General features: G+C 33.3%; 62 protein-coding genes (2 of these 62 cut by a window edge). 10 read left to right on the top strand and 52 right to left on the bottom strand.

Translation table 11 applies throughout. The features are described from left to right. The 9 genes from HNP35_RS17820 to HNP35_RS17780 all read right to left on the bottom strand — a co-directional run. Positions 1-945, bottom strand: the 5' portion of a protein-coding gene (locus HNP35_RS17820; protein WP_184165521.1) for a mannose-1-phosphate guanylyltransferase. The gene continues 63 nt to the left of window position 1, outside the view; only the first 945 of its 1,008 coding nucleotides appear in the window; its start codon is at positions 943-945; its stop codon lies off the left edge, out of view. Positions 946-983: 38 nt separating this feature from the next. Beyond that, a complete protein-coding gene (locus tag HNP35_RS17815) occupies positions 984-2,273 on the bottom strand; it encodes a nucleotide sugar dehydrogenase (RefSeq protein WP_184165536.1) in 1,290 nt (429 codons plus the stop codon). 282 nt (positions 2,274-2,555) lie between these two features. After that, a complete protein-coding gene (locus HNP35_RS17810; protein ID WP_184165539.1) occupies positions 2,556-3,020 on the bottom strand; it encodes a UpxY family transcription antiterminator in 465 nt (154 codons plus the stop codon). A gap of 88 nt (positions 3,021-3,108) precedes the next feature. Continuing rightward, positions 3,109-4,500, bottom strand: coding sequence for a UDP-glucose 6-dehydrogenase (locus tag HNP35_RS17805; protein ID WP_184165542.1), 1,392 nt, complete (start codon positions 4,498-4,500; stop codon positions 3,109-3,111). Between the two features lie 18 nt (positions 4,501-4,518). Then, a complete protein-coding gene (locus HNP35_RS17800) occupies positions 4,519-5,502 on the bottom strand; it encodes an SDR family oxidoreductase (protein WP_184165545.1) in 984 nt (327 codons plus the stop codon). A 10-nt stretch (positions 5,503-5,512) separates the two neighbouring features. Continuing rightward, positions 5,513-7,960 carry a polysaccharide biosynthesis tyrosine autokinase gene (locus tag HNP35_RS17795; RefSeq protein ID WP_184165548.1) on the bottom strand — a complete coding sequence of 816 codons (2,448 nt, stop codon included), beginning with the start codon at positions 7,958-7,960 and terminating at the stop codon, positions 5,513-5,515. A 15-nt stretch (positions 7,961-7,975) separates the two neighbouring features. Next, the gene (locus tag HNP35_RS17790) at positions 7,976-8,770 is read right to left on the bottom strand and encodes a polysaccharide biosynthesis/export family protein (RefSeq protein WP_184165551.1); all 795 of its coding nucleotides are present in this window, start codon (positions 8,768-8,770) and stop codon (positions 7,976-7,978) included. Between the two features lie 72 nt (positions 8,771-8,842). After that, a complete protein-coding gene (recR, locus tag HNP35_RS17785; protein WP_184165554.1) occupies positions 8,843-9,463 on the bottom strand; it encodes a recombination mediator RecR in 621 nt (206 codons plus the stop codon). Between the two features lie 139 nt (positions 9,464-9,602). Further along, positions 9,603-9,968, bottom strand: coding sequence for a CoA-binding protein (locus tag HNP35_RS17780; protein WP_184165557.1), 366 nt, complete (start codon positions 9,966-9,968; stop codon positions 9,603-9,605). A 152-nt stretch (positions 9,969-10,120) separates the two neighbouring features. Between HNP35_RS17780 and HNP35_RS17775 the strand changes: the two genes are divergently transcribed. Then, a complete protein-coding gene (locus tag HNP35_RS17775) occupies positions 10,121-10,747 on the top strand; it encodes a MarC family NAAT transporter (protein ID WP_184165560.1) in 627 nt (208 codons plus the stop codon). Between the two features lie 80 nt (positions 10,748-10,827). On the opposite strand, the gene ctlX is transcribed toward HNP35_RS17775, so the two are convergent. From ctlX to rpsL, 37 genes are all read right to left on the bottom strand, one after another. Beyond that, a complete protein-coding gene (gene ctlX, locus HNP35_RS17770) occupies positions 10,828-11,763 on the bottom strand; it encodes a citrulline utilization hydrolase CtlX (RefSeq protein ID WP_184165563.1) in 936 nt (311 codons plus the stop codon). Positions 11,764-11,825: 62 nt separating this feature from the next. Continuing rightward, the gene (locus tag HNP35_RS17765; RefSeq protein ID WP_184165567.1) at positions 11,826-12,740 is read right to left on the bottom strand and encodes a dimethylarginine dimethylaminohydrolase family protein; all 915 of its coding nucleotides are present in this window, start codon (positions 12,738-12,740) and stop codon (positions 11,826-11,828) included. Positions 12,741-12,802: 62 nt separating this feature from the next. Further along, complete coding sequence (locus HNP35_RS17760) at positions 12,803-14,080, bottom strand: citrate synthase (RefSeq protein ID WP_184165570.1); 1,278 nt, start codon at positions 14,078-14,080, stop codon at positions 12,803-12,805. Positions 14,081-14,234: 154 nt separating this feature from the next. Further along, on the bottom strand, positions 14,235-15,527 hold the full coding sequence (gene eno / locus HNP35_RS17755; protein WP_184165573.1) for a phosphopyruvate hydratase: 1,293 nt from the start codon (positions 15,525-15,527) through the stop codon (positions 14,235-14,237). Between the two features lie 111 nt (positions 15,528-15,638). After that, a complete protein-coding gene (gene carA, locus HNP35_RS17750) occupies positions 15,639-16,748 on the bottom strand; it encodes a glutamine-hydrolyzing carbamoyl-phosphate synthase small subunit (protein WP_184165576.1) in 1,110 nt (369 codons plus the stop codon). 249 nt (positions 16,749-16,997) lie between these two features. After that, on the bottom strand, positions 16,998-17,489 hold the full coding sequence (gene rplQ, locus HNP35_RS17745) for a 50S ribosomal protein L17 (RefSeq protein WP_184165579.1): 492 nt from the start codon (positions 17,487-17,489) through the stop codon (positions 16,998-17,000). Between the two features lie 62 nt (positions 17,490-17,551). Beyond that, positions 17,552-18,544 (bottom strand): DNA-directed RNA polymerase subunit alpha, encoded by a 993-nt coding sequence (locus tag HNP35_RS17740; protein WP_008464329.1) that lies wholly within the window; start codon positions 18,542-18,544, stop codon positions 17,552-17,554. A 21-nt stretch (positions 18,545-18,565) separates the two neighbouring features. Then, positions 18,566-19,171 carry a 30S ribosomal protein S4 gene (gene rpsD / locus HNP35_RS17735; protein ID WP_008464326.1) on the bottom strand — a complete coding sequence of 202 codons (606 nt, stop codon included), beginning with the start codon at positions 19,169-19,171 and terminating at the stop codon, positions 18,566-18,568. A gap of 92 nt (positions 19,172-19,263) precedes the next feature. After that, positions 19,264-19,647 (bottom strand): 30S ribosomal protein S11, encoded by a 384-nt coding sequence (rpsK, locus tag HNP35_RS17730; RefSeq protein WP_026727866.1) that lies wholly within the window; start codon positions 19,645-19,647, stop codon positions 19,264-19,266. 8 nt (positions 19,648-19,655) lie between these two features. After that, entirely contained in the window at positions 19,656-20,030 is a 375-nt protein-coding gene (gene rpsM / locus HNP35_RS17725; RefSeq protein ID WP_184165582.1) for a 30S ribosomal protein S13, read from the bottom strand. A gap of 2 nt (positions 20,031-20,032) precedes the next feature. Further along, positions 20,033-20,149 carry a type B 50S ribosomal protein L36 gene (gene ykgO, locus HNP35_RS17720; protein WP_002987490.1) on the bottom strand — a complete coding sequence of 39 codons (117 nt, stop codon included), beginning with the start codon at positions 20,147-20,149 and terminating at the stop codon, positions 20,033-20,035. A 12-nt stretch (positions 20,150-20,161) separates the two neighbouring features. After that, entirely contained in the window at positions 20,162-20,377 is a 216-nt protein-coding gene (gene infA / locus HNP35_RS17715) for a translation initiation factor IF-1 (RefSeq protein WP_007136545.1), read from the bottom strand. A gap of 7 nt (positions 20,378-20,384) precedes the next feature. Further along, positions 20,385-21,731: a preprotein translocase subunit SecY gene (secY, locus tag HNP35_RS17710; RefSeq protein ID WP_007803669.1), complete on the bottom strand. Its 1,347-nt coding sequence runs from the start codon at positions 21,729-21,731 to the stop codon at positions 20,385-20,387. Positions 21,732-21,744: 13 nt separating this feature from the next. Beyond that, positions 21,745-22,197 carry a 50S ribosomal protein L15 gene (rplO, locus tag HNP35_RS17705; RefSeq protein ID WP_091496646.1) on the bottom strand — a complete coding sequence of 151 codons (453 nt, stop codon included), beginning with the start codon at positions 22,195-22,197 and terminating at the stop codon, positions 21,745-21,747. A gap of 11 nt (positions 22,198-22,208) precedes the next feature. Beyond that, positions 22,209-22,391: a 50S ribosomal protein L30 gene (gene rpmD / locus HNP35_RS17700; protein WP_008464315.1), complete on the bottom strand. Its 183-nt coding sequence runs from the start codon at positions 22,389-22,391 to the stop codon at positions 22,209-22,211. An 11-nt stretch (positions 22,392-22,402) separates the two neighbouring features. Then, on the bottom strand, positions 22,403-22,927 hold the full coding sequence (gene rpsE / locus HNP35_RS17695) for a 30S ribosomal protein S5 (RefSeq protein WP_085949269.1): 525 nt from the start codon (positions 22,925-22,927) through the stop codon (positions 22,403-22,405). 3 nt (positions 22,928-22,930) lie between these two features. Then, positions 22,931-23,281 (bottom strand): 50S ribosomal protein L18, encoded by a 351-nt coding sequence (gene rplR / locus HNP35_RS17690; RefSeq protein WP_035650451.1) that lies wholly within the window; start codon positions 23,279-23,281, stop codon positions 22,931-22,933. A gap of 11 nt (positions 23,282-23,292) precedes the next feature. Then, complete coding sequence (gene rplF / locus HNP35_RS17685) at positions 23,293-23,835, bottom strand: 50S ribosomal protein L6 (RefSeq protein ID WP_184165585.1); 543 nt, start codon at positions 23,833-23,835, stop codon at positions 23,293-23,295. 18 nt (positions 23,836-23,853) lie between these two features. Further along, positions 23,854-24,252 carry a 30S ribosomal protein S8 gene (rpsH, locus tag HNP35_RS17680; RefSeq protein ID WP_008464306.1) on the bottom strand — a complete coding sequence of 133 codons (399 nt, stop codon included), beginning with the start codon at positions 24,250-24,252 and terminating at the stop codon, positions 23,854-23,856. A gap of 105 nt (positions 24,253-24,357) precedes the next feature. After that, positions 24,358-24,627 carry a 30S ribosomal protein S14 gene (gene rpsN, locus HNP35_RS17675; RefSeq protein WP_008464305.1) on the bottom strand — a complete coding sequence of 90 codons (270 nt, stop codon included), beginning with the start codon at positions 24,625-24,627 and terminating at the stop codon, positions 24,358-24,360. A 3-nt stretch (positions 24,628-24,630) separates the two neighbouring features. Next, positions 24,631-25,182 carry a 50S ribosomal protein L5 gene (rplE, locus tag HNP35_RS17670; protein ID WP_012022484.1) on the bottom strand — a complete coding sequence of 184 codons (552 nt, stop codon included), beginning with the start codon at positions 25,180-25,182 and terminating at the stop codon, positions 24,631-24,633. A gap of 2 nt (positions 25,183-25,184) precedes the next feature. Next, complete coding sequence (gene rplX, locus HNP35_RS17665) at positions 25,185-25,499, bottom strand: 50S ribosomal protein L24 (RefSeq protein WP_008464300.1); 315 nt, start codon at positions 25,497-25,499, stop codon at positions 25,185-25,187. 11 nt (positions 25,500-25,510) lie between these two features. After that, positions 25,511-25,879: a 50S ribosomal protein L14 gene (gene rplN, locus HNP35_RS17660; protein ID WP_007803649.1), complete on the bottom strand. Its 369-nt coding sequence runs from the start codon at positions 25,877-25,879 to the stop codon at positions 25,511-25,513. Positions 25,880-25,881: 2 nt separating this feature from the next. Then, on the bottom strand, positions 25,882-26,142 hold the full coding sequence (rpsQ, locus tag HNP35_RS17655) for a 30S ribosomal protein S17 (protein ID WP_012022485.1): 261 nt from the start codon (positions 26,140-26,142) through the stop codon (positions 25,882-25,884). A gap of 17 nt (positions 26,143-26,159) precedes the next feature. Beyond that, complete coding sequence (rpmC, locus tag HNP35_RS17650; protein WP_008464297.1) at positions 26,160-26,351, bottom strand: 50S ribosomal protein L29; 192 nt, start codon at positions 26,349-26,351, stop codon at positions 26,160-26,162. A gap of 12 nt (positions 26,352-26,363) precedes the next feature. Then, on the bottom strand, positions 26,364-26,789 hold the full coding sequence (gene rplP / locus HNP35_RS17645) for a 50S ribosomal protein L16 (RefSeq protein ID WP_017495016.1): 426 nt from the start codon (positions 26,787-26,789) through the stop codon (positions 26,364-26,366). Positions 26,790-26,808: 19 nt separating this feature from the next. Next, entirely contained in the window at positions 26,809-27,567 is a 759-nt protein-coding gene (gene rpsC, locus HNP35_RS17640) for a 30S ribosomal protein S3 (RefSeq protein WP_008464292.1), read from the bottom strand. A 5-nt stretch (positions 27,568-27,572) separates the two neighbouring features. Next, the gene (gene rplV, locus HNP35_RS17635; RefSeq protein ID WP_007803631.1) at positions 27,573-27,986 is read right to left on the bottom strand and encodes a 50S ribosomal protein L22; all 414 of its coding nucleotides are present in this window, start codon (positions 27,984-27,986) and stop codon (positions 27,573-27,575) included. A gap of 8 nt (positions 27,987-27,994) precedes the next feature. Next, the gene (rpsS, locus tag HNP35_RS17630) at positions 27,995-28,273 is read right to left on the bottom strand and encodes a 30S ribosomal protein S19 (RefSeq protein ID WP_008464288.1); all 279 of its coding nucleotides are present in this window, start codon (positions 28,271-28,273) and stop codon (positions 27,995-27,997) included. Positions 28,274-28,279: 6 nt separating this feature from the next. Continuing rightward, the gene (gene rplB / locus HNP35_RS17625; protein ID WP_008464287.1) at positions 28,280-29,104 is read right to left on the bottom strand and encodes a 50S ribosomal protein L2; all 825 of its coding nucleotides are present in this window, start codon (positions 29,102-29,104) and stop codon (positions 28,280-28,282) included. A 9-nt stretch (positions 29,105-29,113) separates the two neighbouring features. Further along, positions 29,114-29,404: a 50S ribosomal protein L23 gene (rplW, locus tag HNP35_RS17620; RefSeq protein WP_184165588.1), complete on the bottom strand. Its 291-nt coding sequence runs from the start codon at positions 29,402-29,404 to the stop codon at positions 29,114-29,116. Between the two features lie 7 nt (positions 29,405-29,411). Then, entirely contained in the window at positions 29,412-30,041 is a 630-nt protein-coding gene (rplD, locus tag HNP35_RS17615; RefSeq protein ID WP_132989111.1) for a 50S ribosomal protein L4, read from the bottom strand. After that, positions 30,041-30,658, bottom strand: a complete 618-nt coding sequence (gene rplC, locus HNP35_RS17610; protein WP_184165591.1) for a 50S ribosomal protein L3 — start codon at positions 30,656-30,658, stop codon at positions 30,041-30,043. Before rplC ends, rplD begins: the two co-directional genes overlap by 1 nt. 406 nt (positions 30,659-31,064) lie before the next feature. Further along, entirely contained in the window at positions 31,065-31,370 is a 306-nt protein-coding gene (gene rpsJ / locus HNP35_RS17605; protein WP_007803605.1) for a 30S ribosomal protein S10, read from the bottom strand. Positions 31,371-31,380: 10 nt separating this feature from the next. Beyond that, positions 31,381-33,537: an elongation factor G gene (fusA, locus tag HNP35_RS17600; RefSeq protein ID WP_184165594.1), complete on the bottom strand. Its 2,157-nt coding sequence runs from the start codon at positions 33,535-33,537 to the stop codon at positions 31,381-31,383. 11 nt (positions 33,538-33,548) lie between these two features. Then, complete coding sequence (rpsG, locus tag HNP35_RS17595; RefSeq protein ID WP_026727879.1) at positions 33,549-34,025, bottom strand: 30S ribosomal protein S7; 477 nt, start codon at positions 34,023-34,025, stop codon at positions 33,549-33,551. A gap of 24 nt (positions 34,026-34,049) precedes the next feature. Then, on the bottom strand, positions 34,050-34,433 hold the full coding sequence (rpsL, locus tag HNP35_RS17590; RefSeq protein WP_007136570.1) for a 30S ribosomal protein S12: 384 nt from the start codon (positions 34,431-34,433) through the stop codon (positions 34,050-34,052). A gap of 176 nt (positions 34,434-34,609) precedes the next feature. Here rpsL and HNP35_RS17585 point away from each other — a divergent pair, with 176 nt between their 5' ends. From HNP35_RS17585 to HNP35_RS17555, 7 genes are all read left to right on the top strand, one after another. After that, positions 34,610-36,310: a hypothetical protein gene (locus tag HNP35_RS17585; RefSeq protein WP_246453580.1), complete on the top strand. Its 1,701-nt coding sequence runs from the start codon at positions 34,610-34,612 to the stop codon at positions 36,308-36,310. Positions 36,311-36,395: 85 nt separating this feature from the next. Then, positions 36,396-39,623 (top strand): SusC/RagA family TonB-linked outer membrane protein, encoded by a 3,228-nt coding sequence (locus tag HNP35_RS17580; RefSeq protein WP_184165597.1) that lies wholly within the window; start codon positions 36,396-36,398, stop codon positions 39,621-39,623. Positions 39,624-39,628: 5 nt separating this feature from the next. Beyond that, positions 39,629-41,146, top strand: coding sequence for a SusD/RagB family nutrient-binding outer membrane lipoprotein (locus tag HNP35_RS17575; RefSeq protein ID WP_184165600.1), 1,518 nt, complete (start codon positions 39,629-39,631; stop codon positions 41,144-41,146). A 244-nt stretch (positions 41,147-41,390) separates the two neighbouring features. Beyond that, complete coding sequence (locus HNP35_RS17570) at positions 41,391-44,579, top strand: SusC/RagA family TonB-linked outer membrane protein (protein WP_184165603.1); 3,189 nt, start codon at positions 41,391-41,393, stop codon at positions 44,577-44,579. A 4-nt stretch (positions 44,580-44,583) separates the two neighbouring features. After that, positions 44,584-46,029, top strand: a complete 1,446-nt coding sequence (locus tag HNP35_RS17565) for a RagB/SusD family nutrient uptake outer membrane protein (protein ID WP_184165606.1) — start codon at positions 44,584-44,586, stop codon at positions 46,027-46,029. Positions 46,030-46,119: 90 nt separating this feature from the next. Then, positions 46,120-46,854 carry a 23S rRNA (guanosine(2251)-2'-O)-methyltransferase RlmB gene (gene rlmB, locus HNP35_RS17560; RefSeq protein WP_184165609.1) on the top strand — a complete coding sequence of 245 codons (735 nt, stop codon included), beginning with the start codon at positions 46,120-46,122 and terminating at the stop codon, positions 46,852-46,854. 49 nt (positions 46,855-46,903) lie between these two features. Then, on the top strand, positions 46,904-47,710 hold the full coding sequence (locus HNP35_RS17555) for a DUF2490 domain-containing protein (protein WP_184165612.1): 807 nt from the start codon (positions 46,904-46,906) through the stop codon (positions 47,708-47,710). Position 47,711: 1 nt separating this feature from the next. On the opposite strand, the gene HNP35_RS17550 is transcribed toward HNP35_RS17555, so the two are convergent. Together HNP35_RS17550 and HNP35_RS17545 are read right to left on the bottom strand one after the other, a co-directional pair. Continuing rightward, a complete protein-coding gene (locus tag HNP35_RS17550) occupies positions 47,712-48,221 on the bottom strand; it encodes a hypothetical protein (RefSeq protein ID WP_184165614.1) in 510 nt (169 codons plus the stop codon). Between the two features lie 63 nt (positions 48,222-48,284). Then, positions 48,285-49,046, bottom strand: a complete 762-nt coding sequence (locus HNP35_RS17545) for a rhomboid family intramembrane serine protease (RefSeq protein ID WP_184165617.1) — start codon at positions 49,044-49,046, stop codon at positions 48,285-48,287. Positions 49,047-49,215: 169 nt separating this feature from the next. Here HNP35_RS17545 and HNP35_RS17540 point away from each other — a divergent pair, with 169 nt between their 5' ends. Then, positions 49,216-50,493 (top strand): replication-associated recombination protein A, encoded by a 1,278-nt coding sequence (locus tag HNP35_RS17540; protein ID WP_184165619.1) that lies wholly within the window; start codon positions 49,216-49,218, stop codon positions 50,491-50,493. A gap of 15 nt (positions 50,494-50,508) precedes the next feature. On the opposite strand, the gene HNP35_RS17535 is transcribed toward HNP35_RS17540, so the two are convergent. From HNP35_RS17535 to HNP35_RS17520, 4 genes are all read right to left on the bottom strand, one after another. After that, on the bottom strand, positions 50,509-51,288 hold the full coding sequence (locus HNP35_RS17535; protein ID WP_184165801.1) for a hypothetical protein: 780 nt from the start codon (positions 51,286-51,288) through the stop codon (positions 50,509-50,511). Positions 51,289-51,290: 2 nt separating this feature from the next. Further along, positions 51,291-51,977 (bottom strand): YjjG family noncanonical pyrimidine nucleotidase, encoded by a 687-nt coding sequence (locus HNP35_RS17530; RefSeq protein ID WP_184165622.1) that lies wholly within the window; start codon positions 51,975-51,977, stop codon positions 51,291-51,293. Positions 51,978-51,980: 3 nt separating this feature from the next. Continuing rightward, positions 51,981-52,670 carry a RadC family protein gene (gene radC / locus HNP35_RS17525; protein ID WP_184165625.1) on the bottom strand — a complete coding sequence of 230 codons (690 nt, stop codon included), beginning with the start codon at positions 52,668-52,670 and terminating at the stop codon, positions 51,981-51,983. Positions 52,671-52,841: 171 nt separating this feature from the next. Beyond that, a complete protein-coding gene (locus HNP35_RS17520) occupies positions 52,842-54,197 on the bottom strand; it encodes a UDP-N-acetylmuramate--L-alanine ligase (RefSeq protein WP_184165628.1) in 1,356 nt (451 codons plus the stop codon). A gap of 214 nt (positions 54,198-54,411) precedes the next feature. Between HNP35_RS17520 and HNP35_RS17515 the strand changes: the two genes are divergently transcribed. Next, positions 54,412-57,671 carry the 5' portion of a carboxypeptidase-like regulatory domain-containing protein gene (locus HNP35_RS17515; RefSeq protein ID WP_184165632.1) on the top strand. It continues 3,244 nt past the right edge of the window, so 3,260 of the gene's 6,504 nt are visible here — the first part of the coding sequence; it begins with the start codon at positions 54,412-54,414; the stop codon falls past the right edge of the window.

Below are 57,671 nucleotides of genomic sequence, written 5' to 3'. Positions count from 1 at the left end.
ACTCTCTTTCTGTAAAATTAAATTAGCTGTTTCAGTATAAACAAAAATGGTGTTTTTTAAGCCTAGAAAAGTTGTATGTTTATCACATCCAATAACCATATTTCCATTTGCATCTGTTGAATGTCCTTTTAAATTCAAATAATCATATACTGACTCAAACGAACCTAAATCAGACCAAGAAAAAGAAGCTGGGACAACTTTAATTTTTTTACTTCTTTCCATTACTGCATAATCGATACTTATTGAAGGAATTTCCATAGATAAATTTAAATCTAAAAATCCTTGCTTACTTGCTTCCCATACAACTTTTGATTTTTCGTAGACATCAGGCTGGAATTTCTTTAATTCTTCGAGCAGGACGCTCGCTTTAAAACAAAACATTCCGCTATTCCATAAGAAATTACCTTTTGCTATAAAATCTTTTGCTGTAGTTTCATTCGGTTTTTCACGAAACGAAATTACATTATCTCCCTCTGCTTCTATGTAACCATAGCCTGTCTCCGGTTTAGTTGGAATTACTCCAAAAGTAACTATAAACCCATCATTAGCTTTTAATACTGCCTCATTTATAGCCTTATTATAATTTTCCATTTGATCTATAATATGATCAGATGGAGTAATAATTAAAATATCATCTGGATCTGATGCAAATGCTGCAAATGCAATTGCCGCTGCAGTATTTCTTGGTGTAGCTTCTATAATATTAATATAAGAAGTACTTGTCTTCTCCATTACTTTTCCACTCAACTGATGATTATCAACATTGCCAACAACCATTACTTTATTAGCTAAATGACTATTTCGATCAACAGTCATTTCAAACAAAGATTTACCTTCGAATATCTCAAGATATTGTTTTGGCCTACTCTTTCGCGAAAGTGGCCATAATCGGCTTCCAACTCCTCCTGTAAGGATTACATGTGTAATAGATTTATCTGAACTCATATATTTTTTTTAAACAAATAAAAAAGTGGAAATTATATCTAAAGCCTATTATCTGCTAAAGAACCTAAAACCCCTTTCACATCATAAATTAAGCTTTTTTCTTTTTGTAAATTTGAAAAATCAATCTCAAGAAATTCTGAATGAGCAACCCCCAATACTAGGGCATCGAATTTTTCTTCTGGTAAAATATTTATTGTCTCCAACTTATACTCTCTCTTTACTTCATCTATATTTGCTAGGGGATCAAAAATTGTAACTGCTATTCCATAATCCTTTAAAGCCTTTATAACATCAACAATTTTGGTATTTCTTACATCTGGGCAATTTTCCTTAAATGTTATTCCCAACATTAAAAGACTGGCTCCATTTACTGAAATACCTTTTTTAATCATCAATTTCACAATCTGAGAAGCAACGTATTCTCCCATACTATCGTTCAAACGTCTCCCTGCTAAAATTATCTCAGGATGATATCCAAATTCCTGCGCTCTTTGTGCTAGATAGTAAGGATCTACTCCTATGCAATGTCCTCCTACGAGACCTGGTTTAAAAGGCAAGAAATTCCACTTTGTTGAGGCAGCCTCCAATACTTCTTGCGTATCAATATTCATTAAATTGAATATTTTAGCTAACTCATTAACAAAAGCAATATTAATATCTCGTTGCGAATTTTCAATGACTTTTGCAGCTTCAGCAACTTTTATTGTTGGTGCTAAATGTGTTCCAGCGGTGATAACTGATTTATATAAAGCATCTACTTTTAGTCCAATTTCAGGAGTTGAGCCTGATGTAACTTTTAATATTTTTTCAACAGTATGCTCTTTATCGCCTGGATTTATTCTTTCTGGAGAATAACCTGCAAAAAAGTCTTCATTAAATTTTAAACCAGAAACTTTCTCTAAAACAGGAACACATTGTTCTTCCGTAACACCTGGATATACGGTTGATTCATAAACAACGATATCTCCTTTTTTTAATACTTTTCCAACAGTTTCGCTGGATTTATATAAAGGTGTCAAATCAGGTCTGTTATTTTTGTCAACAGGAGTAGGAACTGTTACTATATAATAATTACAATTTTCAATATCGCTTAACGAGGTACTACAATACAATCCTTTTTCTCCTTCTAGTTTTGTAACCAAAACCTGTTGCAAGACTTCGTCTTCAACTTCTAATGTCGTATCGGTTCCAGATTTTAAAGAATTGACTCTAACTTCATTTATATCAAAACCAACTACTGAATATTTTGTAGCAAATAATCGAGCTAAAGGCAAACCAACATAGCCTAAACCAATAACTGCGATTCTTACATTTTTTTCTAATTCCATTTTTTCAATTTATTTAGGTCATTAAAATTCACGGCTTCGCCGTTCCGAGTCACAGAATCCTGCCTCAGCTACCTAAATTAATCATTTTCGGCAAATATAGTACAATAAGTCAACTTATTCAATACGGTTTCCCGTAATCATCAAAAACAAATTGTTAATAAAAACACACTCAAGCACAACACCTTATTAATCAGGCTGTAAATAATTACTTTATAAAAAAAACAGAAGAAAAAAATCTAAAAAAGACTTTCTCTTCTGCCATTTTCCTATTAAATAACGGGCTTATTTGTATTTTATTTTCAAAACACATCCTAAAGTTTCTAACACAAGTGTGTAATAATTATTAGACACTTCTTGTACAATCGCATTTTGATTGCTAAATGCTCCTGAATCTAATTTAATTTTATCTCCTACTTGGAAAGGCAAAACTGCGACGTCACTTATATTTGGAGATTTAAGATTTGTTTTTATAGTATTAATTTCTTCATCTTTAACAACAGCAGGTTTTCCTAACCAAAACAAATACCGTACTATACCTGCAACTTGAAAAACCGAGTTCCTTTCAGAGTCTGGAATTTGAACAAATACATAAGAATTAAAAAGTGGCACTTCTACTTTCTTCTTCCTATCTGACCATTGCTTAATTTGAGTAATTAAAGGACAATAACATTCAATTCCTAATTGTTGCAGCTTATCTGCAACTTTTTTTTCCCATTTCGGTTTTGTATAAACTACGTACCAATTCATTTTTCTATTTATAACGAAGTAAAGCCGACTTACTACTTCACATTTTCACTTCCTTTTCACTCCCTTTTTACTTCACTACAAAATTCACTTAAGAACCAATACCTTGATAAATAAAACCAATTGCTTCTAATTTTTTTGCGTCCAAAATATTTCTTCCATCAAAAACAAAAGCTGGTTTGTGCATTGAATCGTAAATTCTCTTCCAATCATAAGTTGTAAATTCATCCCACTCTGTTAAAACAGCAACAGCATGTGCATCTTTACAGGCATCATAAGCATTGTCCAAAGTTTCTAGATAAGAAGAATTTTCCTGATTATTTCTTGTTTCTAAATAATCTAAGTCACTAATCATTTTATTTCTTGTCACTTTTGGATCGTAAACCGAAATCTTTGCTTGCTCATTTATCAAATCATCCGCAACATAGATAGCAGCAGACTCTCTTGTATCATTAGTATCTTTTTTAAAAGCCCAGCCAAGAAATGCAATTTTTTTATCTGCTACTGTATTATATAATGTTTGAACAATTTTATTAGAGAATCTTCTTTTCTGGTGGTCATTCATAATAATAACCTGTTCCCAATAATCTGCAACTTCATTTAATCCATATGATTTTGCGATATAGACTAAATTCAAGATATCTTTTTGAAAACAAGATCCACCAAAACCAACTGATGCTTTTAGAAACTTAGCTCCAATTCTGCTGTCCATTCCAATTGCTCTCGCAACCTCAGAAACGTTTGCTTCTGTTTTTTCGCATAGTTCAGACATTGCATTGATTGAGGAAATACGTTGTGCCAAAAATGCATTTGCTGTAAGTTTAGATAATTCTGAAGACCAAACATTGGTTGTCAAAATTCTATCTTTACTTACCCAATTTGCATAAACATCAACAAGCGCCTGAATTGCTTTTTGTCCCTCTGAAGTTGTATCTCCACCAATCAAAATTCTATCTGGATTTAACAAATCTGTAACTGCCGTTCCTTCTGCTAAGAATTCTGGGTTTGACAAAATTTGAAATTGCACACCATTTCCAGTATTCTCTAATATGCTTTTTATTGCTTCGGCAGTTCTAACTGGTAAAGTTGATTTTTCAACCACTATTTTATTCTGTTTTGCAACTCTTGCAATTTGTCTAGCGCATAATTCGATATACTTTAAATCGGCTGCCATACCTTTTCCTTTTCCGTAAGTTTTTGTAGGCGTGTTTACCGAAATAAATATCATTTGCGCTTCATCTATCGCTTTGTCAACATCTGTAGAAAAAAACAAATTGCGTCCTCTAGCTTCTGAAACAATTTCTGAAAGACCCGGTTCATAAATTGGTATATTTTCAGGATTCGGATCGTTCCAATCTGCAATTCTTTGTTCATTTAAATCTACGACTGTAACTTGAATATCTGGACATTTTTGAGCAATAACTGCCATTGTTGGCCCTCCAACATATCCTGCACCAATGCAGCAAATTTTTGTAATTTTCATTTATTTTTATTTTTATTTTTATTTTAAATTATTCCAGTACCATCCAACCGCCTCTTTCAAACCTTCTTGTAAAGAATATTTTGGATTATATCCTAGCATTTTTTTTGCTTTTTCTATACTAGCTAATGAATGAGGAATATCACCAGCTCTATTTTCTCCATAAATAACTTGGACATCGTTTATTTTTGAATCGAATTCCGACAAATATTGTTTCAAATATTTTACCAAATCATTTAATGTATTTCTATCCCCAAAAGCAGTATTATAAACTGTATTAATTGCTTCTGGATTTTGACAGGTAATTGCCAACTCATTCATCTGAATTACATTATCGATATAAGTAAAATCACGAGAATAATTTCCATCTCCATTAATTACCGGACTTTCGTAACTCATAAATTGTTTTACAAATTTCGGAATTACTGCAGCGTAAGCTCCGTTAGGATCTTGCTTTCTTCCAAAAACATTAAAATAACGAAGTCCTATCGTTTCTAACCCATATGCTTTACTAAAAATTTCCGCATATAATTCGTTTACATATTTAGTAATCGCGTAGGGCGAAAGTGGTTTCCCGATAACTTCTTCCACTTTAGGCAAACCTTGTGAATCTCCATAAGTTGAAGAACTAGCCGCGTAAACAAAACGCTTAACTTTAGCATCGCGAGCCGCCGTTAACATATTTAAAAATCCAGAAACATTTACTTCATTTGTGGTAATAGGATCTTTAATTGATCTCGGAACCGAACCTAAGGCCGCTTGATGCAAAACGAAATCTGCTCCCTGTACCGCTAGAATACAATCACTAATATTTCTAATATCACCTTCAATTAATTTAAAATCTGGATTATCAAGAAAATCTTTTAAATTATGACGATGACCAGTAGAAAAATTATCCAAACAAACTACCTTATAACGTAATCCTAAAAAATACTCAGTCAAATTTGAACCTATAAATCCAGCACCTCCTGTAATTAAAATTGTATTTTTTACTATGTTTTCCATTTATAAAAGATTATTGTTTTTTAAATCTGTTTAAGAGTGTTTTCCAAAAACCGAGTTTACTTTCTTCTTCATGATAACCATTTGCATATGCTCCATATCCATAGCCGTAGCCATAGCCCGCGCCATATTTTGCTTTATTTTCGTATCCGTTCAAAACGATACTAATATTACTTAATTCTCCACGTTTCATTCTGGTATTTAACAACGTTATCATTTCTTTCTTAGTATAGTTTTGTCTTACTATATAGAGCGTGACATCTGCAAATTGAACTAATTCTAATGAATCTGCCACCAAACCAACTGGAGGTGTATCCAAAATCACATAATCATATTTCTGTTTCAATTCTTCTATTAATTCTTTCATTGCATCGCCTAAAATAAGCTCTGAAGGATTGGGCGGAATAGGACCAGAAAGGATTACATCTAAATTTGGAACTGAGGTTGAATTTGTTATCTCTTCTAAACTGTTTTGCCTAATAAGATAATTAACAACACCTAAAGGTGAGGTTAATTGAAACTCGTCTGCCAATCTAGGTTTTCTTAAATCCAAACCAACGATTACTGTTTTCTTTTCACTTAAAGCAAAAACGGTTGCGATATTAATAGAACAAAATGTTTTACCTTCTCCACTAATTGACGAAGTAATCATCAAAGTCTTTGAACCGTTAACCTGTTGCTTTTTATACAAAAACTGCAAAGAAGAACGAATTCCTCGAAAAGCCTCTGACAGTGCTGATTTTGGCTTATCAAACACAGCTAAATTGACAGCACTTTTATTAACGCCAATAACTCCAAGCAAGGGAATTTGAGTTAACTTACTAATATCATCAGTATTCTGAATAGAGTTATTTATAAAGAAAATACCAAAAACAAATAATAAAGGAATTAGTATTCCTAAGAATAAAGCTAGAATATAATTTGCTGAAGTTTTAGGTCCAATTAATCCTCCTCCAATATCCTTTGCTGAATCTATGAAATGAATATCAGATAAATTAGACGCTTTAACTATTTCCGCTTCATTCCTTTTTTGAAGAAACTCAGTGTAAATATTATCATTTAGATCATACTTCCTCTTGATTTTCAACAATTCTTGTTGTTCTTCAGGAAGTTTTCTCACCGTACTTTCAGCCTGACCTAATTTAGCATTAACCATTGCTAAATCAGACATCAATGCTATTTTTGCTGAGGAAATATTTTCTTGGAGCACATTTTTTACGGCTACCATTTGATTATCAAAATCCTTAAATATTTTATCACTTTTTACAGCATAGGCCATTTCAGATCTTTGAGTCGAAAGTGCAATTAATTTTGAAACATTTGCCACAATATTTGGATCTTCAATTCCTGCTACTGATGGTGCCGGAAGTCTTGAATAATCTGAATTATTATTTAAGTATGCTTTTAATGAATTATAATAGGCTGTTTTTCGAGCAATCGCATCTTTTTCAAGATCAAAACTCATTATTTTCTCTGAAACCTTAGCTCCACCGTCTTCAATTTGATAAATGTTTTTATCTTTTTGAAATGTTTTCAACTCGTTTCCAGTTTGTTTCAATTGAGATTCCATTGCCACCAAAGTACTATCAATAAATCTAATCGTATTTGTCGCAAATTGATTTTTTCCATCAAGCTGTTTTTTAATGAGCATTTTTACGGTCGAATTCAAATAATCAACCATTCTTGCTTTATTTCCTCCTTGCATCGAAAGAGTTAGAATAGAACCTCCATTTTTATCTCCCTCAACACCTATACCTCTGTAATTGGCAACAGTTCCGTTAAAATCATTAAATCTAACAAAGTATTCTTTTCCTTTATAAAAACCAGGATTATCTGTAATTTGTAACTTCCAATTTAAAAAAGGCAAATTAACTTGTTCGCCCACTTTATATTTTTGCGAGAAATCTCCAATCTTGACAGAAGTATTACTATAAGTATTGGTACTGTACGTAATTAATGAAACAGAATTGCTTTCAAAAGGAATACTGACTTGATATACATTTTCACTTAGAAACGTAATTTTTATTAGCGTCCCAGCAATTTGTCCTTTTGATTTATCAATATCTACAAAAAAAGGCACAGCTCCGTAAGAGTCAACAAAATTGTATTTCCCTTGCTCCAAGTAATCAATATAATATTCAAGTTTATCCACAACTGATTCGTTGTGAGATCTTGATTTAAGGATTGTCGAGATTCCATTAACTTGATCAGATACCCCTCCCCAATTGAAAACTAGACTTGTATTAGACGTAAAGAAAGGATTACTTTCTTCCTTAATAGAAACCATAGTTTCCATTATATAAATTTTTTCTTTACGAATATTTATTTGATAAGCAATTGTAAACGCAATAATCAAACTGATTAAAAACCATTTCCAGTAACTAATAACCTTCAACAATAGGCCTTTAAAATCAAAATTGGCATGATTTTCAAAAATGGAAAAATCTTTAATATCTAACATTTTTTAAATCTTTTTTTAATTTTTTATTATAAGATAAACTGTGGTTGCCAAAGATAATAATGTTATAACAGTTCCTATTGACTGGATTCCTGTCTGGCCAGTTCCCCAAGTTTTTTGCTTTAATGGCTTTACATAGATATAATCATTGGGTTGCAAATAATAATATGGGGATTTCATAACATTGCGATCAGTAAGATCTATGTCATGCATTTGAACTCCAGTTGGAGTCTGGCGGATTATAGTTACTTCTTTTCTGTTACCGACTGTCGTAATATCGCCAGAATTTGCAATAGCTTCTAAAACTGTTACATTGTCTTTAAACAATACATTTGTTCCAGGAGATCCGACTTCTCCATTTATTGTATATCTGAAACCAGCTAATTTTACAGTCACAAAAATATTTGCTTCGCTTTTAAAATACTCTTCTAGTAACTTTTTTTCAATTTTTATTCTGACTTCTTCAAGCGTGAAACCTATAACGTTTATTTCTCCCAAAATCGGAAAACGAATATTCCCATGATCATCGACTGTAAATCCATCAAAATATAATGACGATTCTGAGTTTGCGCTTTGTACATTCTGCACATTTGTAGTATTAAAAATAGAAACCAGCTTTGGATCAATCGCCTTAATATTAATACTTAAAACATCATTTATCTGTAATCGATATGGTTTGCTTTCTACTGAAGCAATTGTGTTTTGCTCATTTGAGGTATTTTTATCTTGAAGGTATACCAAATCTTTAACTGGAATACACGAGGTAAATAATACCGAAATTAATAACAATAGATAAAAACTGTTTTTTGTCATCAGTGAAATTTTATCGCAAATATAGTTTTTCCTGATTTGCTCAGAAAAACCAAAATTCTATTTGGGGTTTAGTTAATTATTTTTAAACGTTTTTTCAAAAGGAACTCTATGAAGAATACTTCTTCCTAAAGTAACTTCATCTGCATATTCTAATTCATCTCCAACAGATATTCCTCTCGCAATTGTTGAAACAATAATTTCAGAATCTGCAATTTGTTTATAGATATAAAAATTGGTTGTATCGCCTTCCATCGTAGAGCTTAATGCAAATATGATTTCGGATACTTTTCCAGATTTTACTTTATCTACTAAACTTGAAATATTCAATTGATTTGGCCCTACACCTTCAATAGGCGAAATTTTCCCTCCTAAAACATGATAAATACCTTTATACTGACCTGTATTTTCAATTGCCATGACATCACGAATATCCTCAACTATACAAATCGTTTCATGGTTTCTAGCCAAATTAGCACATATTTCACAAATTTTCGTATCAGAAATATTATGACAGCTTTCGCAAAACTTAATATCCTCACGCATATTAATCAATGCTTGAGATAAAAAAGAAGTTTGTTCTTTTGGTTGTTTTAACAAATGAAGAACCAAACGAAGCGCTGTACGTTTACCTATACCAGGTAATTGAGACATTTCGTTAACCGCTTTTTCAATTAATTTTGATGAAAATTCCATAACGACAAAAGTAATACTTTTAATGGTTTAGCCCACATGATGACAATTAATTTCAATGTTTATTGCCATTTCAGATTTATTATTAGAAGTCGAATTACAAATTGTCAATTATACAAACTTCAGTATATTTTTTTCTTTTTTAATATTGACTTGTTGCCAACAAAACCAAGGTACAAGCAACTTCAACCTGAATATCATTTAACTCTAATAATTGATACAATTCTGGATTTTCTGTTCCTGGATTAAAAATTACTCTTTTAGGATGAGCTTCAATAATATAATTATAATAATCTCTCTGACGGGCAGGATTAAGATATAAAGTGATTGTGTCAATATTTTTAACTGGTATTGCTTTCGTCTGAATTTTTACGCCAGCAACTTCTCCCGCTTTTTGCCCAATAGCCAAAACTGAATGCCCTTTTCCAACGAGCATATTTACTGCCCTATATGAATATCGTTCTGGATTTGTCGATGCGCCTATAACTAATGTTTTTTTACTTTTCATTTTTCCTATTTGAAATGCAAAAGTAATCAAAAAGAAGCATTTTTTTCTATGTATTTGATTCCGAATCGGTAACATTCAAAATATTATCCTAACATTATTTCGCTTAAAACCATCAAAAATTAACTACTTTTACTTCACTAACCCAAATTTATATGGAATTATTTATTTACTTATTTGCTGCTTTGTTCTCTGTCTTAAATCCTATTGGAACCGTTCCAATTTTTGTTGGATTAACCCAACATGATTCTCAAAAAGAAAGATCTAGAATTTCTCTCTGGACAGCTATTAATGTTTTTATAATATTACTAGTTTCGTATTTTATTGGACAATATGTATTATCCTTTTTTGGAATTAGTATAGACGCTTTAAGAATAGCTGGTGGAATTGTAATCGTAAATTCTGGTTTTTCTTTGCTATCTGGAAAATTCAATAAAAAACGAGGAATTAACAAAAAAATTGAAAATGAAGCACAACAAAGAAATGACATTGCATTAACACCTTTAGCAATTCCGATGCTTGCAGGTCCTGGATCTATGTCGCTTTTAATTGCTTTCTATCAAGAGCATCATGAAATAAACGAAATCATCATTTCATGTTTTGCAATTTTAGCAATTGGAATTAGCATTTTTGCTATCTTAAAAAGTGCTCATTATTTAGCTAGAATTTTAGGTGCTTCCGGTATTGTCGCAATTTCTAGAATTGTAGGATTCATAGTTATTTCAATTGGAATCCAATATATTGTAAGCTCAATTGTAAATATTATTAAAGGAAATTTCTAATTTAGCAATGTTCTTTAAAAAAGAAAGGGATAAATTCTAATATAGATTTTATCCCTTTCTTTTTTATTAAATATTTTATTCTAATTTCTTGGAAGAAAAACTTCAGCCATCATACATCTAGCGCTTCCGCCGCCACAAGCTTCAATTGTATCAAGACTTGAACTTAAAATTTCAGCATGATTTTCTAATTGGCTAATTTGTTTCGGTGTTAGGCTTTGATGCGCAGACGCACTCATAACAATATATCGTTTATCATTCGTTCCACGAACTTCAAGCATATTTCCAGCAAAATTGTTTACTTGATCTTCCGTAATCAAAATAATTTCTTTTCCGTCTTGTTTGAGATTATCCAAAACCATTTTACGTTCTTTCTTATCATCAATAGAATCTGCGCAAATAACTGCAAAAGTCTCCCCTAAACACATCATCACATTTGTATGATAAATTAGTTTACGCTCTCCATCTACGGTTTGAAATGCTTCAAAAATTACAGGGGCATAATCAAAATCTTCGCAAAACTCTATAAACAATTCTTCATCTGCTCTTGGCGATAAAGCACAATACGCTTTCCCATTTGCTCTATCTAATAACAAACTTCCCGTTCCTTCTAAGAAAATACCATCTTCTTCAGCGGAAGTATAATCCATTATATCGGTAATTTCAAATCCTTTTTCTTCCAAAGTATCCAAAATATCTTCACGACGTTCTTGACGACGATTTTCAGCAAACATTGGATAAAGTGCCACATCTCCATTTTCATGGAATGAAACCCAATTATTTGGAAAAATACTATCAGGAGTATCAGTCTCTAGAGTATCTTCAATTACAGTAACATCAACTCCAACTGCTCTCAATTTTTCAACGAAAGTATCAAATTCCTGTTGGGCTTTTGCATTTACCGTACTTGGTAATAATCCGTCTAATACTTTTTGGTAATAATTATTTACAGCTGTCTGTTCATTCATTCTGAAAGCAACTGGCCGAATCATTACTATTGCGTTTGTTGTTTGTTTCATTTTTTGTGTTTTTTTGTTTCAAGTTTCAGGTTTCACGTTCTGTAAAAACTTCAAACAATTATTTAGTCTCTAATTAATGGTAATGTTGAGCATCTCAACAAACCTTCTTGTTTCGCAATTTCGGCATACGGAATTTCTTCAACCGTAAAACCGTTAGCACGAAGCCAGTTATTTAGTCTTGTAAAGTTTTTTTCAGAAACCACTACATTTTCATCAATTGAAAATACGTTTGAAAACATATTATACATTTCATTTCTTTCGATGTGAAACAAATTTTCCTTTCCAAAAAGTTTTACTAAATAAAGATAGTCTGCTTCTTCTCTAAAACCTCTTTTATAGATAATTCCTTTATCTTTCCCGACAGGCTGAAAACAACAATCCAAGTGTAAAGCATTATCACGAGCCTCTAACTTAGACTTCACCAAATCAAACTCTTTGACAATTTTATTAGGAAACAATTCTTTTATATAGTTAACGCCATGCATATTGGTTCTTGCCGTGATATAATCTTTATAATCACTTCCTTTGTAGGTACCAATAAAAATATGGTCATTCCAAAGCATAACATCTCCTCCTTCAATATGAACTTCTTCAGGTGGACGAACTACTTTTACTGGGTCAATTTTGTCGATTACATATTGAATTGCATCTAATTCACGTTCGCGGTCTGGCAGAATATTAGATTTTACAAAAATATCATCAATTACAAAACCGATATCTCTTGCAAAAATCTGATTATAATTTTCGATCATTTCCGGACGATAAACTGTTACATCATACTTCTGAAAAACAGTATTAAAAGCATCCATTTCGGCAACCATATCTTTTTCAATAGGATAAGTTCCTGCCTTAATATGTTCCAATGATTTAGGATCATAAGCTTCCTCTAAACTTGGAGTTGGCCCATTATGAACAGCAGAACCCAAAACAACTGCACGAAGTCTAGATGTTTCGTTCTTTACATTTAATTGCAACATAACATTATAATATTTTGAGCAAATATAAAAAAAGCTTCACAGTTAAGTGAAGCTTTCGTTTTTTATTTATTAGACTTGAATTCTCTTAAAGGATGTCCTGTGTAGATTTGTCTTGGTCTTCCGATTGGCTCTTTGTTCTCACGCATTTCTTTCCATTGTGCGATCCAACCTGGTAGTCTTCCAATAGCAAACATTACCGTGAACATATCTGTTGGAATTCCTAAAGCTCTGTAGATAATTCCAGAGTAGAAATCAACGTTTGGATATAAGTTTCTTGATTTGAAGTATTCATCTTCAAGAGCAGCTTTCTCTAGTTTTCTTGCAATATCCAAAATTGGATCTTCAACACCTAAAGTTTCTAATACTTCAGTCGCTGCTTTTTTGATGATTTTGGCTCTTGGATCAAAGTTTTTGTAAACTCTGTGTCCGAATCCCATTAAACGGAAAGGATCATTTTTATCTTTCGCTTTTGCTAAGAATTTATCTGTATCTCCTCCATCTTTATTAATTTCTTCTAACATCTCAAGCACTGCTTGGTTTGCACCTCCATGAAGTGGCCCCCATAAAGCAGAAACTCCTGCAGAAACTGAAGCAAATAAACCAGCATGAGAAGAACCTACCATTCTTACTGTCGAAGTAGAACAGTTTTGTTCGTGATCTGCGTGAAGAATAAATAATTTATCTAATGCATTTACAATAACTGGGTTTGCTGAATAAGGTCCTGTAGGCAATTTAAACATTAATTGCATAAAGCTTTCCACATAACCTTTTGTATTATCGTAATAGTTCAATGGATAGCCCATTGATTTTCTGTAAGTCCATGTAGCAATTACAAGAAATTTAGCCATCGTTTTACAAATAGCCTCGTACATTTCTTTTTCGTTATCAACATTTACAGCTTTAGGGTTAAATGCTGTCAAAGCACTTGTTAAAGCTGATAATACTCCCATTGGGTGAGCTGTCTTTGGAAAACCGTCAATAATATTTTTCATTTCTTCGTTTACCAAAGAATGTTTTCTAATATTATTTTCAAAATCTTCTAATTGTGCAGCAGTAGGTAATTCTCCAAAAATCAAAAGATATGAAACTTCTAAGAAACTTGCTTTTTCAGCTAAGTCTTCGATAGAATACCCTCTGTAACGTAAAATTCCTTCTTCTCCATCTAGGAAAGTGATTTCACTCGTACAAGACCCTGAATTTTTATAACCTGGATCAATTGTAATAACTCCTGTTAAATCACGTAATTTGTTAATATCGATAGCTGATTCATTTTCACTTCCTGTGATTACCGGAAGTTCAATCTTTTTACCATCTATTTCTAATGTAGCTATTTTTGACATAATATCTTGGAAATAATTCTTTAAATAATAATTTACCAAATCTAATGAATTTAAGACTAATTAAAAAAAGAATACTGCTATGAATTTGTTAAAACTCCAAAAAAAAACCATCTGCAAAAACAGATGGTTTCTTTTCGATATATAATTTATGCAATTATTTGATTTTAAAAGCATTTAAACCAGGGAAGTAAGCAGTGCTTCCTAATTCCTCTTCAATTCTTAATAATTGATTGTATTTAGCCATACGATCAGAACGAGAAGCCGAACCAGTTTTAATTTGACCACAGTTTAAAGCTACAGCTAAATCTGCAATTGTATTATCTTCAGTTTCTCCAGAACGGTGAGACATTACAGATGTATAACCAGCATTTTTAGCCATGTTTACAGCAGCAATAGTTTCAGTTAAAGTACCAATTTGGTTTACTTTTACTAAAATTGAATTAGCAATTCCTTTTTCGATACCAGTTGACAAACGAGCAACATTAGTAACAAATAAATCATCACCTACTAATTGTACTTTATCTCCAATTTTTTCAGTTAAAGCTTTCCATCCATCCCAGTCATCTTCATACATACCATCTTCGATAGAGATAATTGGATATTTAGCAGCAAGTTCAGCTAAGTATTCAGCTTGTTCTGCAGAAGTTCTAATTTTTCCTGTTTCACCTTCAAATTTAGTATAATCGTATTTACCGTTTACATAAAACTCAGAAGCGGCACAGTCTAGAGCAATCATAATTTCGTCACCGAAAGTATATCCAGCTTTTTCAACGGCAAGTTTGATAGTATCCAAAGCATCTTCAGTACCTCCAGCTAAGTTTGGAGCAAAACCTCCTTCGTCACCAACAGCCGTACTTAAACCTCTATCGTGTAAAACTTTTTTCAAACTATGAAAGATCTCAGTTCCCATTTGCATTGCATGTGTAAAAGAAGTTGCTTTTACTGGGAAAATCATAAACTCTTGAAATGCGATAGGCGCATCAGAGTGAGAACCTCCGTTGATGATATTCATCATTGGAACTGGCAATGTATTTGCAGAAACACCACCTACATATCTGTATAATGGTAATCCAAGTTCATTAGCAGCAGCTTTTGCAGCAGCTAAAGAAACTCCTAAAATAGCATTAGCTCCTAATTTAGATTTGTTTGGAGTTCCATCTAAATCAATCATTAATTGGTCAATTGTGTTTTGTTCGAAAACAGAAGTCCCAACTAATTCTTCAGCAATAACAGTATTTACATTGTTCACTGCATTCAAAACACCTTTACCTAGATAAGCTTTACCTCCATCACGTAATTCAACAGCTTCGTGCTCTCCAGTTGATGCTCCAGATGGAACAGCAGCTCTACCTAAAACTCCATTTTCAGTTACTACGTCAACTTCAATAGTAGGATTACCTCTAGAATCAAGAATTTGTCTTGCGTGAACTTTAATTATAATACTCATTATTTTTGTTTTTTATTAATAAATTATATTTTTTTTTCGAAATTATAAAAATATTTAATACTATAAACGCATTTTAAAGATTAAACACCTTTATTTATTAACTACATCGTTTTAGGCTTTAGCCGTTTTGATGTTCTCCACAAATTGATCAAATAAATATGACGAATCGTGTGGTCCTGGACTTGCTTCTGGGTGATACTGAACTGAAAAACAATTCTTATTTTTCATTCTCATTCCAGCTACTGTTCCATCATTTAAATGAACATGAGTAATCTCTAGTTCAGGATGATTATCCAATTGCTCTTTTTTAACAGCAAATCCGTGGTTTTGAGAAGTAATTTCACCTTTACCAGTAATGATATTTTTCACAGGGTGATTAATTCCTCGGTGTCCATTAAACATTTTATAAGTTTCTACACCATTAGCTAAACCAATAACCTGATGCCCCAAACAAATTCCGAAAAGCGGTTTATTATCCGCCAGAATTTCTTTTGCAACCTGAATAGCTCCAAATAATGGATCTGGATCTCCAGGTCCGTTTGACAAGAAATAACCATCAGGATTAAATTCTGATAAATCTTTATAAGTAGAATTATAAGGATACACTTTTATATAACAATCTCTTTTAGCTAGATTTCTTAAGATATTCTTTTTAATTCCAAGATCTAAAGCAGAGATTTTATACGTAGCATTTTCATCACCAAAGAAATATGGTTCAGTAGTAGATACTTTAGAAGCTAATTCTAAACCTTCCATATTTGGCACATTAGCCAGTTCTTTTTTCAAATCTTCTATTGAAGTACCATCAGTACAAATAACTGCATTCATCGCACCATTGTCACGAATGTAACTTACAAGTGCACGAGTATCAACATCAGAAATACAGATTAAATTTTGTTTAGTAAAATAATCTTCTAAGCTTTCAGAAGCATTTTCTCTTGAATAGTTAAAACTGAAGTTTTTACAAACCAAACCAGCAATTTTAATACTATCAGATTCTACCTCTTGCTCATTAACACCATAATTTCCGATATGTGTATTTGTAGCCACCATAATTTGACCGAAATAAGAAGGATCAGTAAAAATCTCCTGATAACCTGTCATTCCAGTATTAAAACAAACTTCACCGAAAGTTTTACCGCTGATTCCGATAGATTTCCCGTGAAAAATTGTTCCATCACTAAGTAATAAAATGGCGCTTTTTCGTGTTGTGTATTTCATTATTTAATTTGTATTGTTTTTTTTATCAAGTATAAAAACCAAAATGATGGCCTTTATAATGTAATTAGATATTTTGCAAATTTACTTCTTTAAAGAAGCTCTTCCAAGACTTTTTAAAACTTTCCTTCGTAAAAATAAAACCTATCATTTTAAATAAGTTACATTTCTTTAGGCTTAAAAAAATCAAAAAAAAAGGATAAACTAAAAATTAGTTTATCCTTTAATATTATAGAATGATTACTCTCATAATTATTCAGAAGCTTCAGTAGTCGTTTCTGATTCAGCAGCAGGGGCTTCAGGAGCAGTAGTTTCAGCTTTTTTAGCTTTACCACCACGACGGCTTTTCGCTTTTTTAACTTCTTTTTTACCTCCGTTGTAAAGTTCATTGAAGTCAACAAGTTCGATCATTGCCATATCAGCATTATCTCCCAAACGATTTCCAACTTTAATGATACGAGTGTATCCACCTGGACGGTCACCTACTTTAGCAGCAACATCTCTGAACAAATCAGTTACAGCGTATTTATTACGTAAGTAAGCAAAAACAATACGACGATTGTGAGTCGTATCCTCTTTTGATTTTGTGATTAAAGGCTCAACAAATTGTTTAAGCGCTTTAGCTTTAGCAACAGTAGTGTTAATACGTTTGTGCTCGATAAGAGAACAAGCCATATTAGCCAACATAGCTTTTCTATGTCCAGTCTGTCTGCTTAAGTGGTTGAATTTTTTTCCGTGTCTCATGACGTATTTTTTTTATCTTCATCTTGCTACAATCCACGATGGAGAGCAAAATATGAAGTAAATTATTCTTTATCTAATTTGTATTTAGCTAAATCCATTCCGAAAGTTAAATTCTTAACTGCAACAAGTTCATCAAGTTCAGTTAAAGATTTTTTACCAAAATTACGGAATTTCATTAGGTCATTTTTATTGAACGATACTAAATCACCAAGTGTATCAACTTCAGCCGCTTTCAAGCAATTTAATGCTCTCACAGATAAATCCATATCAACAAGCTTAGTTTTAAGCAATTGTCTCATATGCAATGACTCTTCATCATACGATTCTGTTTGTGCAATTTCGTCAGCCTCAAGTGTAATTCTTTCGTCAGAGAATAACATGAAATGGTGAATTAAAACTTTAGCAGCTTCAGTAAGAGCATCTTTAGGATTGATAGATCCATCAGTTTTGATTTCAAAAACTAATTTTTCGTAATCCGTTTTTTGCTCAACACGGAAATTTTCGATTGCATATTTTACATTTTTTACCGGAGTAAAAATAGAATCTGTAAAAATCGTTCCAATTGCAGCATTCTGTTTTTTGTTCTCTTCAGCAGGCACGTATCCTCTACCTTTTTCGATTGTTAAATCGAAATTCAATTTGATTTTAGAATCTAAGTTACAGATAACAAGGTCTGGATTTAGAACTTGAAAACCTGAAATAAATTTTTGAAAATCACCTGCTGTTAATTGATCTTTACCAGAAACAGAAATAGTAACTGATTCATTATCGATATCTTCAATTTGACGTTTGAAACGTACTTGTTTTAGATTAAGGATAATTTCGGTAACATCTTCAACAACACCTGAAATAGTAGAAAACTCATGATCTACACCTTCGATACGAACAGATGTAATTGCATAACCTTCTAATGCTGAAAGCAAAACTCTTCTAAGTGCATTACCAACTGTCAATCCGTAACCAGGTTCTAAAGGTCTAAATTCAAATTTACCTTCAAAATCGGTTGAATCGATCATGATAACTTTATCGGGCTTTTGAAAATTAAATATTGCCATAAATTTCGACTAAGTCAATTATTATTTGTTGTACAACTCTACGATTAATTGTTCTTTAATGTTTTCTGGAATTTGAAGTCTCGCAGGTACAGAAACGAAAGTTCCTTCTTTAAGATCATTGTTCCAAGTAATCCATTCATAAACATGACTTGAATTTGATAAAGAACGTTCGATAGCTTCTAGAGATTTAGATTTTTCACGAACTGCAACTTTATCACCAGGCTTAAGGTGGTAAGAAGGAATATTAACAACCTCTCCATTTACAGTAATGTGTCTGTGAGAAACGATTTGACGCGCACCTCTTCTAGATGGAGCAATTCCCATTCTAAAAACAACATTATCTAATCTTGCTTCGCATAATTGTAATAAAACTTCACCAGTTACTCCTTTTGTAGCTGATGCTTTTTCGAATAAATTTCTGAATTGTTTCTCTAAAATTCCGTAAGAATATTTAGCTTTTTGCTTTTCCATTAACTGAACAGCGTACTCAGATTTTTTTCCTCTTTTTTTAGCCATCCCGTGTTGTCCAGGTGGGTAATTTCTTTTTTCGAAAGATTTATCATCTCCGAAGATTGCCTCGCCAAATTTACGAGCGATTTTGGTTTTAGGACCAGTATATCTTGCCATTTTAAAAAAAATTTTAAGGTAGAAATTATGAATTCAGGTCTAATCCTTCGATAATCTATGTTCTACCTTGTTTATACTATAAAAATAAAAAATTAAACTCTACGTCTTTTTGGAGGACGACATCCGTTATGTGGCATTGGAGTAACATCAATAATTTCAGTAACTTCAATTCCACCGTTATGAATAGAACGGATAGCAGACTCACGTCCGTTACCTGGTCCTTTTACATAAACCTTAACTTTTTTAAGTCCTGCCTCAAGTGCTACTTTAGCGCAATCTTCTGCTGCCATTTGAGCTGCATAAGGAGTATTCTTTTTAGAACCTCTGAAACCCATTTTACCAGCTGAAGACCAAGAGATAACTTCACCTTTCTTATTAGTCAAAGAAATAATAATGTTATTAAAAGTGGCAGAAATATGAGCCTCACCCGTTGATTCAACGATAACTTTACGTTTTTTTGCAGTTGCTTTAGCCATATTACTTATTATTTAGTTGCTTTTTTCTTGTTAGCAACAGTTTTTCTTTTACCTTTTCTTGTTCTTGAGTTGTTTTTAGTTCTTTGTCCTCTTAACGGAAGACCAGATCTATGACGAATACCTCTGTAACATCCAATATCCATTAAACGTTTAATGTTTAAAGAAATTTCAGAACGTAATTCACCTTCAATTTTGTAAAATGAAACTGCCTCACGAATTGCTCCGATTTCGTCGTCATTCCAATCTTGAACTTTTTTATCTTGGCTTACTTGAGCTTTCTCTAAAATCTCAACAGCTCTACTTTTTCCTAATCCGAAGATGTAGGTAAGTGCGATTACACCTCTTTTGTTTTTTGGGATATCTACCCCTGCTATTCTTGCCATAATTATCCTTGTCTTTGTTTAAATCTAGGATTCTTTTTGTTTATTACGTACAGTCTCCCTTTTCTACGCACGATAATGCACTCGGCACTTCTCTTTTTTACTGATGCTCTAACTTTCATAGTGAATATCCTTTAATATCGATAAGTAATTCTTGCTTTTGACAAATCGTAAGGACTCATTTCTAGCTTCACTTTATCACCAGGTAATAATTTGATATAATGCATTCGCATTTTTCCAGAAATATGAGCAATTACAATATGTCCATTTTCTAACTCTACACGGAACATAGCATTTGATAATGCTTCTATAATTGATCCGTCTTGTTCTATTGCTGATTGTTTTGCCATAAATATATTAAGCTACCGCTTTTCTATTTTTACCAGTCTTCATTAAACCATCATAATGTTTGTTTAACAAGTATGAATTGATTTGTTGAATAGTATCTATTGCAACTCCAACCATAATTATTAATGAGGTACCTCCAAAAAACATCGCCCAAGATTGTTGTACATCCATAATACTTACAACAATAGCTGGGAACACAGCAATCAAAGCAAGGAATAAAGATCCTGGGAAAGTTATTAAAGACATCACTTTATCAAGGAAATCAGAAGTTTCAGCTCCTGGACGTACGCCCGGAATAAAACCACCGCTTCTCTTTAAATCATCAGCCATTTTGTTAGTAGGTACAGTGATTGCAGTATAAAAGAATGTAAATACAATAATTAAAGTTGCAAAAACAAAATTATACCAGAAACCAAACATATTACTAAATGCACCAACAATTGATTGTGATGTATCTGATTTAGACAGCCCAGCCACAGCCGCAGGGATAAACATAATTGCTTGCGCAAAAATAATTGGCATAACTCCCGAAGCATTAAGCTTAAGAGGAATCCATTGTCTATTACCACCTGCTAAATCTTGCTCGTAATCTCCAGTAGTTGTACGACGAGCGTATTGCACCGGAATTCTACGTACTGCCATTGTAAGCAATACACAAGAAATAATAACTAATAGCCACACAATAATTTCAATAACTAATAACATTGGACCTCCATTGTTATTGGTAACACGAGTTGTAAACTCTTGAATAAAAGCTTGTGGTAAACGAGCTAAAATACCAACCATAATTAACAATGAAATACCATTTCCAATACCTTTATCTGTAATTTTTTCTCCAAGCCACATTGCAAAAATTGTTCCTGTAACTAAGATAATAACAGATGAGAACAAAAATTCTGGTGAATTAAAGCCTAGCAAAAATGCATTACTAGGCAATGTTCTGTATAAATTATAGATATAAGTTGGACCTTGAACCAATGTGATAGCGATTGTCAACCAACGAGTGATTTGATTAATCTTTTTTCTACCACTTTCTCCATCATTTTGAAGTTTTTGCAAATATGGAATCGCAATCCCCATCAACTGAACGACAATAGACGCAGAAATATAAGGCATGATACCTAAAGCAAAAACTGAAGCCTTAGAGAAAGCACCCCCGGTGAACATGTCTAGAATAGATCCTAGACCATTTTTAGTTTGTCCCGCTAAACCAGTCAATTGCGTTGCGTCAATTCCAGGAAGCGTAACGTGTGCTCCAAAACGATATACTAAAAGCAATCCTAATGTAATTAAGATTCTATTCTTTAGTTCTTCGATTTTCCAAACATTACTTATTGATTCAATAAATTTCTTCATCTTAATAGATAAGTTATATAGTTACAGCTTCTCCACCTGCAGCTTCAATAGCCGCTTTTGCAGTAGCAGTAAATTTGTGGGCAGTTACTTTTAATTTTGCTTTCAATTCTCCTCTACCTAAAATCTTAACGATTTCATTTTTAGAAGCTAGACGATTTGCTACGAAATCTGTCATTGAAACAGAATCAGTAATTACACCGTTATCAACTAATAATTGAAGAGTATCTAAATTAACACCTTCGTATTCTTTACGATTGATGTTTTTGAAACCAAACTTAGGTACACGTCTTTGAAGTGGCATTTGTCCTCCTTCAAAACCAATCTTTTTAGAATAACCAGAACGAGATTTAGCTCCTTTGTGTCCACGTGCAGCAGTACCACCTTTTCCAGAACCTTCTCCTCTACCTAATCTTTTATTTTGATTGTGTGTAGATCCCTCAGCAGGTTGTAAGTTACTTAAATTCATAACAGTATTTGTTATTTAGCTTCTTCTACAGAAACTAAGTGTTTAACTTTGTTTATCATCCCAAGGATAGCAGGATTTGACTCATGCTCCACAACTTGTCCAATTTTACGTAGACCTAAAGCTTCCAACCCTCTCTTTTGAGAAAGAGGACAGTTGATTTTGCTTCTTACTTGTTTTACTAATAATTTAGCCATAATTTCCTGAATTAACCTTTAAAAACTTTTTCTAAAGAAACACCTCTTTGTTTTGCAACAGTGTGAGCGCTTCTCATTTGCAATAAAGCATCAAAAGTTGCTTTTACTACGTTATGTGGATTTGATGATCCTTGAGATTTAGACAATACATCGTGAATACCTACTGACTCAAGAACTGAACGAACAGCTCCACCAGCAATAACTCCTGTACCATGAGACGCAGGAATTAAGAATACACGTGCACCACCAAATTTACCTTTTTGTTCGTGAGGAACAGATTGTCCATTTAAAGGAATTCTAACTAAGTTTTTCTTAGCATCTTCTACTGCTTTCGCAATTGCTTCAGAAACGTCTTTAGATTTTCCTAATCCATGACCAACTACTCCATTTTCATCACCTACAACTACAATAGCAGAAAAACCGAAAGCTCTACCTCCTTTTGTAACTTTAGTAACACGATTAACACTAACTAGACGATCTTTTAATTCAAGACCACTAGGTTTTACCAATTCTACATTTTTGTATTTAGACATAATATATTAGAATTTAAGTCCAGCGGCTCTTGCGCCTTCTGCTAATGATTTAATACGACCGTGATATAAATATCCACCTCTGTCAAAAGTGATGGTATCGATCCCAGCTTTTAACGCTTTCTCTGCAACTAATTTCCCAACAGCAGCAGCTACTTCAACGTTAGTACCTTTTCCTATTTCTTTTTCTCTCGAAGATGCAGCTAATATAGTAACTCCATTTACATCATCAATGATTTGAGCGTAAATTTCTTTATTACTTCTAAACACAGATAATCTTGGTCTTGCAGCAGAACCACTAACCGATTTTCTAATTCTGAATTTAATTCTCTGTCTTCTTTCAGATTTTGTTAATGACATAATCTTATATTTTAAGCTGATTTACCTGCTTTTCTTCTTAATACTTCACCCACAAATTTAACACCTTTTCCTTTATATGGTTCTGGCTTACGGAAACCTCTGATTTTCGCAGCAACTTGACCTAAAAGTTGTTTATCAAATGATGTTAATTTTACGATTGGGTTCTTACCTTTTTCAGATATTGTTTCTAAAGATACTTCTGGAGCAATTTCTAAAACAATATTGTGAGAATATCCAAGAGCTAAATCTAACTTTTGACCTTGGTTTGAAGCTCTATAACCAACTCCAACTAATTCTAGTTCTTTTGTGAAACCTTCAGAAACACCAACAACCATATTACTGATCAAAGATCTGTATAATCCGTGTTTTGCTCTATGGTCTTTATGATCAGATGATCTTTCTACTGAAACTTGATCACCTTCAACAGTTACATTTACGTCCGAAAACTCCTGAACTAGTTGACCTCTTTTTCCTTTTACTGTAATAATACCGTCTTTAACTTCTACAGTTACACCAGCAGGGATTACAATTGGGCTTTTACCTATTCTTGACATCTTTTCTAGTGTTTAAAATTAGTATACGTAACAAATTACTTCACCACCTACATTTAATTGCTTAGCTTGTTTTCCTGTCATCAAACCTTTTGATGTAGAAACAATAGCAATTCCTAATCCGTTAAGGATTCTTGGTAATTTGGCAGCACCTGCGTACTTACGTAAACCAGGTTTACTAATTCTTTGGATATCTTTAATTACAGGCTCTTTAGTATCTTTATCATACTTCAAAGCAATTTTGATAGAACCTTGTACAGTATTCTGCTCAAATTTGTAACTTAAGATGTAACCTTGATCAAATAAGATCTTAGTTATCTCTTTTTTAAGATTAGATGCTGGAATTTCAACAACTTTGTGGTTTGCAGCCACAGCGTTACGAACTCTAGTCAAATAATCTGCAATAGGATCTGTATACATATGTATTTGATTGCGATTATGGTTTTCGGGAAACACCCGTTTCCCGAACCTTTAATCAATTAAAAATTATTTTTTGGTTTGCAAAAGTAATAACTTATTGCGAGATTACCAAGAAGCCTTTTTAACTCCTGGAATTAACCCATTATTAGCCATTTCACGGAAAGTTACACGAGAGATTCCGAATTGACGGATATAACCTCTTGGTCTTCCAGTTAATTTGCAACGATTGTGTAAACGAACAGGTGAAGCATTTTTTGGTAATCTTTGTAAACCTTCGTAGTCTCCAGCTTCTAATAAAGCTTTTCTCTTCTCAGCATACTTAGCTACCGTTTTCTCTCTTTTCACCTCGCGGGCTTTCATTGATTCTTTAGCCATGTCTTAATTCTTTTTAAAAGGTAATCCTAATTCAGCCAATAATGACTTTGCTTCCTTGTCTGTTTTTGCAGTAGTAACAAATGTAATATCCATTCCTGAAATTTTGTTTACTTTGTCAATATCAATTTCTGGGAAAATGATTTGCTCTAAAACTCCAAGATTGTAGTTACCTCTTCCGTCGAAACCAGTAGCTTTAATACCACCGAAATCTCTAACACGTGGTAAAGCAGAAGTAATAAGTCTATCTAAAAACTCATACATTCTTTCTCCACGTAAAGTAACTTTTGCTCCAATAGGCATTCCTTTTCTCAATTTGAAAGACGCAACGTCTTTCTTAGAGATTGTAGAAACTGCTTTTTGTCCAGTGATCTTTGTTAACTCATCAACAGCATAGTCAATAAGTTTTTTATCAGATACAGCTGCACCAACTCCACGGCTCAAAACGATTTTTTCAAGTTTAGGAACTTGCATTACGTTTGTATATCCGAACTCTTCTTTAAGAGCAGAGATTACTCTACTCTTATATTCTTCTTTTAGTCTAGGTGTATATGCCATTACTATAGTACTTGATTAGATTTTTTTGAAAATCTTACTTTCTTATCTCCTTCTACTCTAATACCTACTCTAGTTGTTTCCTTAGTTTTAGGATCAATTAAAGCAATGTTAGAAATTTGAATAGAAGCCTCTTTCTTAACGATACCACCTTGAGGGTTTTTAGCACTTGGTTTAGTGTGTTTTGAAACCAAGTTTACACCTTCAACTATCGCTTTATTTTTCTCACGGTAAACACGTAAAACTTTACCTTCAGCACCTTTATGGTCTCCAGCAATAACTCTTACGATATCTCCTGATTTTATTTTTAGCTTTATCATCTTAAAACGAATTAAAGCACTTCTGGTGCTAATGATACAATTTTCATGAATTGTTTTTCACGAAGTTCTCTTGCTACCGGACCAAAAACACGAGTTCCTCTCATTTCCCCTGCAGCATTCAAAAGAACACATGCATTGTCATCGAAACGGATATAAGAACCATCAGCTCTTCTCACTTCTTTTTTAGTACGTACAACAACTGCAGTTGAAACAGCTCCTTTTTTCACGTTTCCGTTTGGAGTTGCATCTTTGATAGAAACTACAATTTTGTCACCAACAGAGGCATATCTTCTTTTAGTACCTCCTAAAACACGAATAGTTAAAACTTCTTTAGCTCCCGTGTTATCTGCTACTTTTAGTCTTGATTCTTGTTGTACCATAATTATTTAGCTCTTTCTAAGATTTCAACTAATCTCCAACATTTTGTTTTACTTAAAGGACGCGTTTCGCTAATTCTTACAGTATCTCCAATGTTACAGTCGTTTGTTTCGTCGTGTGCAACATATTTCTTAGTTTTCAACACGAACTTACCGTATAATGGGTGTTTTACTTTTCTTACCTCTGAAATAACGATAGATTTATCCATCTTATTTGAAGTAACAACACCTATTCTTTCTTTTCTTAAATTTCTTTTTTCTTCCATCTTTCAGCAGAATACAATTATTGTAACTCTCTTTTAGTTAACTCTGTAGCTAATCTTGCAACTGTTCTTCTAACGCTTCTAATTTGAAGCGGGTTAGCAATTGGAGAAATAGCGTGAGCCATTTTTAGGTCAGCATATACTTTCTTAGTTTGACTAAGTTTTTCTTGCAACTCCGCTGCAGAAAGATCTTTTATTTCTGATTGTTTCATAATAAATATAAATTATGCTTCGAAATCTCTAGCAACGACGAACTTAGTTTTTACTGGAAGTTTTTGAGCTGCAAGACGTAAAGCCTCTTTTGCAACTGACAATGGAACTCCTCCAACTTCAAACATAATTCTTCCTGGTTTAACAACAGCAGCCCAATACTCAACTGCTCCTTTACCTTTACCCATACGTACTTCAAGAGGTTTCTTAGTGATAGGTTTGTCTGGGAAAATTTTAATCCACAATTGTCCTTCTCTCTTCATGTAACGAGTTGCAGCAATACGTGCAGCTTCGATTTGACGAGACGTTAAGAACATTCCATCTTCATGTACAGATTTAATACCAAACATTCCATTTGAAAGTTCGTGCCCTCTTTGAGAGTTACCTTTCATTTTACCTTTTTGTACCTTACGGTATTTTGTTCTTTTAGGCTGTAACATTTTTCTTTAGTTTAAAAATTTACTTTCTTTTACGAGCATCTGGTTTACCGCCTTTGTTAAAGTTAGATTTGCCTCTAGGAGCATCTCCACCTTTTCCACCACCTGTACCAGATTGTTTTTTGTCCATTCCAGCAAGCGGAGAAAGCTCTCTCTTACCGTAAACTTCACCTTTCATGATCCATACTTTGATACCCATTCTACCGTAAGTAGTGTGAGCTTCAGCCAAAGCATAATCAATGTCAGCTCTGAAAGTTGATAGAGGAATTCTACCTTCTTTGAAACCTTCCGAACGTGCCATCTCAGCTCCATTCAAACGACCAGAAATCAAAACTTTGATACCTTCAGCGTTCATACGCATAGAAGCAGCAATAGCCATTTTGATTGCACGTCTGTAAGAAATACGGCTTTCGATTTGACGAGCGATGCTTGTCGCCACAAGATAAGCATCTAACTCAGGTCTTTTAATTTCAAAGATGTTAATTTGAACCTCTTTGTCAGTAACTTTCTTAAGTTCTTCTTTTAACTTGTCTACCTCTTGCCCACCTTTTCCGATAATGATACCAGGTCTAGCAGTAGTGATAGTAACGGTTACAAGCTTCAAAGTTCTCTCGATGATTACTTTAGATACACTAGCTTTTGATAAACGAGCGTGGATATACTTTCTGATTTTGTGATCTTCAGCTAATTTATCGCCGTAATCATTTCCACCATACCAGTTTGAGTCCCATCCTCTGATGATACCAAGTCTATTTCCAATTGGATTTGTCTTTTGTCCCATGCTGCTTAAGAATTGCTTTGTGTGTTATTGATAGCTCCAAGCACGATTGTTACGTGATTAGAACGTTTTCTTATTCTGTGTGCACGACCTTGTGGAGCTGGACGAAGTCTTTTTAACATCATTCCACCATCTACTCTGATCTCTTTAACAAATAATCCAGCCTCTTCTAAATTACCTTCACTATTTTTTTGCTCCCAGTTGTTGATTGCAGATAATAATAGTTTTTCTAATTTTCTTGAAGCTTCTTTAGAACTGAATCTTAAAATGTTAAGTGCTCTTTCTACCTTCTGACCTCTTACCAAGTCCGCTACTAAGCGCATTTTTCTAGGTGAAGTAGGGCAGTTATTCAATTTTGCGAAAGCGATAGACTTATTAGCCTCTTTTCTCGCATCTGCTGTTTCTCTTTTACGAACTCCCATTGCTTCTTTTATTTTTTACCTTTATTTTTTGCTCCAGCATGACCTCTAAAAGATCTAGTTGGCGAAAATTCTCCTAATTTGTGACCTACCATGTTTTCTGTTACGTAAACTGGTACAAATTGACGACCGTTATGAACTGCGATAGTTTGTCCAACGAAATCTGGAGTAATCATTGAAGCTCTAGACCAAGTCTTAACAACTGCATTTTTACCACTTTCTACGTTTTCTTGAACTTTCTTGTCTAATTTATAATGAACGAAAGGTCCTTTTTTTAATGAACGTGCCATATCTTATTATTTCTTTCTACGTTCTACGATATACTTGTTACTCGGGTTTTTCTTAGAACGAGTTCTGTAACCTTTAGCTGGCAATCCGTTTCTTGAACGTGGGTGCCCTCCAGAAGAACGTCCTTCACCACCTCCCATAGGGTGATCAACTGGGTTCATCGCTACTGGTCTAGTTCTAGGTCTTCTACCTAACCATCTTGTTCTACCTGCTTTTCCAGATACAACTAATTGGTGGTCAGAGTTAGAAACAGCTCCAATTGTAGCCGAACAAGTTAGCAAGATTAATCTTGTCTCACCAGATGGCATTTTAATTGTTGCATATTTCCCGTCTCTTGCCATTAACTGAGCAAAAGTTCCAGCTGAACGAGCAATAACAGCTCCTTGTCCTGGACGTAACTCAATACAAGATATAACAGTTCCAAGAGGAATTCTGCTTAAAGGTAAAGTATTACCAATCTCTGGCTGAGATTCTGGTCCAGAAACTAATTTCTGACCAACTTTCAATCCATTTTGAGCGATAATATAAGTTTTCTCTCCATCAGCATAAGCTAATAAAGCGATAAACGCAGTACGATTTGGATCGTATTCGATTGATTTCACTGTAGCTGGAATTCCATCTTTAGTTCTTTTGAAATCAATAATACGATATCTCTGCTTGTGACCACCACCCGTATAACGCATGGTCATCTTTCCTTGACTATTTCTACCTCCTGAGTTTTTTATCGGCGCTATCAAAGAGCGTTCCGGCTTATCAGTTGTAATAGCGTCATAACCATTCACAACTCTAAATCGCTGACCCGGGGTAATAGGTTTTAATTTTCTTACTGACATTTTTCTATCTTAGATATTGTTGTAAAAATCAATTGTTTCTCCTTCTTGTACTTGAACAATTGCTTTTTTGTAAGCATTTGTCTTTCCACTGATTAAACCACTTTTAGTGTATTTTGTAGATCTATCTGGTCTCACATTCATTGTGTTAACAGCAACAATAGTTACTCCATAAGCAGCCTCAACAGCTTTCTTAATTTCAACTTTGTTTGCTTTTTTGTTAACAACGAATCCGAAGCGGTTTAGAACTTCACTTTCTTTGGTTACTTTTTCCGTTACTATAGGTCTGATAATGATGCTCATATTCCTATTATTTACTTAAATTTTCTTCAATTAACTCTAAAGAACCTTCCAAAAGCACTAAATTATTAGCGTTTAATATTGCGTAAGTGCTTAATTCTGAGCTAGTTACGACATTAGAAGCCTTTAAATTGCGTGACGACAAATATACATTTTTATTTGACTCACCCAACACGAATAGAGATTTTTTATTTTCTAACCCTAAAGCTTTCAAAACGTTAATGAAATTTTTAGTGTTTGGCACTTCAAAATTAAAGTCTTCAAGAACTACAATGTTTGACTCTTTTGCTTTAATTGAGAAAGCTGATTTTCTAGCCAATCTTTTCAAGTTTTTATTCAATTTGAATGAATAACTTCTTGGTCTTGGTCCGAAAACTGTTCCTCCACCTTTAAACAAAGGATTCTTAACACTTCCTGCACGAGCAGTACCAGTTCCTTTTTGTTTTTTAATCTTACGAGTACTTCCAGTTACTTCAGCTCTTTCTTTAGCTTTATGAGTACCCTGTCTTTGATTAGCAAGATATTGCTTAACATCAAGATATACTGCGTGATTGTTTGGTTCAATTGCGAATACTGAATCAGAAAGTTGAACTTTTCTTCCAGTATCTTTTCCGTTGAAATCTAATACTTTTACTTCCATTACTTCTGAATGATTACATAAGAGTTTTTGTGCCCAGGAATACATCCTTTAACAACAAGTAGATTCTTTTCAGCAACTACTTTTAAAACTCTAAGGTTTTGAATTTTCACATTTTCTCCTCCCATTCTTCCAGCCATACGCATTCCTTTGAATACTCTAGATGGATAAGAAGAAGCTCCCACAGAACCTGGCGCTCTTAAACGGTTGTGCTGACCATGAGTAGCTTGTCCAACTCCACCAAAACCGTGACGTTTAACAACACCTTGGAAACCTTTACCTTTAGACACACCTTGTACATCTACAAATTCTCCTTCTTCAAAAATAGTAACATCAATAAGATCTCCTAATTTTTGTTCAGTTGCGAAATCTTGGAATTCAACGACTTTTTTCTTAGCAACAGTTCCAGCTTTTTTAAAGTGACCTAAAGCCGCTTTAGTAGAATGTTTCTCGTTTTTGTCATCGAAACCAAGTTGCAACGCTTCATACCCGTCAACCTCGTTGGTTCTGACTTGGGTAACAACACATGGACCAGCTTCGATTACTGTACAAGGAATGTTTTTCCCGTTTTCGTCAAAAATACTAGTCATGCCGATTTTCTTACCAATTAACCCAGACATAAATATTAATTATTAATTACTAAAATTCCCTTCAATTTGAAAATAACAGAAATTTCCAAACAGGGAGTGCAAAAGTAGATATTAAAATTGAATAAAACAAACGGTTACAAAAATTAAATCGCTCATTATCAAAATCCAAGCTCAAAACATGCAGTAAAAACAATTTGAACCATTCTACTTTTCAAAAGTATTTTTCGAATTGCCAAACAATTTTAAGACAACAATTAATTAACAAAATCACAACAAAAAGCATTGTCACCACCTTAAAACAAAGGCTTTTACATAAAAACAACAAATACTTTCAAGCATCAAAAAACCACATTTACCACAATTAAAATTTTCCCATAAGCACAAAAAAAAGCGAGACATTTCTGACTCGCTTTTTATATAAAAAAATATAATAAAATTATACTTTTATCTCTACTTCAACACCACTTGGCAATTCAAGTTTCATTAAAGCATCAATAGTTTTAGATGAAGATGAATAAATATCAATCAATCTCTTGTATGACATTACTTCAAATTGCTCTCTCGCTTTTTTGTTAACGTGCGGAGAACGTAATACAGTGAAAAGTTTTTTGTGAGTTGGCAACGGAATTGGACCTGTTACAACTGCTCCAGTAGTTTTTACTGTTTTTACGATCTTTTCAGCAGATTTATCTACCAACATGTGATCGTAAGATTTTAGTTTTATTCTGATTTTTTGACTCATTTTCTTAAAATTAAGCGTTACCTTTTGCTTTTTTGATTACCTCTTCTGAAATATTAGAAGGTGTTTCTGCATAGTGAGAGAACTCCATTGTTGAAGTAGCTCTACCAGAAGATAATGTTCTTAATGTAGTTACATAACCAAACATTTCTGATAAAGGCACATCAGCTTTGATAGTCTTAGCACCATTTCTATCACCCATGTCATTAACTTGACCTCTACGACGGTTCAAGTCACCAACGATATCACCCATGTTTTCTTCAGGAGTAATAACTTCGATTTTCATGATTGGCTCAAGAATAACAGCCCCAGCAGCACGTCCAGATTCTTTATAACCCATTCTAGCAGCTAATTCAAAAGAAAGAGCATCAGAATCCACAGGGTGGAAAGATCCGTCTAATAAAGTTACTTTTAAGCTATCAACAGCGTATCCAGCTAATGGACCTGTTTTCATAGCCTCACGGAAACCTTTTTCAACAGCAGGGATATATTCTTTAGGAACGTTACCACCTTTTACCTCATTAACAAACTGTAATCCTACAGGAACTTTACCATCAACTTCATCAGCAGGCTCGATTCTAAATACGATATCACCGAATTTACCACGACCTCCAGATTGTTTCTTGTAAGTTTCTCTATGTTGAGCAGATTTAGTAAACGCCTCTTTGTACTCTACTTGTGGCTCACCTTGATTAACCTCTACTTTAAACTCACGTTTCATACGATCAACTAAGATATCTAAGTGAAGCTCACCCATACCAGAAATAATAGTTTGACCTGAAGCTTCGTCAGTTCTTACAGTAAACGTTGGATCTTCTTCAGCTAATTTAGCTAAAGCCATACCCATTTTATCAACGTCAGCTTTAGTTTTAGGCTCGATAGCAATACCAATTACAGGCTCTGGGAATTTCATAGACTCCAAGATAATCGGATTCTTTTCATCACAAAGTGTATCTCCAGTTTTGATATCTTTAAATCCTACAGCAGCTCCAATATCTCCAGCCTCAATAAATTCGATTGGATTTTGTTTGTTAGCGTGCATTTGGTAAATACGAGAAATTCTCTCTTTGTTACCAGAACGAGTATTTAAAACATAAGAACCAGCATCTAAACGTCCAGAGTAAGCACGGAAGAAAGCTAAACGACCTACGAATGGGTCAGTAGCAATTTTAAATGCCAAAGCCGCGAAAGGCTCTTTTACATCTGGGCGACGTAAGATTTTAGTTTGATCTTCTTCTAATAATTCAGCATCGTCAGGGTGAATTCCTTCAATACCTTCTTTATCTAATGGAGATGGTAAATACTTACAAACAGCATCTAACATAAATTGAACTCCTTTATTTTTGAAAGAAGAACCAGCAAGCATAGGAATGATTGCCATATCAATAGTAGCAGCTCTTAATGCATTGTTGATTTCATCCTCTGTAATAGAGTTTTCATCTTCCATGTATTTATCCAAAAGATTTTCATCATAAGTTGCAATCTCTTCGATAAGAATAGAACGGTAGTGTTTTACATCATCAACCATATCAGCTGGGATATCAACGATATCAAAAGTAGCTCCTTGAGTTTCATCATGCCATACGATAGCTTGATTTTTCACTAAGTCAACAATACCTTTAAAATCTGCTTCATCACCAATAGGCAAAGTAATTGCAACCGCATTTGATTTCAACATATCTTTAACCTGTCCGCATACAGCTAAAAAGTTAGCACCTTGACGGTCCATTTTGTTTACGAATCCCATACGAGGAACTCTATATTGATCAGCAAGTCTCCAGTTAGTTTCTGATTGAGGCTCAACACCATCAACAGCACTAAACAAGAAAACTAAACCATCAAGTACACGTAAAGAACGGTTTACCTCTACAGTAAAGTCAACGTGTCCAGGAGTATCAATAATATTAAAGTGGTAAGGCAATGATTCTGGAAGAACTTTACCTTGCTCTGTTGGAAAATTCCAAGTACAAGTCGTAGCCGCAGAAGTAATTGTAATACCTCTTTCTTGCTCTTGTGCCATCCAGTCCATTGTTGCAGCACCATCGTGTACCTCACCAATTTTGTGTGATTTTCCAGTGTAAAAAAGAATACGCTCAGTTGTTGTTGTTTTACCAGCATCAATGTGAGCAGCGATCCCGATATTTCTTGTATATTTTAAATCTCTAGCCATTTCTTTACGAATTAAAATCTAAAGTGAGAGAATGCTTTATTAGCTTCTGCCATTTTGTGAGTATCCATTCTTTTCTTAACTGCAGCACCTTCTTCTTTAGCCGCAGCTAAACACTCAGAAGCTAAACGCTGTGCCATAGATTTTTCATTTCTTCTTCTTGAATAAAGTATTAACCACTTCATTGCCATAGAAATTTTTCTGTCTGGACGAATTTGCATTGGGATTTGGAATGTAGCTCCACCAACTCTACGGCTACGTACTTCTACGTGAGGCATAACGTTTGTTAAAGCATCTTTCCAGATCTCTAATGAAGTTTTCTCATCATTTTGCTTTTTAGTTTCAATGATATCAATAGCATCATAAAATACTTTAAAAGCTGTAGATTTCTTACCATCCCACATTAAGTTGTTCACAAAACGTGTTACTAATTGGTCATTAAACCTTGGATCCGGTAAAAGTGGTCTTTTCTTTGCCGCTCTTTTTCTCATGTCTTTTTCTTAAAAGTTTTTAAATTACTTTTTTGCTTCTTTTGGGCGTTTAGCACCGTACTTAGATCTTCTTTGCGTTCTTCCTGCAACACCTGACGTATCAAGAGCTCCACGAACGATATGATATCTAACACCTGGTAAATCTTTTACCCTTCCACCTCGCACTAATACTATCGAGTGCTCTTGTAGATTGTGTCCTTCTCCTGGGATGTAAGCATTCACCTCATTACCATTTGTCAAACGTACACGCGCAACTTTACGCATTGCAGAGTTTGGTTTTTTTGGTGTAGTAGTGTAAACACGCGTACAAACCCCTCTTCTTTGAGGACAAGAATCTAAAGCAACCGATTTACTCTTCTTAGTGATCTGAGTTCTTCCTGTTCTTACTAATTGTTGAATTGTTGGCATAATTAATACTAAAAATTATTATGTTTATTAAATTCCCGCTTTTTACGGGGTTGCAAATGTATAAAATATTTTTCACTATACAAACGTTAAATCATTAATTTTCAATAACATTATTTATATGTATGATTTCACAAAGAAACATATGATATTTGCTTAACATTTAATAAACAAACCAATTGCAAGCAAAACAATTACTATATATTCTTTTTTTTCTGCTAGGCTCAAAATGTTTTAGCCAATCTTTCTATCTAACTATTAGAGGAATAAATGAAAAGCAAAATCAAACTATAGATTCTGTAACTTATAATAAAACGCATCAAAATTTAAAATCTCTTACAAACGAGATTGCTTTAGCTTCTGAAAAACTTGCAAAACTGGGCTATCTAGACGTCATCACAACAGAAAATCGCAAAATTAACGACAGTTCTTTTACCGCTATTTTAGACCTAAAAAACAGAATAAAAACTATACATATATATATAGGTACAAATAATATATTTTTTGACTACAAAAAAACTTCAAAAGACAGCATAATTATTCCGTATTCGGATCTAGAAAATCTATTAAATCGTGAAATTCAAAACAAGGAAAAAAACGGTTTTGCATTTTCGAAAATAAAATTGACAAACATCAAAAGAAGAAACTCAATAATTTATGCGGACTTATTTTTGGATTCCGAAAAAAAACGAACCTTAAATTCAATTATCCTAAATTACAACAACTCGAAAGATTTTTTTCCAAAAGGAGCTTTACGACAATTAAACAAGAAATATTTAAACAAGACATTCAACCAAGAAGTGATCAAAAATTTATACAATGATATGAATAGTTTTGATTTTATTTCGCAGACAAAATATCCTGAAATATTATTCACAACAGACTCCACAAAAGCTTATACTTATATCGAAAAAAGGAAGGCAAATACTTTCGACGGCTACATTGGATTCTCAAATGATGAAAACAAGAAACTCAACTTAAACGGATACGTTGACATTTCATTAATCAACACATTACGTGCTGGCGAAAAATTTTCTCTTTATTGGAAAAGCGATGGCAATCAACAAAAAACTTTCAATACTAAAATTGAGATTCCGTATTTATTTCAATCTCCTATTGGAATAAAAGCACAATTAAACATTTTCAAACAAGACAGTACTTTTCAAAACACAAAAACGGACATCAATTTAGGATATTATTTAAATTACAACTCTAAACTGTATCTGGGATACCAATCCACAGAATCAAGCGATATTCAAAACACAAACAATTCGACCATAAGCGATTTCAATAACGCATATATAACTACAACTTACGATTTTCAGAAAAGTGATTTTGAAAACCCGATCTTTTTCAACAAAGCTTTTATTGCAGCTTCGTTTGGTCTCGGAAACAGAACTACAAATAACTCCATTGAAACTGCTGGCAAAAGCAATCAATTTTTTACAAATGTGAATTTGAAGTACAATTTTGAATTAAACTCTAAAAATTTCATTAACATAAATTCACAGAATTTTTTGTTAAAGAGCAAAAACTACATTTCTAACGAACTATTTCGATTTGGAGGAATGAATTCGATAAGAGGATTTTTAGAAAATAGCCTTCAAGCTAACTTTGCAGCGATGCTTTTGACAGAATATCGCCACTTAATATCCCCAAGTCTCTATATTAACTCAATTTTAGACTATTCCCTCTATCAAGACCAAACTAGCATTTCAAATAAAAATCAGATTAAAAAATTATTAGGATTGGGTATTGGCGCCACAATTCAGACATCAAGCGGAATTTTACGAATAAATCTCAGTAATGGCGCGGAAAGAGCGTCGGATTTACAATTTTATAACACTATAGTAAACATATGTTATAATGTTAAATTTTAGCATAAATTAAAAAAAGATTAAAAGAACATTAGGATAGTTAACAAATAATTAAGAGTTTTACCGCACTAATTCAAAATATTTAAAAATGAAACTAAAGTTCAATGGATTCCTAGTGCTTTTATTAGCATTAGTGGCGCAATTAACATTTGCGCAAGAAAGAGCTGTCTCGGGAACAGTTTCTGATAATGCAGGAATGCCTCTACCTGGTGTTAGTGTATTAATCAAAGGAACAAAAACGGGAACGCAAACAGATTTTGATGGAAAGTTTTCCATTAAAGCAACAACAAGCCAAGTTTTGGTTTTTAGCTACATCGGGATGAAAACTCAAGAAGTAGCTGCAAGTTCTTCTGTTATTAACATTAAATTAGCTGGAGACGCACAAGAACTTGAAGGAGTTGTTGTAACTACGGCCTTAGGGGTAAAAAGAGAGAAAAAATCTTTAGGATATTCTTCTCAATTAGTGACAGCTGATCAAGTAAACAGCAGTCCAACAAACAATTTCCTAAACAACTTATCTGGAAAAGTTGCTGGTTTGGAAATTAAAACAAACTCTAACTTTGGAGGTTCTACAAACATTGTATTAAGAGGTGTAAAAAGTATTACTGGAAACAACCAAGCACTTATCGTTATTGATGGTGTGGCTGTAAGTAATGCTAACTTAAATGATAGCGATTCGCAAAACGGAAGACAAGGATTTGACTTTGGTAATGCTGCTTCAGATATTGACCCAAACAACATTGAATCTATCAACGTACTTAAGGGAGCTGCAGCGACAGCTTTATATGGTAGCCAGGCTTCTAATGGAGCGATTATGATTACTACTAAAAAAGGTAAAAAGAATACTGCTTTAGGAGTTAGCTTCAGTTCAACAGTTTCTATTGGTGCTATTGACAAATCTACAATGCCAACTTACCAAAACCAATATGGTGAAGGATACGGAGGAGAAGACAGTAGTTACAATGCTCCAGTTTTCGGAAATCCTGATGGACTTGTTGCTTCAACAGGAGATGATGCTTCTTACGGTAACGCTTTTGATCCTAACATCATGGTCTACAACTGGAATGCATTTGTATTAGGAAATCCAAACTACGGAAAAGCAACTCCATGGGTAGCTGCTAAACACACTCCGGTAGACTTCTTCCAAAAATCAACTGCATACACTAACAACATTAACTTTAGTGGCGGTGATGAAAAAGGAGCTTACAATTTAGGTTTCACAAACATTAACAACACAGGAGTTTTACCAAACAGTTTACTAAACAAAAACAGTTTAAATGGTAACTTCTCAAGAGACTTATCTGATAAATTAACTTCAACAGCATTCTTTACATTTACTAATCAGAATACTACTGGTAGAAATAACACTGGATACGGAGATAACTTTATTGGAGGTTTCAGACAATGGTGGGCTACAAACGTAGACATCAAAGAACTTGAGCAAGAATACAACAGAACACACCAGAACGTTACTTGGAACATGACTGATCCAACAAACGGAAACCTTGCCCCAGCATTCTGGAACAACCCGTATTTTGACAGATACCAAAACTTCGAACAAGATTCAAGAACAAGATTCTTAGCTGGTACAAGTTTATCATACGACATTACTAAAGACTTCACAGTTTTAGGTCGTGCAACAATTGATTACTCTAACGATCAGCAAGAATTAAGAAAAGCTGTTGGAAGCCACGCTGAAACTTTCGGTATTAGTGGTGCTAATGACGGATCAGGATACTCTTTATACAAAAGAGATTTCATGCAACAAACTTATGACGTAATTGCTACCTACAACTTCAAATTATCTGATAAAATTGGAGCAAAAGCATTAGCAGGATACACTTTCTTAAGATCTGACGCATATTCTATCCAAGCTTCTACAACTGGAGGTTTAGCAAAAGAAGGTTTATACAGCTTAGACAACTCTAACGTATTCTTACCTGCAAAAGAATCTCAAGTTACTTACGAAAAATCAGGTTTATACGGACAATTATCTTTAGATTACAACAAAACTGTATTTGTTGAAGGATCTTACAGATTAGACAAAAGTACTGCTTTACCAGAAGAAGAAAACAGCTATAGCTACTACTCTATTGGTTCAAGTTTAATTTTCTCAGAATTAGCAAAAGCAGACTGGTTAAATTTAGGAAAAGTTAGAATTAACTATGCACAAGTAGGTAATGACCCTGCAGCAGGTAGATTAGGTGCAAAAGTTAACAACTACGGTTTAGACGGAAATCCGTTATTCGGAAACAGTAACACTTATTTAGATTTTGCAAACTTAAAACCTGAGGTTCAAAAAGCTTGGGAAGCTGGTTTGGAGATGGCAATGTTCAGAAACAGATTGAACTTTGACTTATCTTTATACAAAACAAATACTGAAAACCAAATTTTCAACGTACCACAATCAACTTCAACTGGTGTAAACTATGCTACAGTTAATGCTGGAGAAATTGAAAACAAAGGTATCGAGCTTGCTTTATCTGGAAAAGTTATCAAAACTGAAAACTTTAGCTGGGATCTTGGAGTTAACTGGTCTACAAACAAAAACACTGTAGTTTCATTAAACCAAGGTAGAGATAACTTATTATTAGCTACTTTCCAAGGTGGTGCTTCTCTTAACGCAACTGTTGGAGAATCTTACGGAACATTAAGAGGTAAAGATTACACTTACGATGCTAACGGAAACAGAATTGTTGACGAAGACGGTTATTACGTTTTAGCTTCAAATAAAGTTATTGGTAATACGCAAGCAAAATGGATTGGTGGTGTATCAAACAGATTAACATACAAAAATGTTTCTTTCAATTTCTTAATTGACGTGAAAAAAGGTGGAGACATCTTCTCTCTTGACCAAGCTTACGGTAGAGAAACAGGTATTTACGATTTAGGATTAAACGATTTAGGAAACTCTGTTAGAAACCCACTTACAGGTGGTGCAGATAGCGGTGGAGTTATTCTTCCTGGAGTACACGAAGATGGTACACCAAATACAACAAGAATTGATGCATCTACTTCTGGAGGTACTGCATTTAGTTCTGACACTAATCCAACAAAAGCTTCTGTTTATGATGGATCTTTTGTAAAACTAAGAGAACTTGGATTAACGTACAATGTACCATCTAGAATCTTAGACAAAATGAGCATTAAAGGTATGTCATTTAGTGTGATTGGAAACAACCTTTGGATCATCCACAAAAACCTTCCTTATGCAGATCCTGAAGCAGGATCATCAGCAGGAAACATTCAAGGATTCCAATCAGGAGTTATGCCAGCTACAAAAGTATACTCGTTTAATGTAAAACTTAACTTCTAAACAAAATGAAAAAGATATTTTTATCAATAGCAACACTGGCATTCTTGACTCTATCGAGTTGTGTTAGTGACAACGAAAACTTTAATGATGATATCAAAAAGTCATATGACGTTTCTGCAGAATCATTATTATCAAATGCACAGAAAGAATTAACTGATCAGTTAACTACACCAAGTGTTAATAATAATCCTTTACGTTATTACGTTCAATATTGGGCAGCTACATTATATACTGCTGAGTCAAGATATAATTTAACAACAAGAACTATTCCTGATACACATTGGACGAAATTATACCAAGATGTTTTGGGGAACTTACAAACTTCTCAACAAGTTTTAGAAGCTCAAACAAAACCTAGTGATGTAGCAGATGCTGATTGGCAAAAGCAACAAAAAAACAAAGTTGCTATTCTTGAAATTTTAAGAGTATATACTTATCAGATTTTAGTAGATACTTTTGGAGACGTTCCTTACTCAGAATCTTTACAAAATCCAAAAATCATTTTACCAAAATATGATGATGATGCGGCAATTTATCCTTTATTAATTACTCGTCTTAATGCTGCTATTGCTCAACTTGATGCAACTGGTAAAAGTTTTGACACAGGAGACCTTATATATAAAGGTGATGTTGCAAGCTGGAAAATATTTGCAAACTCTGTAAAATTAAAATTAGGAACTAATATTGCCGACAAAGACGCTGCATTGGCAAAAACAACAATCGAATCTGCTTACAGTGCCGGAGTTCTTTTGAACAATGCTAACAATGCATTATTGAAATATGCTTCTTTTGCGCCAAACTACAACCCTGTTTTTGATAACCTTGTTGCTAGCCAAAGAAATGATAACGTTCCTGCAACTACATTAGTAAATCAAATGAATGATTTATCAGATCCTAGAAGACCTATTTTCTTCACACCAATGGCAGATGGAACATATGTAGGAGGAGTACCTGGAGGACGTAATTCACTTCCTTACGAAACTACATACTCTCACGTTGGAGATGTAATCAAAAAACCAGACGCTGCTGGAGTATTACTAGAAGCGTTTGAGGTAAACTTCTACTTAGCAGAAGCTGCAGCTAGAGGATTCAATGTTGGTAACACAGCAGAACACTACTATAATGATGCTATCACAAAATCATGTGAATTTTGGGGAGTTTCAGCAGCAGATATCGCTTCATACTTAGCTAATCCAAAAGTTGCTTACGCAACAGCTGCTACTACTCCAATTTCTGGAACTGCAGGAACTGGAACTGGTACTTGGCAAGAAAAAATTGGTTACCAAGAATGGATCGCTTTATACAACAGAAGTTTCCAATCTTGGACGGCTTTCAGAAGATTAGATTTCCCTAAATTAACTTCACACCCAAGTTCTGTTCAAGCTGCAGAAGGAAAAGTTCCTGTAAGATGGACTTACCCAACAGCAGAACAAACAGTTAACGGAACTAACTGGACAAATGCTTCTCAAGCAATTGGAGGAGATAAATTAACAGTTCCTGTATTTTGGGACACAAAACTTTAATATCTTAGATTATCTAAATAATTTAAATTCAAAACCGTCGGCAAAACCGGCGGTTTTTTTATTTTAAGAGTAATTAGTATTAATAATAAAATAACTAAATTAGAATTACAGAATTGTGATTTATATAGCAAAATAGGCTGTAAATGTTAAATTAACATATTGAGAAAGTAAAAAAAATACTTTTATGTTAGGAAGATTAACAATTAATTAAGATTTTTGCGATACTAATTCAAAATAATTAAAAATGAAACTAAAGTTCAATGGACTGTTAGTACTACTTTTAGTACTAGTAGCGCAATTATCTTTTGCGCAAGAAAGAATTGTTTCGGGAATTGTTTCTGATAATACTGGAATGCCAATACCTGGTGTTAGTGTATTAGTTAAAGGAACAAAAACAGGAACTCAAACAGATTTTGACGGAAAGTATTCGATTAAGGCTACTCCAACTCAAACTCTAGTTTTCACTTACATTGGAATGAAAGCAAAAGAAGAGTCTGCTGCTTCTACAACAGTTAACACAAAACTGGTTGGAGATGCATTAGAACTTGAAGGAGTTGTAGTAGTTGCATTTGGTACTCAGAAAAAATCTGAGATCACTGGAGCAGTTACAAAAATTGACGCCAAAGCACTTGAAAATGCACAAGCATCGAATGCAATCCAATCTTTAACTGGTAAAGTTGCGGGTGTGCAAATTAGTGCAAACTCAGGACAGCCAGGAGATCCTCCTCAAGTAAGATTTAGAGGTATTGGATCATTATCATCTTCTAACGCACCTTTATATGTTGTTGATGGTATTCCTTACAATGGAGATATTAATGCAATTGCTACTCAAGATATCGAATCGATCAGTTTCTTGAAAGATGCATCTTCTAATGCATTATATGGTAGCCGTGGAGCAAACGGGGTTATCATTGTTACTACTAAAAAAGGTAAAAAAGGACAATTAAGAGTTACTTACGAAACAAAAATCGGGGTTAACTCAAGAGCAGTTCCTGAATACGACATGATTAAAGATCCAGGAGAGTACTACGAAACTGTTTATGGAAGAATCAAAAGCGGTTTAATGTACCAAGGACAAACAGCTGCTAATGCATCTACTATCGCTGCTAATACATTAATTAGTGGAGATTCTTACTCTTTAGGATACAACAACTATAATGTTGCAGACAATCAAGTAATCAACCCAGCAACTGGAAAACTTAATCCAAATGCAAAATTATTATACCATGATGATTGGGCTAATGCATTATTTAGAGATGCTACAAGAACAGAGCACTTCTTAAGCTTATCAAGCAGCACTGACAATTTAAGTTCTTACTTATCTGTTGGATACTTAAAAGATAATGGTTACACTGTTAATTCAGATTTTAAACGTGCAACTGTTAGAGCAAATGTTGATTACAACATTAATAGCAAAATTAAAGTTGGAGCTAACTTAAACTATGCTAATTCAGATCAAAATGCACCAATCTCTCAAGTAAGTTCTTCAACATATAGTAACTTATTTAGCTGGGCAAGAAACATTGCTCCTATCTATACTATCTATGAAAGAGATGCAGCTGGTAATTATGTAACAAATGCTGACGGAAGCAGAGTTTACGACTTTAACAAAAGTGGAAATCGTCCTTATGGTGCAAACTTAAACCCATATGCGACTACTTTATTAAACACAAATTTAAATCAAGAAAATAAATTTGGAGCTAGAGGATATGTTTCTATTGACTTCTTAAAAGATTTCAATTTCAGATATAACCTTGGATACGATTTAATGTCAGGATACTACTTAAACAGTACTACTGGAGAAGGTGGAGATGACATGGGAGTAAATGGTAGAATTGGTACTGCATCTGAAGATGATTACACTATCACTAACCAACAATTATTATCTTGGAAAAAATCTATAGGTAATCACAACATTGATATCCTTGTAGGTCATGAGTCTTCTGACTTTACATCAAAAATGTTAGCAGGTCAAAAAAGTGGAGTTGTAATCCCTGGTTTACCTGTATTAAGTAATGCTACTAAATATAACTATGTAGATGGTTATAATGACTTATACAATGTTGAAGGATACTTCTCAAGAGCAAACTACAGCTACAAAGACAAATATTTTGTTAATGCAAGTTTCAGAAGAGATGGATCTTCAGTATTCCACCCAGATAACAGATGGGGTAACTTCTACGGTTTTGGAGCTGCATGGTCTGTAGCAAAAGAATCTTTCTTCCCACAATCTAAAGTTGTAACAGACTTAAGAATTAAAGGAAGTTATGGAGAGCAAGGAAATGATAACATTTTCTATCCTGCAAGTACAGTAATCAACCACCGTAGCTATTTCGGTTCTGGAAGAAACTACTATGCTTACCAAAATCAATACGAAATTGTTCCAGATGCTGACGGAAACGCAACAGTTCTTCAAGTATTTACTGGAAACAAAGACATCAAATGGGAGGTTTCTAAAAACATGAACGTTGGATTCGAAATCGAATTATTCAACAGAGTGAACATCGAAGCTGAATATTTCGAAAGAAAAGTAAGTGATTTGATCTACAACAAACCACTTTCTCCTTCTACAGGAACAAACTTCGTTAGTGAAAACATCGGAGATATGGCTAACAAAGGAATCGAGGTTAACTTAGGTATTGATGTTGTTAAAACTCAAGATTTTGACTTCAATATTTGGGCAAATGCAACTCACTACAAAAATGAAGTAACTTCATTACCAAGTCCATTTACATCTGGTATCTTCCGTTTCCAAGTAGGAGCTCCAGCTTATGCTTTCTACCTAAGAGAATTTGCAGGTGTTGATAAAACAAATGGAGATGCTTTATGGTACATGGATGTAAAAGATGCTTCAGGAGCAGTAACAGGTAAAACAACTACTAACGTTTACGGAAATGCAACTCAGTACTTAAGCGACAAAGATGCAAACCCAGATGTTTACGGAGGTTTTGGAACTGTTGTTCGTTACAAAAAGTTAACTTTACAAGCGAGTCTTGCTTACCAATTTGGAGGATATATGTATGATGGAGTTTACGCTAGTGCAATGTACTCTGGAGGAGACAACATCGGACAAAACTACCATAAAGACACACAAAAAGCTTGGACTGTAGATAATCCAAATTCTGATATTCCTAGAATTGATCACGTTTCTACTTTACAAATGGCAACATCTGATTATTTCTTAACAAAATCAGATTACATCAGTATCCAAGACGTTTCTTTATCTTACGATTTTACAAACAGTAAACTTACAGATCTTGGAATTTCTTCTACTAAATTTAGTGTAATGGGAACTAATTTAGCATTATGGTCAGAAAGAAAAGGTATGGACCCAAGATTGAATAACTTAGGTACTAGATCAAACAACGGTCAATCTTTAAATGTATATGGAGTAATGAGAACGATCTCATTTGGTTTAACAGTAAATTTCTAAGAACATGAAAAAATTATTAATTATAACAATGTCCTTGTTGGTACTTACAAGCTGTGAAAAAGATTTTCTTGACACACAGCCTGAATCAACAATCAATGACGAACAACTAGGAACATCTGCAGAAGCTAATAAAGCGATTATCGCAGGTATCTATTCTGCTCTAAGATCTTACGGTTTATCTATTCCAGGTAGCCACGAAGATTACGGTCACAAGTCTATTCTTGTTGCTACTGATATGATGTCTAACGACATGTTAATGACTAAATCTAGCTGGTATGGATCTTTCTATAACTATTTAGGAAGAACACAAACTAACTCAAGATCAAAATTAGCTTGGAGTATCTATTACCCACAAATCAAAACTGCAAACACAGTTATTAATGCTATTCCTTCTGACACAGACGATGCTAGTTTAAAAGCATTAAAAGGTCAAGCTTTAGCTTTAAGAGGTTATTTCTACTTTATGTTAGCTCGTATGTACGGACCAACTTATGTAGGAAATGAATCAAAATTATGTGTTCCTTTATATACAGATGTATCTTTAGAAGGTAAAGGAAGAGCTACAGTTGCTGAAGTTTACACTGTAATTGAGAAAGATTTAGTAGAATCAATTGAATTACTTGAAGGCTTTACACGTGCAAACAAAGATGGTTTAGACCAATCTGTAGCACAAGCTTTTTTAGCTGATGTTTACTTAGAAGAAGGTAAATATGCTCAAGCTGCAACTTTTGCACACGAAGCAAGACAAGGTTATACTTTACTTAGTGAAGCAGATTGGAACAACGGATTCTATGATATTTCTACAGGTGGAGAAACAATGTGGGGAGCAACAATTACATCTGCTCAAAGTACATTCGTAGCAAGTTTCTTTGGTCATTTTGATAACACAAATGACTCAGGATATGCTGGAGGTTTACAGATCTTCAAAAATATCGACGTACGTCTTTACAACAGTATTCCTGCAACTGATTACAGAAAAAAAGCATTCGTACCTGCGGGTGGAAACCCTCTTTACCCAGCTTTACCTCAGTATGCTAATACTAAATTTAGAGACCCTACAATCGATTCTGGAGATTATATCTACCTAAGATCTGCTTCTTTATACTATATCGAGGCTGAAGGTTTAGCAAGATCAGGAAACGAAGCAGCTGCTAAACAAGTTTTATATGATATAACAGTTACAAGAAACCCTGCTTACACATTATCTACTAACTCTGGTTCTGCTTTGATCAATGAAATCATTCTTCAAAAAAGAATCGAATTATGGGGAGAAGGATATGCTTGGTTTGACATGAAACGTTTAGGTGTTGGTCTTACAAGAGATTATGTTGGTTCTAACCACGTTGCATTTGGAAAATTCAACTACGCAGCAGGATCTAACAACTTCATCTTCCAAGTTCCACAAGCTGAAATTGATGCTAACCCATTAATTGTACAAAGTCCACTATAATCTTTTAAGATTTAGTTACACTTATATTTTAAACCGCTCTGTTCATTCAGAGCGGTTTTTTTATAGAAACATATTACCTATATTTGTTGCATGGAAAAAGAACATCAAATATTTGGCATTAGAGCCATTATAGAAGCAATTCAAGCAGGAAAAGAAGTCGATAAAGTCTTCATACAAAAAGAAATTTCAAGTGAGTTAATGAAAGACTTAATGAAGGTTATGAAACGTGCCAACATTAACTTTTCTTATGTTCCTGTAGAAAAACTAAATCGTCTTACTCCAAATAATCACCAAGGTGCGGTAGCGACCATCTCTCCTATTGGATTTATTGATTTAGAACATTTAGTAGAATCAACAATTGAATCAGGAAAGAAACCTTTATTTTTAATCTTAGACCAGATTTCTGATGCTAGAAATTTTGGGGCTATAATTAGAACTGCAGAATGTACTGGTGTAAATGGTATTATTATTCAAAAAGCGGGTTCAGCACCTGTAAATGGGGATACAGTTAAAACTTCAGCCGGAGCTGTATTTAATGTGCCTATTTGTAAAGTAGAACATATTAAAGATGCTATTTTCTATTTACAAGGTTCTGGAATTAAAACGGTAGCTGCGACGGAGAAAACAGATCAAAATATTTATGATGTTTCTTTAGCAGACCCAGTTGCTATAATTATGGGTTCAGAAGATCGAGGAATAAACCCTTCAGTCTTGAAAATAGTAGATGAAAAAGCCAAACTACCAATGTTTGGTTCTATAGGATCTTTAAATGTTTCTGTTGCCTGCGGTGCATTTTTATACGAAACTGTTCGTCAAAGAAGTTAATTTATATTGAGAATTAAGATTAGAATGAATAATTAAAAAAACTTAATTAATGCTTTCAAAATCTAATCCAAAACAAATAATAATCTTTTTAGTCCATTGTCTGTTTGTGATCTTATCAATTGCAAACAGCTACGGACAAAATACTACTTATGGTCAGTTTTGGAATGAAATTCAGTTTAATCAAACTTTAAGTGAAAAATGGTCAACAGAAGTAGACCTAGCCACAACTTACAGCAGTACAGAATCATCATCCAATATATTTGACCACACTATACAAAGGTCTTTAAGAGGCTGGGCGCATTATTACTACTCGCCTAGATGGAAATTTTCTACATTTTTAGCCTATTTCAACAATAGAGATGTTCCAGAAATAGGACAATTTGAATCTCCTGAATGGCGATTTGCTCTTCAAGGCATTTATTATTTTCATAAAACTGGCTATACATTAAGCACAAGAATGCGTACCGAATTTCGTCATATGAAGAATCAAGATGATGAGTATGAAAATGTATTTCGCTATCGCCAACAAGTAAAATATTTACAACCCATTAATAGTAAAGTCTTAAGAAGTGGTGTTATATACGCAGTCGCTTCAGATGAAATATACCTAAAATCTGGCGCAAAAGTTACTGGAGAAAGTTTCTTTGATCGAAATAGATTTAATATAGGAGCTGGATACTTATTTTCAGATGACATTCAAGTAGAACTTACTTATTGCAATGAATTTTTACCGCGAAATAATGGTAATCAAATAACAAATGCAGCTTCTTTAACTCTCAGCTTCAACAATCTACTAAGAAATCTACAAAAGAAAATTGCGAACAGACATAATCACGAAATAAAAGAAGACGAATAATCTACTTTTCCTCTTCCTCCTTCAAAAAACATTGTAACTGTTCTTTTATCGCATTTTTATGAAGTTTAAAATTGTAACTTCTCACAAACTCTGTCCCTTCCATATTAATCTCAGCAGTGACAGCTTCATAGTTTGAAAAAGCATTAATATCTTTGTCATCTATCAAATACAGAACCTGCATAATCGAATCATTTCTGCGATATTGCGTATCGTAATGTGCCAATTTATAAGTGTTGTTATCTGCAAGATGAATAATTAAATCATCTTTTATCTTTTTTCCCGTTTTTTTATCAGGGAATGGCGTTGGCTGCAATGCTACAAAGTAATGTTCCTTGTCAGTAATAATATTAATTTTTAATGACTTCGATTTAGTCGTATAAAATACAGCCGGTTCAAAATAATACAACATACTTCCATCTGCCTGTACTCTATTTTTAATTTCACATTGGGCATTAATTGTATTATTAAAAACAAAATACAAGAACAAAACCAAAATCTTTATTTTATTCATAACCCTAGAAATTAAATTGTTACATTATCAAATTTACTGATTTTATCTCAAAAAAACATTAAACTAAATTTCATCTTCAGTTTCTGGTTTTCTTGTCACGATATAATTTACTAAATGACTTGATGAAAAATAATCAACTTGATCTTCTTCTTCCTCTCTTGAAATATTTACAAAATTCCCGTCTTCATCAAAATGTTTCATAAAAGGATCGGTACTCGGATCAAAATCTGGTCTTTGCCAATCGTAAACAATCGGTTTTGCATATTCGGGCGCTTTATAAAACAAAGTTAAAACAAAACCCGTTATAAGTCCCGCCAAATGACCTTCCCAAGAAATGGACTGATCTACATCTGGAAAAACATACCAAATCATTCCGCCATAAAGTAAAATCACCGTCAACGATAAAGCAACTAAACGATAATAACGTGTTTGAATTCCTTTAAAAAAGATAAAACTTACGAGAACGTAAATTAATCCGCTAGCGCCAATATGAAAATTTTCTCTTCCAACAATCCAAGTAATTAATCCCGAGAATAATATTCCATACCCTATAACTCCAAAAGTTTGTTTAGGATAGAAAAATTGCATCGCTGCCAGCAATATCAAAAGCGGAATACTATTATTGTATAAATGATCTAAATTTTCATGAATGAAGGGACTAAATAAAACTCCACGCAGTCCTTGAAAATCTCTTGGGTAAATTCCATATCTGTAAAAGTCGAAATCAAATCGAATCTGAAGCCAATAAACAAACCACAAAAAAAGCACAAAAAACAAAGGCAGTCCAATAACTGCATTTGAGAATTTAAAATTACTATCGCTCATACTTTTATAAATAATATTGGAAAGAACTCAAAAAACTATCCAAAAAAATTTTACTGATAATTTGTCAGAAAAAATAGAATTGTCTCAGATTATAACAATCCTTCACAACATCAATCGTTTTAACTTTTTAGTGAATGAAATTTACATCTTAAAACAGTAATTTTGTAGAATGGAAGCACCTTTAGCAGAGCGTATTCGTCCGCAAAAATTAGAAGATTATATAAGCCAGTTACATTTAGTTGGCCCAACTGGTTCTTTAACACAACAAATTTCGAAAGGAATAATTCCTTCTCTAATCTTTTGGGGACCGCCTGGAACTGGAAAAACAACACTTGCTCAAATTATTGCACAAGAATCTAAAAGGCCATTTTATGTTTTAAGTGCGATTAATTCTGGAGTAAAAGATATTCGTGATGTTATTGAAAAAGCAAAACAAAGTGGAGGTCTATTTACTGCCAAAAATCCAATTCTCTTTATTGATGAGATTCATAGATTTAGTAAATCTCAACAAGATTCACTTTTAGCCGCTGTCGAAAAAGGATGGATTACATTAGTTGGAGCTACGACAGAAAATCCGAGTTTTGAGGTTATTCCTGCATTATTGTCACGTTGTCAAGTTTACATTTTAAATGCATTTACTAAAGCCGATTTAGAAGCTCTTCTAGAACGCGCCATGAGAACTGACACTTATTTATTATCTAAAAAAATAGATTTAAAAGAAACAGAAGCCTTATTGCGTATTTCTGGAGGCGATGGACGAAAATTGCTAAATGTTTTCGAACTTGTAGTCAATGCTTCTGAAGGAGATCAAATAACAATAACCAATGACCGCGTTTTAGAACTTGTTCAACAAAATACTGTTTTGTATGATAAAACAGGAGAACAGCATTACGATATTGTTTCTGCCTTTATAAAATCCATTAGAGGAAGTGATCCAAATGGAGCTGTTTATTGGCTAGCTAGAATGATTGAAGGAGGTGAAGATGTAAAATTTATTGCTCGAAGAATGTTAATTCTCTCAAGCGAAGATATTGGAAATGCCAATCCGACGGCTTTTATTATGGCCAATAATACTTTTCAGGCTGTAACTACAATTGGATATCCAGAAAGTCGAATTATTTTAAGTCAATGTGCTATTTATTTAGCTACATCTCCAAAAAGTAATGCCTCTTACATGGCAATTGGAAATGCACAGCAATTGGTCAAACAAACTGGAGATTTACCAGTGCCAATTCATTTAAGAAATGCACCGACAAAATTGATGAAAGAATTAGGATACGGAGATGAATATAAATATTCGCACGATTATGCCAATAATTTCGCAGAACAAGAATTCTTGCCTGACGCTATAAAAGAAACGGTTCTTTACAATCCAGGAAGCAATTCTAGAGAGAACAGCAACCGTGAATTTTTAAAGAACCGTTGGAAAGATAAATACGGCTATTAAGCCGTATTTTATATTTTAGAATTTGACTACAATTTTTTCTGAAACTAATTTGTCATTCTGGTAAGATTCAAAATACCATTGTCCGTCTTCTTTTAAGATTAATGAACCTTGAACATTGTCTTTTATTGCAATATAAACATTAGTTTGAGAAGTTTTAAGAAGCTTCATTACCACTTTAGGTGTTTTATCGATTAACTGATATCCTGATTCCGTTGGCTGTGCGTACAATAAATTTGGATCTTTCAAATCTGGTGACGGAGTAGCAGCAACAACTTGTGTTGTTACAGCAGCAGTAGTAACTGCAGCTGCTGCTGGAGAAACTTTTGCTGCAACTGGAGCCGCTGCACCTTTAGCACTAATAACTGGCGCATTACCGCTATATTTATAATGTAAAGCATAAATAGATTTAAAAGCATTATCAAGACATTCTTTGTAAGCTAATTCAAAATCTTTTTCTTTACTTTTTCCAACTTCAGATGTATAGACAACTTGACCGAAGCAATCTTTAAACTGCACAAAAAGTTTAGTCACCAAAAAGGCATTGTCTCTTACAACATCCATATACAATACCTGACAACGATCTGTGTAACCTTCAGGAAGTTGCTCATTAGCATAAAAACCTACAAAACCAGCTTTTACAAGATTTGATTTGCTTAATGTTGCTAAACGATATTGATTTTCTGTTTTTATAAAATCATATTTCAAAGGTACAATTACAGCTTTGTAATCATTAACAGACTGCGCAAATCCAACAACTGAACATAAGATTGCAGTAAGTAAAAATTTAATTTTCATCATTATAAATATTTTTTTAGTTCTAATAAATGGTTAATTTGTTTATAATCTCCGGAAACATCCAATTTTTTTTCATTAAAATAAATAGCATCTAATCCCGCATTTAGAGCACCAGTAACATCCGCTTCAAAATCGTCGCCAATCATGATACTGTTTTCTTTAGACGTTTTTGCTAAATTGATTGCATAATCAAATATAATACTATTTGGCTTTTTAACACCTGCCAACTCAGAATTTGTAATGGTGCTGAAATAACTTCCTAACGCAGCATTATTGATTTTCTTATCCTGAACGTTAGCAAATCCGTTTGTGATAATATGAAGTCTATATTTTGGTTTCAAATATTCTAAAACTTCAATTGCGCCATCAAAAAGATAATTGTTATCAGTAAGGAATTCAATATAATCATTGGCAATTTCAAAAATATTCTCTTCGGAGATGGCATACTCCAAAGCATCAAAAGAAAGCTTTAGTCTGTTATAACGCAGTTCCTGATGCGTAATTTTATCATTTTGATATAATCGCCAGCATTCCTGATTTATAGGTATGTAAGCTTTAATAAAATCTTCTGTAACAATTTCTTTATATTTTTCTTTAAAGATACGATCAAAAGCCATTTCTGAATTTTTATCGAAATCCCAGAGTGTGTGGTCTAAATCAAAAAAAATGTCTGTAATATTGGTACTCATGTGTTAAAATATTCCTTCATCTACAAAACTATAATATTTTGATTCAGTAATAATCAAATGGTCTAAAACTTTAACATCTAGTTTATTTCCTGCTTCATAAATCTTTTTTGTAATCTGCTTATCAGCTTCACTTGGAATTAGAGATCCAGAAGGATGATTATGACACAAAATCAAGCCAGTAGCATATTTTTCGAATGCCATTTTAAAAATCAGTCTGATATCAACTGTTGTACCTGCAATTCCGCCTTTACTCAACTGCGACTTAAAAATTACATTATTCGAATTATTAAGAAAAAGCACCCAAAATTCTTCATGAGATAATTCTCCAATTAAAGGCTGCATCATTTTAAAAACCATTTTACTTGAAGTTATTTTTACAGTTTCTTCTGCTTTTTCAGATCTTCGTCGTGCACACAATTCAAGTGCAGCCACAATTGTAACAGCTTTTGCCTCTCCTATTCCTTTAAATTTCATTAACTGTGCAATAGATAATTTCGCTAAAGAATTAAGACCTCCAACACTAGCCAAAATACGTTGACTCAATGCAACCGCAGATTCATTACGACTTCCTGAGCCAATTAAAATAGCTAATAATTCGGCATCGCTTAGAACATCTTTTCCTTTATGCATTAATTTTTCGCGAGGTTTATCATCTTCTGACCAGTCTCTTATCGCAAAATGCCCTCCTTCCATACTTATAAAAATTTAGGAAGCGAATATAAATTAAAAAGAAGAAAAATCTTTCAAAAAAAAGAAATATAAAATTAGAAAATGCGTCAATTAGAAAATTTTAAACTAAATACAAAAAAAGCCGATTGTACAAAACAATCGGCTTTTTATCTAATTTTCAAATTGACTAATTTTCTAATTAATCAAACCTTTTACTTCGTCAAAATTCAATCCTCCATAATTTCCAGAACTCATTAATAAAAGTGCAGAATTATCTAAATTTAAGTTGAATAAATATTCTTTAAACTCAGTTGGATTAGTATAAATAATTAAATCTTTTCTATTAAATGCAGTTGCAATCTGTTCGTAAGTTACTTCTTCTAATTGCTTTATTTTTACAGCGTCTGGCGAATAGAATACAACGGCAACGTCAGCATATTCTAAAGCTCCTTCATATTCTTTTAGAAATTCGGCATTAAGACTGCTGTAAGTATGCAATTCTAAACAAGCCACCAAAGTTCTGTTCGGATACTGCTCTTTTACCGCTTTTGTAGTTGCGGCAACCTTACTTGGTGAATGTGCAAAATCTTTGTAAGCTACTTTTCCTTTTCCTTCTGCAATTTTTTCTAAACGTTTAGAAGCGCCTTTAAAACTTGCAATTGCTTCGTAAAAATCTGCTTCATCAACACCCATATTTTGGCAAATCCATTTTGCTCCAGCAAGATTATTTAAGTTATGCGCTCCAAAAACTTCAATTGGCATATCGCCTTCTGGAGTTTTTAATAGAGTTACGCCGTCACTCACAGAATATTCTGGAGTCGAATACGCAATTTTTCTAATCGGATTTGTAGCAGCTTCAGAAACACGTTTTACTTCTGGATCATTTTCGTTATAAACTAGAATTCCGCCGTTTGTAATTTTTTGAATGAAAATTTCAAACTGCTCAACATAGTTTTCATACGTTGGAAAAACATTAATATGATCCCATGCAATTCCTGAAATTAAAGCAATATTGGGTTGGTACAAATGAAATTTCGGACGTCTGTCAATTGGTGAAGACAAATACTCGTCTCCTTCCAAAACCATAAAGTCATTTTCTTCTGTAAGATGCACCATCGTATCGAAGCCTTCTAATTGAGCTCCAACCATATAATCAACCGCAATATTGTGATAATGCATTACATGCAAAATCATCGAAGTAATGGTTGTTTTACCATGAGAACCTCCAATTACAACGCGCGTTTTATTTTTAGACTGCTCGTACAAAAATTCTGGATAAGAATAAATCTTAAGACCTAATTCCTGTGCTTTCAACAATTCAGGATTGTCTGCTTTTGCATGCATTCCCAAAATAATTGCATCAATATCCGAAGTAATTTTCTCTGGAAACCAACCCATTTCTGCCGGAAGAATTCCTTTTTTCTCTAATCTTGATTTTGAAGGTTCAAAAATGGCATCGTCACTTCCTGTAACTTGATATCCTTTATTATGTAATGCTAATGCCAGATTGTGCATTGCGCTTCCGCCAATGGCGATGAAATGTGTTTTCATTTAAAATGTTTAATCGTTAAACTGTTTCATCGGTTAATCGAAATAGCAAATAACTAATAAAACGCTGTAATTATTCTTCAAAAATAAGGAAATATAGAATGCTCTATTTGGTTTTGAAAATAAATTATTAATTTGTACGAAAATTATTTTAAAAACAATTTTTAATCTTCCAACCTTTTTCAAAATTTAATCATCTATAGATTAAAACTCTCTTATGAAAAATATATTATTTGTATTCTTATTGATTTCGTCTGCAATTTTTGGCCAGCAAAATGATAAAAAATGGGATAAAGTTATTGCTTTAGAAAACGAAGGAAAAGTAAAATCTGCAAATGAAATTGTCTCTGGCATTTACAAAAAAGCCGTTAGCCAAAAAGACGAAGTACAAATGATAAAATGCTTTTTCTACCAATCTAAGTACTTACAGGTTGTGGATGAAAATGCGCAAACTAAAATTATAAATAATCTTAAAGTAGATATTAGTCGTGTTTCTGTTCCTTCCAAATCAATTTTAACTTTGGTTTATGCCAAATGTTTATCCGATTATTATAGTCAAAATAATTATCAAATTAGAAGAAGGACCAATACAGATGAAAAGGATAATAATTTTCTAACTTGGACAGAAAGTAATTTTACTGCTGAGATTAACCAATCTCTAAAAAAATCATTAGAAAATGAGGAAGTTTTAAAAAACACGCCTTTAACGAAATACGAATCTCTTTTTGATTATTCTACCATAGAAAATTTCAAGAAACTAAGTCTTTACAATTATGCATTAGCAGAAAACATTGCTATTCTAACACAAAAAATTCGTTCTTGGGAAATTCAAAAAAGTGAATTTTCAACTTATAAAAAAGCTCTTTTAGGAAGCTCGAATGATTTTATAAACCTAAATTTTGATTTCGTTTCTAATGAAAATCTTAAAAAGGTTTTAGAACTTTATCAGAAACAAGAAAGCAATAATCCTTCAACAGAAAACATCTGGCAAAGAATTCAATTTGTTAAAAATTACACTGTCACAATCGATGAAGACTATATAAAAGTTTTGACAGCATTTCAAAAACAAATAAATGATGTAATTCTTATTCAAAACATTCAACTTGAAAAAGCAAACTATTTAGCCCAAAATGCATCAAAACACAATCATCCAGATTATAACATAAAAGCGATTGCTACTCTAGACAGTATTTTAAAAATAGAAAATAAATCTAATGCTTACAGACTGGCAGTTCAGCAAAAAGAATCGATTTTACGAAGATTTTTAAATGTACAGCTTCAAAAATATGCTTATGATAATGAAAACATACGAGGTTATGTTCGATATCAAAATGTTGAGAATCTCAAAATTTCATTCTATAAAATAAATCAGGCGCAAATTAAACAGATAAAAAACTTTAAGAAAGATAGTGTAGTTGATAATCTTTTGGCTATCAAAAAACCTATAACTACAAAAACTTATACGCTTCTGAATAAAAAAGATTATTACGAATATTCAACAGAGGTTTTACTTCCAAAACTAGAAACTGGTTCTTATTTGGTTTATTTTGAAAGTGAATCTGATTCTGAAGTTAAAAAAGCGATTGCATTTGAAACGATAACAGTTTCTAATTTAATTGTTTTAGGAAGTCAAACCGACAATTCTGAAAGTTATCAGGTTTTAGATCGAAAAAATGGAAAACCGTTGGAAAATGTAATTGTAAAAACAGCTTCTTTTTCGGCTAAAACCGACCTAAATGGAAATGCTGTTTTGGGTAAAACGAAAAATAACACTTATGCTTATGATGAACCTATTTCTTTCTATACCGAGAACGACACACTTTCTGTAAATAAAAATTATCTGTATTACAATAATGAATATGATGATCTGGACAATAAAGAGTTGCAATTCAATGCTAACGTAGAATTCTATCTCGACAGAGCAATCTATCGCCCTGGCCAAACGGTATATTATAAAGGAATTGCTGTACAAAAGTTAAAAGGCAAAGTTTCTGTCGTTCCTTACACTACATTTAAAATTATAGTTTCAGATGCAAATCAGAATGATTTTAAAAAATTTGATGTCACTACAAACGAATTTGGATCTTTTTCTGGAGAATTTACTTTACCCAAAACTGGACTTACAGGAACTTTTAACATCGAAGCAGACGAACCAGATGACTACGAAAAAGACAAAGCTTACGATAAAAATAAGGACGAACATCCATTTTGGGACAAGGTTATTTTCTCTCACTCCTCTTTAGATTTTAGCGTCGAAGAATATAAACGTCCTAAATTTGAAGTTAATTTTGATCCTACAAAAGATAGTTTCGAGCTTGAAAAATTGGCAAAAGTAAACGGAACGGCAAAAGCTTTTGCAGGAAGTAACATTTCTGATGCAAAAGTAACTTACACCGTTACAAGAAGTATCAGTTATTACAGAGGCTATTATTCTGGAGAGCAAAATGAAGTAATAAAAACTGGAGAAACCAAAACAGATGCTTCGGGAAAATTTACAATTGATTTTACTGCAATTCCTTTAAAAAATGCCGCAAAAGAAAAACTCCCTATTTTTTCTTATTTGATAAATGCTTCTGTAACGGATATTAACGGAGAAACGCACAACAGCCAAACTACATTGAAAGTAGGTTATCATGATTTAGAACTTAAAACAATCGTTAAAGATGCTATTTCAACCAAAAACAAAAATGATATTACGCTTACGAGCAAAAATTTAAACGGAGAAGCAAAAGCGGTTAAAGGCGAAGTAAAAATTTATTTTTTAAATCCAATTTCTACAAAATTTAAAACTAGAGTTTTTCCTCAGCCAGATATTGAAACTATTTCAGATTCGGAATTTGAGAAATTATTTCCTTATGAATCTAATTCAAAATTAAAGGACAAATCACCAGAAACTTTAATGTTTTCTAAAGAAGTAAATACGCAAACCGACAAAAATCTTCCTTTAGATTTTATCTCCAATTATCAATCAGGAAACTATAAAGTTGTTTTTTCGGCAAAAGATAGCTTTGGGAATTTAATTGAAAACACTTCTAATTTTAAAATAAAACAGAGCAAAGATCCATATGATACCAGCAAGTTATTTACAGCTGAACAATTAAATTCTGATGCAGCAAAAGATGGTTTTGTTTCAATAAAATTAAAATCTTTTATACCTGATTTATATATAATCGGGGCGGCAAATTTTGAAGGAAATATTTTCTCAGAAGAAACATATCATCTTGTAAATCATGAAACTGTAATTAAAATTCCGCTTAAAGAAGAATTTAAAAATGTTGTTACAATTAATTTTGAAAGTGTTTTTGAGAATGAAAGATTTGATAATATCCTTTCTGTCATTTTGAAAGCAGATAAACCAGAATTAAAATTTGATGTAGATACTTTTAGAAGCAAAATAGAACCCGGAAGCAACGAAAATTGGTCTTTTAAACTTACAGGTACATCTACAAAAAAAGAAGCCGAAGTTTTGGCAACGAT

Origin of the sequence: Flavobacterium notoginsengisoli, assembly GCF_014207905.1 — a bacterium.
GTDB lineage: Bacteria > Bacteroidota > Bacteroidia > Flavobacteriales > Flavobacteriaceae > Flavobacterium > Flavobacterium notoginsengisoli_A.
This window is presented reverse-complemented; position numbering and strand designations above follow the sequence as displayed.

Bases quoted from the DNA above. Each gene is read 5' to 3' on its own strand.
- HNP35_RS17815 (WP_184165536.1), bottom strand. From the start codon at position 2,273: ATGGAATTAGAAAAAAATGTAAGAATCGCAGTTATTGGTTTAGGCTAT.
- HNP35_RS17810 (WP_184165539.1), bottom strand. From the start codon at position 3,020: ATGAATTGGTACGTAGTTTATACAAAACCGAAATGGGAAAAAAAAGTT.
- HNP35_RS17805 (WP_184165542.1), bottom strand. From the start codon at position 4,500: ATGAAAATTACAAAAATTTGCTGCATTGGTGCAGGATATGTTGGAGGG.
- HNP35_RS17800 (WP_184165545.1), bottom strand. From the start codon at position 5,502: ATGGAAAACATAGTAAAAAATACAATTTTAATTACAGGAGGTGCTGGA.
- HNP35_RS17795 (WP_184165548.1), bottom strand. From the start codon at position 7,960: ATGTTAGATATTAAAGATTTTTCCATTTTTGAAAATCATGCCAATTTT.
- HNP35_RS17790 (WP_184165551.1), bottom strand. From the start codon at position 8,770: ATGACAAAAAACAGTTTTTATCTATTGTTATTAATTTCGGTATTATTT.
- recR (WP_184165554.1), bottom strand. From the start codon at position 9,463: ATGGAATTTTCATCAAAATTAATTGAAAAAGCGGTTAACGAAATGTCT.
- HNP35_RS17780 (WP_184165557.1), bottom strand. From the start codon at position 9,968: ATGAAAAGTAAAAAAACATTAGTTATAGGCGCATCGACAAATCCAGAA.
- HNP35_RS17775 (WP_184165560.1), top strand. From the start codon at position 10,121: ATGGAATTATTTATTTACTTATTTGCTGCTTTGTTCTCTGTCTTAAAT.
- ctlX (WP_184165563.1), bottom strand. From the start codon at position 11,763: ATGAAACAAACAACAAACGCAATAGTAATGATTCGGCCAGTTGCTTTC.
- HNP35_RS17765 (WP_184165567.1), bottom strand. From the start codon at position 12,740: ATGTTGCAATTAAATGTAAAGAACGAAACATCTAGACTTCGTGCAGTT.
- HNP35_RS17760 (WP_184165570.1), bottom strand. From the start codon at position 14,080: ATGTCAAAAATAGCTACATTAGAAATAGATGGTAAAAAGATTGAACTT.
- eno (WP_184165573.1), bottom strand. From the start codon at position 15,527: ATGAGTATTATAATTAAAGTTCACGCAAGACAAATTCTTGATTCTAGA.
- carA (WP_184165576.1), bottom strand. From the start codon at position 16,748: ATGAAATACACAACACGAAAAAGCGCCATTTTATTACTTAGTGATGGA.
- rplQ (WP_184165579.1), bottom strand. From the start codon at position 17,489: ATGAGACACGGAAAAAAATTCAACCACTTAAGCAGACAGACTGGACAT.
- HNP35_RS17740 (WP_008464329.1), bottom strand. From the start codon at position 18,544: ATGGCAATATTTAATTTTCAAAAGCCCGATAAAGTTATCATGATCGAT.
- rpsD (WP_008464326.1), bottom strand. From the start codon at position 19,171: ATGGCAAGATATACTGGTCCTAAAACCAAAATCGCTCGTAAATTTGGC.
- rpsK (WP_026727866.1), bottom strand. From the start codon at position 19,647: ATGGCTAAAGCAACTGCAAAAAAACGTAAAGTTATCGTTGAATCAACG.
- rpsM (WP_184165582.1), bottom strand. From the start codon at position 20,030: ATGGCAAGAATAGCAGGGGTAGATATCCCAAAAAACAAAAGAGGTGTA.
- ykgO (WP_002987490.1), bottom strand. From the start codon at position 20,149: ATGAAAGTTAGAGCATCAGTAAAAAAGAGAAGTGCCGAGTGCATTATC.
- infA (WP_007136545.1), bottom strand. From the start codon at position 20,377: ATGGCAAAACAATCAGCAATAGAACAAGACGGATCAATTATAGAAGCA.
- secY (WP_007803669.1), bottom strand. From the start codon at position 21,731: ATGAAGAAATTTATTGAATCAATAAGTAATGTTTGGAAAATCGAAGAA.
- rplO (WP_091496646.1), bottom strand. From the start codon at position 22,197: ATGAATTTAAGTAACTTACAACCTGCTGAGGGATCTACACACAATCAA.
- rpmD (WP_008464315.1), bottom strand. From the start codon at position 22,391: ATGGCTAAATTATTAGTAAAACAAGTAAGAAGCAAAATCAACTGTCCT.
- rplR (WP_035650451.1), bottom strand. From the start codon at position 23,281: ATGTCATTAACAAAATCTGAAAGAAGACAGAGAATTAAATTCAGAATT.
- rplF (WP_184165585.1), bottom strand. From the start codon at position 23,835: ATGTCAAGAATAGGTAAAAGCCCAATTGTAATCCCTGCTGGTGTAACT.
- rpsH (WP_008464306.1), bottom strand. From the start codon at position 24,252: ATGTATACAGATCCTATTGCAGATTATTTGACTAGAGTTCGTAACGCT.
- rpsN (WP_008464305.1), bottom strand. From the start codon at position 24,627: ATGGCTAAAGAATCAATGAAAGCCCGCGAGGTGAAAAGAGAGAAAACG.
- rplE (WP_012022484.1), bottom strand. From the start codon at position 25,182: ATGGCATATACACCTAGACTAAAAGAAGAATATAAGAGTAGAGTAATC.
- rplX (WP_008464300.1), bottom strand. From the start codon at position 25,499: ATGATAAAGCTAAAAATAAAATCAGGAGATATCGTAAGAGTTATTGCT.
- rplN (WP_007803649.1), bottom strand. From the start codon at position 25,879: ATGGTACAACAAGAATCAAGACTAAAAGTAGCAGATAACACGGGAGCT.
- rpsQ (WP_012022485.1), bottom strand. From the start codon at position 26,142: ATGGAAGAAAAAAGAAATTTAAGAAAAGAAAGAATAGGTGTTGTTACT.
- rpmC (WP_008464297.1), bottom strand. From the start codon at position 26,351: ATGAAACAATCAGAAATAAAAGATCTTTCTGCAGCGGAGTTGCAAGAA.
- rplP (WP_017495016.1), bottom strand. From the start codon at position 26,789: ATGTTACAGCCTAAAAGAACAAAATACCGTAAGGTACAAAAAGGTAAA.
- rpsC (WP_008464292.1), bottom strand. From the start codon at position 27,567: ATGGGACAAAAGACAAATCCAATTGGAAATAGACTTGGTATCATCAGA.
- rplV (WP_007803631.1), bottom strand. From the start codon at position 27,986: ATGGGAGTTCGTAAAAGAGAAACAGCAGATGCGAGAAAAGAGGCTAAT.
- rpsS (WP_008464288.1), bottom strand. From the start codon at position 28,273: ATGGCACGTTCATTAAAAAAAGGACCTTTCGTTCATTATAAATTAGAC.
- rplB (WP_008464287.1), bottom strand. From the start codon at position 29,104: ATGTCAGTAAGAAAATTAAAACCTATTACCCCGGGTCAGCGATTTAGA.
- rplW (WP_184165588.1), bottom strand. From the start codon at position 29,404: ATGAGCATCATTATCAGACCTATAGTAACGGAAAAAGTAACCAAAGAA.
- rplD (WP_132989111.1), bottom strand. From the start codon at position 30,041: ATGGAAGTAAAAGTATTAGATTTCAACGGAAAAGATACTGGAAGAAAA.
- rplC (WP_184165591.1), bottom strand. From the start codon at position 30,658: ATGTCTGGGTTAATTGGTAAGAAAATCGGCATGACTAGTATTTTTGAC.
- rpsJ (WP_007803605.1), bottom strand. From the start codon at position 31,370: ATGAGTCAAAAAATCAGAATAAAACTAAAATCTTACGATCACATGTTG.
- fusA (WP_184165594.1), bottom strand. From the start codon at position 33,537: ATGGCTAGAGATTTAAAATATACAAGAAATATCGGGATCGCTGCTCAC.
- rpsG (WP_026727879.1), bottom strand. From the start codon at position 34,025: ATGAGAAAAAGAGCGGCAAAGAAAAGACCACTTTTACCGGATCCAAGG.
- rpsL (WP_007136570.1), bottom strand. From the start codon at position 34,433: ATGCCAACAATTCAACAATTAGTAAGAACAGGAAGAACTCAGATCACT.
- HNP35_RS17580 (WP_184165597.1), top strand. From the start codon at position 36,396: ATGAAACTAAAGTTCAATGGATTCCTAGTGCTTTTATTAGCATTAGTG.
- HNP35_RS17575 (WP_184165600.1), top strand. From the start codon at position 39,629: ATGAAAAAGATATTTTTATCAATAGCAACACTGGCATTCTTGACTCTA.
- HNP35_RS17570 (WP_184165603.1), top strand. From the start codon at position 41,391: ATGAAACTAAAGTTCAATGGACTGTTAGTACTACTTTTAGTACTAGTA.
- HNP35_RS17565 (WP_184165606.1), top strand. From the start codon at position 44,584: ATGAAAAAATTATTAATTATAACAATGTCCTTGTTGGTACTTACAAGC.
- rlmB (WP_184165609.1), top strand. From the start codon at position 46,120: ATGGAAAAAGAACATCAAATATTTGGCATTAGAGCCATTATAGAAGCA.
- HNP35_RS17555 (WP_184165612.1), top strand. From the start codon at position 46,904: ATGCTTTCAAAATCTAATCCAAAACAAATAATAATCTTTTTAGTCCAT.
- HNP35_RS17550 (WP_184165614.1), bottom strand. From the start codon at position 48,221: ATGAATAAAATAAAGATTTTGGTTTTGTTCTTGTATTTTGTTTTTAAT.
- HNP35_RS17545 (WP_184165617.1), bottom strand. From the start codon at position 49,046: ATGAGCGATAGTAATTTTAAATTCTCAAATGCAGTTATTGGACTGCCT.
- HNP35_RS17540 (WP_184165619.1), top strand. From the start codon at position 49,216: ATGGAAGCACCTTTAGCAGAGCGTATTCGTCCGCAAAAATTAGAAGAT.
- HNP35_RS17535 (WP_184165801.1), bottom strand. From the start codon at position 51,288: ATGAAAATTAAATTTTTACTTACTGCAATCTTATGTTCAGTTGTTGGA.
- HNP35_RS17530 (WP_184165622.1), bottom strand. From the start codon at position 51,977: ATGAGTACCAATATTACAGACATTTTTTTTGATTTAGACCACACACTC.
- radC (WP_184165625.1), bottom strand. From the start codon at position 52,670: ATGGAAGGAGGGCATTTTGCGATAAGAGACTGGTCAGAAGATGATAAA.
- HNP35_RS17520 (WP_184165628.1), bottom strand. From the start codon at position 54,197: ATGAAAACACATTTCATCGCCATTGGCGGAAGCGCAATGCACAATCTG.